This window comes from Ramlibacter sp. P4_H7 (genome assembly GCF_056400765.1).
This window is the reverse complement of record NZ_JBFUKP010000012.1, coordinates 113,082-158,863: the sequence shown is the minus strand read 5'-3', so window position 1 is coordinate 158,863 and position 45,782 is coordinate 113,082. Positions and strand designations below refer to the sequence as shown.

The following is a 45,782-nucleotide window of genomic DNA, read 5'->3' as shown; positions in this document are numbered from 1 at the left end:
CCGGCGGGTGCGTGCCACGTCCGGCGCCGGAGCGGGACCCGGCGCGTCGATCGCCCGCCGCGGACGGCGCGGGGGCCCTGGAGCCGCCCTTGAGGCTGCGGCGCAGCAGTTCCGTCAGGTCGATGACGTCTGCGCCTTGCGGCTCGGGCGACTCCTCGAGCGGCTCCACGGTCGCTGTGTCGCCGGCCTTGGCCTTCCTTTCCACCAGCTTCATGATGGCGTCGTGGAAGTTGTCGCGGAATTCCGTGGCGCTCCAGCGGCCGCCCATGTCCTCGATGAGGGTCCTGGCCATCCTGAGTTCGGCCTCCTTGAGGCCCGCCTTGCCACTCGCGGGCAGCGGCAGGTCGTCCCACGCGCGGATCTCCCCGCCCCAGCGCAGCAGGTTGAGCACCAGGGCCGGCCCGCAGGGCAGGACCACCGCGAGGTGCTGCTTGGCGTGGATGACGACCCGGGCGAGGCCCGCCTTGCCGGTCTCCCGGAGCGCCTCGCGCAGCAGCGCGTAGACCTTCTCGCCCTTGTTGACCGGGGCGGTGTAGTAGGGCTTTTCCAGGTACACGAAAGGCACCTCGTCGACGTCGACGAAAGCCTCGATCTCGATGGTCTGGGTCGTGCGCGGATAGGCCTCGGCGATTTCCTCGGCGGACAGCACGACGTAGTTGCCCTTGCCGTGGGCGATGCCCTTGACGATGTCGTCGCTGGCGATCTCCCGGCCCGTGCGCTTGTTGATGCGCTTGTAGCCCACCGGGTCCAGGGTCCGCCGGTCCAGCCAGTCGAAGTCGGCGTCGCTTTCCTCCGTCGCGGAGTACAGGCCGATCGGGATGTGCACCAGCCCGAAGGTGATCGCGCCTTTCCACAGCGCGCGCGTCGATGTCCTGGCCATGCCCTTCGTGTCTGCCATGGGGTCCTGGGAGATGTTCCAGGCAGTGTGCGAAGCGGTGCACGGCCGTCCTGTCGGACGCTCCCCGCCTGTGCTGTAGGCCCCCGTCGATACAGCGGAGCCGGGGTGGCCGGGCCGTGGCGCGGTCCTGGCCGGAAGGATGGTGCGCAGTGCGCCGCCCGAGGGGCGGAGGCGGGCAGGCGTTTCAAAATGCAAAACGGCCGCCGTGGGCAGCCGTTCGCGGGTGGGGCGCCCGGTTCGCCCGGGCGGTTCAGGGCCGTGGCCCTGCAGGCTCAGCTGGCGCGCGGGGCGTCGGAGCTGCCGCTGGCGCGGGCGTGGCGCTTCTTGCCGGCGGCGCGGGCTTCCTCGCTCGTGAACTCGTGGGCGTGGCCGCTCTGGTGGGCGGCGCGGCCGCCCAGGCTGGCGATCTCGCGCTGGCGCTGCGGGTCCATTGCAGCAAAACCGCGCAGGGACTTCTTGGGAGAGGAGGGCTTGACGTTGTCGGTGTCGTGGGCGGTTTGGGAATCCATGGGGTCCTCGTCTAGGTTGGTCTGCGAACAGAGGGGCAGGCGCCCGGTGTTCAGGGGTGCGCTGCCATCTGAGGGGCGTCAGGTCAACGCAACGGCAGAGTCTGTGCGGTTTGCATGAGGTGGTTTGTAGGACGATGCCCATAGCTGTGTCGGCGGTCTCCTTCCCGCGCGCGCGATGCACCGGAAGCGTGTTCTAGACTCGCTGCATGACAACGGAGACATTCGCGGGCGCCGCGCCGTCCGCGGAGGCGCGCTGGGTGGAGGGAGAACTCGTTCGCAGCTTCATGCGGACGCAAAAGCACACCCAGTGGCTGGGGCTCCTGCTCGCCGGCGTGATCGCGGCCGTCCTGTGGGGCGACGTCCCACCCGGGTTGATGGCGGCGTGGATCGCCGCCGGCCTGGCGGTCGCCGGGGCACGCATGCGCATCCTGCATCGCTACCAGCAGCAGGTGCAGCCGTTCGGAACGGACGAACACCTGGCCTTCTTCCGGCGCCATCGCCTGGTCTGGGTGTCCAGCGCCATGGTCTGGGGGCTTGCCACGCTGCTGTACTTCGACCGGTCCTCGCTGGCGGACCAGTTCGTCTGCTGGCTGGCGATGGCGGGGGTGGGGATGTTCTCCATGAACAGCTTCTCCAGCCAGCTCGGGACGATGCGCGCCTACCTGGACACCCTGGCCGCCACGGCGCTGGCCGTCGTGGCGTGGCGCATGGGGGTGGAGCTGCGCCTGCAGGGGCCGGCCTACCACTGGTGGCTGGTGCTGATGCTGCTGTTGTTCTGGCAGCTGCTGCGGCAGGCGGGGCAACGGCTGCACCAGACCCACCGCCGCAACTTCGAACTGCAGTTCCGCAACGCGCAGCTGATCGAGTCGCTGACGCGGCAGACGCAGGCGGCGCTGGATGCGGTGGAAATCAAGAACCGTTTCCTCGCGAGCGCGGCGCACGACATCCGCCAGCCGGTGCACGCGCTGGGCCTGTACGCGGACTGGCTCGGCACGGAACCCGAACTGGTGCACGAACTGGTGCCCAAGATCGTGGAGTCCACCCGGGCGGTCAACCAGCTGTTCGACTCGCTGTTCGACCTGGCACGGCTGGACGGCGGCAAGGTGCGGCTGAACATCGAGCGCGTGGACGTCGCCAAGCTGCTGCGTGACCTGGAAGTGCAGTACCGCCCCCTGTGCCAGTCCAAGGGGCTGGAGTTCCGCCTGCACGTGCGTCCCGGCACGGCGGTGTCGGACCCGATCCTGCTGCAGCGGATCGTGGGCAACCTGATCTCCAACGCGGTGCGGTACACGCAAAAGGGCGGCATCCTGGTGGCCTCCCGGGACACCCGCGACGGACTGCGCCTGGAGATCTGGGACACCGGCGTGGGCATCGCGCCGGTGCACCACCACGAGATCTTCCGGGAGTTCTACAAGGTGCCGACGCACGCCGGCACCGCCGACGGCTTCGGGCTGGGCCTGTACATCGTGGCCCGGCTGACGCACATCCTGGGCCATCCGCTCACGCTGAAGTCGCGGGTCGGCCGCGGCACCGTGTTTCGCCTCACGCTCCAGCCCACGGATGCCCGTGCGGCCAGCGAGCGCGCCCTGGCCTCCGTTGCGCAGATGCTGCCCGGGCGGACCGCCGCAGTCGGCGCGTCCGGCGGGCAGGGAAGCTAATTCCCGAAGGCGAGCGTCAGTTGCCCAGCAGGCCGTGCATGCGGGCGTAGTGGATGGTCTGCGTGCGGCTCTTCACGCCGAGCCGGCGGAACAGCCGCCACAGGTGGACCTTCACCGTGTGCTCGCTGATGCCCAGTTCGTCCGCGATCTCGCGGTTGGACAATCCCCGATCGAGCATCACGATCAGCTGCTTCTGGCGCTTCGACAGCTTGTTGTCGGTGGCCGCGAGTTCCTCGAACTGGCCATCGGCGGTCATGAGCGCGCGCAGCGCATTGCCGATCTCCTGGCCGCCGGACGACTTCTCGATGTAGATGTCGGCGCCCGCCTCGATGCACGTTTCCTCTGCATCCGCGGCAGGCGAGGCGGACAGCACCGCCAGCGGCGTTTCCGGAAAGCGCTTCTTCAGATCCTGCACGCCGGAGGCCCCCGTGGTGTCCGGCAGCTTGAGATCGAGCGTGATCAGGTCGGGTGTTCCATGCTGCTGCACGGCGGCGTTGACGGCGCCGATGCGATCGAGTTCCACGACGTTGGCACCGGGACGGATGCGGCGGAGGAGCATCACGACGGCTTCACGCATCAGCGGATGGTCGTCGATGACGTACAGATTCATGGTTTTGGACAAGACTTCTTCCAAGGAAATGAGCTGGAAGCATACCGTTTCACCATGAGGCAGTCTGTGCTAACTCCTTAGTTTTCCGTGTCAGCCAATTCGCGAAGAGCTTGCACCACCTGTTGGGCGGCAATCCCTTCTGCCAACTGGCCTTGTCCGGCGGGAAGGGCTTTTTCCGCCTTCATGGCGGCCACGCACTGTCCCGCTTCGCGCGGAGAAGCGAAGCCCTTGCTCTGAACCAGCAAGCGCCCCTGCGCGTCGACGAACTTGAAGTAGAACAAACCGTCGGCTTCGCGGTATTGCTTGAAGCTCGGAATGCTCGTTTTCCTGTCCTTCTTCGCAGCGATCGCGACGGTCGCGAGGTTGCGCAGGCCGACGGCATCGCGCAGGGCGCGCAGCAACGGAGTGGCGCGCGCGCGCGCCTTGGCGGCGCCCGCCTGCAGCACGGACTCGAGTTCCTGCGGATGGCTCACCAGGTGCTCGTAGCGCGCGCGCATGGGGGCGATCTCGCTGTCGATGCGCTCGAACAGCATCTGCTTGGCGTCGGCCCAGGAAATTCCCGCGGCATAGAGCTGGCGCAGCTTCTGCGTTTCCTCGGCGGAGGCGAAGGCCTGGTAGATCTGGAACAGCGCGGAGCCTTCCACGTCCTTGGGCTCGCCGGGCGCGCGCGAGTCGGTGATGATCGCGAAGATCGACTTCCGCACCTGCTCGCGCGGCGCGAACAGGCCGATCACGTTGTCGTAGCTCTTGCTCATCTTGCGGCCGTCGAGGCCGGGCAGCAGCGCCACCGATTCATCGACCTGCGCCTCGGGCAGCACGAGGTGCTCGCCATAGAGGTGGTTGAAGCTCTGCGCCATGTCGCGCGCCATCTCGATGTGCTGGATCTGGTCGCGTCCCACCGGGATCCGGTGCGCCTTGAACATCAGGATGTCGGCGGCCATCAGCACCGGGTACATGAACAGGCCCATCGTCACTTCGGCATCGACGTCGAGTCCGGCCGCCGTGTTCTTGTCGACCTGCGCCTTGTATGCATGCGCGCGATTGAGCACGCCCTTGCCGGTGACGCACGTGAGCAGCCAGGTCAGCTCGGTGATCTCGGGGATGTCGGACTGCCGGTAGAAGAACACCTGCTGCGGATCGAGGCCGGCGGCCAGCCAGCATGCGGCGATCTCCAGCGTCGAGCGCTGGATGCGCGCGGGCTCGTCGCACTTGATCAGCGCGTGGTAGTCGGCGAGGAAGTAGAAGTTCTCGGTGCCGGTGCGGCGGCTGGCCTGGACGGCGGGCCGGATCGCCCCGACGTAGTTGCCCAGGTGCGGCGTGCCGGTGGTGGTGATGCCGGTGAGATAGCGGACGACAGGAGCGCTCATGCTTTCAGGTCAGCAGGAATTTCAGGGGGGACAGCAGCACGCCCAGCGCGCGATAGCCGAAGCCGATCAGCGGGCTGAGCCACATCGAGCTGACGATCCCGGCGATGACGAGGCCCATGACGATGAAGAAGCCATAGGGCTCGATGCGCGAGAACGCATAGGCCTGGCGCGCGGGCAGGAGGCCCATCACCACGCGGCCGCCATCGAGGGGCGGCAGCGGAAACAGGTTGAAGGCCCACATCACCAGGTTCACCAGCACGCCCGCCCGCGCCATCTCGAGGAAAAAGCGTTCGTCCAGGCCGCCGGCGGCCAGCAGCGTGTACGTCACCGCCCACACGATGGCCTGGGCGAAATTGGAGGCGGGCCCCGCGAGCGCGACCCACACCATGTCGCGCTTGGGTCGGCGCAGGTGGCCGAAGTTCACCGGCACCGGCTTCGCGTAGCCGAACAGGAACGCGCCCGAGGTGGCGAAGTACAGCATCAGCGGCATCAGGATGGTGCCGACCGGGTCGATGTGCTTCAGCGGGTTGAGGGTGACGCGGCCCATCATGTAGGCGGTGTCGTCCCCGAAATAGCGTGCGACGTACCCGTGGGCCGCCTCATGGATGGTGATCGCGAAGAGCACCGGCAGCGCGTAGATCAGGACCGTCTGGATCAGGTTGTTGAATTCCACCCGGCCATTGTCTCAGACCGTTTCACAACCCGAGCAGCGAAGCGTCGCCGCGGCCCTGCCGCACCAGCACCGCGTCGCCGCCGGTCCCCATGGGCGTGAGGTCCACCACCGTGGTGGGCTGGTCGCGGCAGGGCCCGGCGCCGATGACGGCATCCAGCAGCTTCTGGAAGCGCTCGCGGATCAGGTCCGGGTCGTTCAGCGGCTCGGTTTCGTTGGGACCGATCAGCGTGGTGGAAAGCAGCGGCCCGCCGTGCAGTTCCAGCAGCTGCTGCAGCACCACGTGGTCCGGCACGCGCAGGCCGATGGTCTTGCGCTGCGGGTGGCTCACGCGCCGCGGCACCTCGCGCGTGGCGTCCAGGATGAAGGTGAAGGGCCCGGGCGTCACCGACTTGAGCAGACGGTACTGCTTGTTGTCGACGCGCGCGTAGTTCGCCACCTCGCTGAGGTCGCGGCACAGCAGCGTCAGGTGGTATTTCTCGTCGACCCGGCGGATCTGGCGCAGGCGATCGGCCGCCGCCTTGTCGTCCAGGTGGCAGGCGATCGCGTAGCTGGAATCGGTCGGCACGGCGACCACGCCGCCGCCATCGATGATGGCCACGGCCTGCTTCAGCAGGCGCGGCTGCGGGTTGTCCGGATGCAGTTCGAAGTACTGGGCCATGGTTCAGGCGGCCAGGCGCCGCTCGCGCACCGTCAACCAGGCCCCCGCGGCGCCGCACACCGCGATCATCACGATGCCCACGAGCGAGAGGTGGTCCGGGACATGCGAGAACACGAACAGGCCGCCCAGCATCGCGAAGCCGATCTGGCTGTAGAGGTACGGCGTGAGCGTCGCCGCCGGGGCGCGATAGTACGCCAGGATCAGCATGAAGTGGCCCACCGTCGCGGTGAGGCCCATGAAGCCGAGGCCGGCCCATAGCCAGGGATCGGGCAAGGCGGTCCAGACGAAGGGCAGCGCCAGCGAGGACAGCAGCGTGCCGGTCCAGCCCGTGTAGAGGTGCATGGTGACGGGATCCTCGGTGCGCGCCAGCTTGCTGGTGAGCACCTGGAACCATGAGTTGCTGGCCACCAGCGCGATCGGCAGCAGGCTGGTCCAGCCGAAGCTGCTGCCGCCAGGCCGGATGATGATCAGCGTGCCGGCGAAGCCGCCGGCCACCAGCAGCCAGCGCAGGAGCGAGACCTGTTCCTTCAGCAGGGTGGCGGCCAGCAGCGTGATCACCAGGGGCGTGATCATCACGATGGCGGTGAACTCGCCCACCGGCATGTAGCGCAGGCTCAGGAAGGCCAGCAGCGAGCTGGTGAGCAGCAGCAGCCCGCGCAGCAGCTGCCACGGCAGGTGGTGCGTGCGCCAGATGGCCCAGCCCCGCTGGGGCAGCACGATCGCGGTGGTGGCCACGGCCTGGAACATGTAGCGGAACCACAGCGCCATCAGCAGCGGCACCGAGGCGCTGACGTACTTGGTGGTGGTGTCCAGGGCCGCGAAGCAGGCGCTGGCGGCGACCACCAGCGCGATGCCCGCCAGGGCGTGCGGCTTGCGAAGCGGCAGGGCCGCCGTACCGCCGCTCACCGGATCCGGTCGGCCAGCAGTTCCCAGACGGGAGTGAGTTCTCCCGGCAGGTAGGGCAGCCGGCCCAGGTCGGTGTGGCTTTCGTCGGGGCTGTGGAAATCGCTGCCGCGCGAGGCCGCCAGGCCGAACTCGCGCGCCGTCTCGGCATACCGCACGTATTCCGCCGCGGTGTGGCTGCCGGTGACCACCTCCACCGCGCGCCCGCCGTGCGCCTTGAACTCGGTGAACAGGGCGTATTCCTCGTTGGCGGTGAACTTGTAGCGCGCCGGGTGCGCGATCACCGCCATGCCGCCGGCGTCGGTGATCCATTGCACGGCGTGCTTCAGCGAAGCCCAGCGGTGCGGCACGTAGCCCGGCTTGCCTTCGGTGAGGTAACGGCGGAACACCTCGTTGGTGTCCTTGCACACGCCGGTTTCCACCAGGAAACGCGCGAAGTGCGTGCGCGAGATCAGTTCCGGGTTGCCGACGTACTTGACCGCGCCCTCGTAGGCGTCCTGGATGCCGACCTGCGCGAGGCCCGCGGCGATCTCCCTCGCCCGCTGCTCGCGGCCGCCGCGCGTCTCCTCGAGGCCGCGCTTCATCTGCGGATCGTCAGGATCGAAGCCCAGCCCGACGATGTGCACCGTCTCGTCCGCGAAGGTGACGGAGATCTCCGTCCCCGTCAGGTAGTGCATGCCGTGCGCGTGCGCGGCTTCCGCGGCGCGATGCTGCCCGCCGATTTCGTCGTGGTCGGTCAGCGCCCAGAGCTCGACGCCGTTGGCGGCAGCGCGCGCCGCCAGCACCTCGGGTTCGAGCGTGCCGTCGGACACCACGGAGTGGCAGTGGAGATCGGCATTGAGGATGGACACGCCCCGATTCTAGGCGGGGGGGTGCGCGCGCGCTCGCGCAGGGTCAATTGAGCGCGCCGGCTTCCTTGCGGATGTCGTGGTGCGTGGACAGGGCGCACGCGATCGCGATCTCCAGTCCGCGCACGATCTCGTCCAGGCGCATGGAGGGCTGGCCTTGCTCGGGCAGCCAGGGCACGTGGACGAGGCCGCCGCGCACGCCCTCCCAGGCGGGCTGCGCCAGCAGGTGCATCAGTCCGTAGAAGGTCTGGTTGCACACGAAAGTACCCGCGGTCTGCGACACCTCCGCGCGCACGCCCGCGTCGATCAGCCTTTGCAGCATCGCCTTGATGGGCAGGCTGGTGAAATAGGCGGCCGGTCCGCCCGCGACGATCGGCAGGTCGATCGGCCTGGCCCCGACGTTGTCGGGGATGCGCGCGTCGTTCACGTTGATCGCGACCCGCTCCAGCGAGATCGCCGGGCGGCCGCCGGCCTGCCCGGTGCAGATCACCAGGCGGGGCCGGTGCTCTTCCATCAGGGCCTGCAGGCGCTTCAGCGAAGCGCCGAAGACGGTGGGAATCTCCCCTCCCACCACCCGGTGGCCGGCGATCTCGCGGCCGTTGAGGGCATGGATGGCATCCCAGCTCGGGTTGACGGCGCTCCCGCCGAAGGGGTCGAAGCCGGTCACCAAAACGGACATCGGACTACGCACGGCCGGGTTGGGAACGGATAGCATGCTTTCACTCTACAGCAGGAGAACGACATGCGGTGGGAAGGCAACCGGGAATCATCCAACGTCGAAGACGCGCGCTCGGGTGGTGGCGGCGGCTTCGGCATCGGCGGCGGCACAATCGGCATCGGCACGATCGTGATCGCGCTGATCGGCGGGGCGGTGCTCGGCGTGAATCCGCTCACGCTCCTGGGCATCCTCACCGGCGGCGGCGGCGCGCCCGTCACGCAGCAGGCGCCGGCGCACGCACCGCCGGCGAACGACCAGGCCGCGAAGTTCGTCTCCACCGTGCTGGCCGACACCGAAGACGTGTGGACCGACCTGTTCAAGCAGGGCGGCGCCACCTACCACGCGCCGAAGCTGGTGCTGTTCCGCGGCTCGGTGCGCACCGCCTGCGGCGCCGGCCAGGCCGCCATGGGGCCGTTCTACTGCCCGTCGGACCAGAAGGTCTACATCGACCTGAGCTTCTACGAGACCATGAAGAACCGGCTCGGCGCACCGGGCGACTTCGCGCAGGCCTATGTGATCGCGCACGAGGTCGGCCACCACGTGCAGCAGGAACTGGGCATCACCGAGCAGGTGGATCGAGCCCGGGCGCGCGCCTCGCAAGCCCAGGGCAACGCCATGAGCGTGCGGGTCGAACTGCAGGCCGATTGTTTCGCCGGCGTCTGGGCCAACCACGCCCAGAAGGCGCGCAACATCCTGGAGCAGGGCGACATCGAGGAAGCCATGAACGCCGCCCAGAAGATCGGCGACGACGCGCTGCAGGCCAACGCCGGCCGCGCGGTGGTGCCGGAGAGCTTCACCCACGGCTCCAGCGCGCAGCGCCAGCGCTGGTTCATGGCGGGTCTGCAGGGCGGCACCGTGAAGTCCTGCGACACCTTCAACACCCGCAACCTCTAGCCCGTCCAGGGGGCCGCCCAAGGCCGAGCCAGGATTCCTGACTCGGCTTTGGACCATTTTTTGCGGCAGTGCGACAATATGCGGTTGATGCCTGAATCCGCCTTCTCCCACCTTTCGCTCGCCGAGCCCCTGGCCCGGGCCGTGGCTGACATGGGCTACGAGTCCATGACGCCCATCCAGGCGCAAGCCATTCCCGTGGTGCTCGCCGGGCGCGACGTCATGGGGGCCGCCCAGACCGGCACCGGCAAGACGGCCGCCTTCTCCCTGCCGCTGCTGCAGCGGCTGCTGAAGCACGAAAACGCGTCCACCTCGCCGGCGCGGCACCCGGTGCGCGCGCTCGTGCTGCTGCCCACCCGCGAACTCGCGGACCAGGTGGCCCAGCAGATCAAGCTCTATGCCAAGCACACCAACCTGCGCAGCACGGTGGTGTTCGGCGGCATGGACATGAAGCCGCAGACCGCGGAGCTCAAGCGCGGTGTCGAGGTCCTGGTGGCCACGCCGGGGCGGCTGCTGGATCACATCGAGGCGAAGAACGCGGTCCTGAACCAGGTCGAGTACGTGGTGCTGGACGAGGCGGACCGCATGCTGGACATCGGCTTCCTGCCCGACCTGCAGCGCATCCTGTCGTACCTGCCCAAGCAGCGCACGACGCTGCTGTTCTCGGCGACCTTCTCCCCCGAGATCAAGCGCCTGGCCAACAGCTACCTGCAGGAGCCGGTGACCATCGAGGTGTCGCGGCCCAACACGACCGCGTCCACCGTCGAACAGCATTTCTACAGCGTGACGGACGACGACAAGCGCCGGGCCGTTCGCCAGATCGTGCGCCAGCGCGGCATCAACCAGGCTTTCGTGTTCGTCAACAGCAAGCTGGGCTGCGCCAGGCTGGCCCGTTCGCTGGAGCGCGAGGGTCTCAACACCACGGCGCTGCACGGCGACAAGAGCCAGGACGAGCGCCTGAAGGCGCTGGACGCCTTCAAGAAGGGCGAGGTCGACCTGCTGGTGGCCACCGACGTGGCGGCCCGCGGCCTGGACATCAAGGACGTGCCGGCGGTGTTCAACTTCGACGTGCCGTTCAATGCCGAGGACTACATCCACCGGATCGGACGCACCGGCCGGGCCGGCGCATCGGGTCTCGCCGTGACGCTGGTGTCGCCCAGCGACACGCGCCTGATGGCGGACCTGGAAAAACTGCTGAAGCGCAAGATCGAGATCGAGCCGCTGGAGTTCGACGACGAGCGCCCCCGCGGCCGCATCAACGACGGCCGCCGCGCCTGGCGCGAGCAGGGCGACGAGGACGATCGCCCCGTGCGCTCGGACGACCGCCCGGCGCGCTTCGACGACCGCCGTCGCGATTCGCGTCCGGCGCCCGCCTCGAAGGATCCCTTCTTCGACCAGCCCTACGAGGCCTCCCCGCGCGAGCAGGCGCCGGCCTGGGACGGCAACAAGCCGGCCAGCACGCGCATCTCGGCCAACATCAAGCCCAAGCGCAAGGTCGCCGCGCTGTTCAAGTCCGAGCAGTAGGCCTCATTCGCGGCCGGGAGCCTGCGCCTGCTCGCAGGGCTCCTGGACCAGTTCATGGCGTCCATCTTCGGCGAGCTTCAGCGCGCTGAGGCAGCCTCCCCACACGCATCCGGTGTCCAGCGCGATCAGGTCGGCTCGGCGCAGGTAGCCCAGCGTGGACCAGTGGCCGAAGGCGATGGGGATGCCGGCGGTCCGCCGTCCCGGCACGTCGAACCAGGGCAGCATCCCCGGCGGCGCCTGGTCGATGCCGCCCGATGCCTTGTGGTCCATCACGCCCTGCGGCGTGCAAAAGCGCAGCCGCGTCAGGGCATTGACGATCACCCGCAGCCGGTCCGCGCCGGCCAGGCCGTCCTCCCAGTGGTCCGGGTGGTTGCCCCACATGTGCGCCAGGAAGCCGTCCGGAGACGGTCCGCGCAGCACCGCTTCCACTTCCGCGCCCAGCGCGAGAACCTGCTGGTCATCCCATTGCGGCAACACGCCGCCGTGCACCATCAGGATGCCGTGCGCCTGCAACGCCATGGAACGGTGGCGCAGCCAGTCCAGCATCGCCTCGCGATCCGGCGCCTGCAGGATGTCGTCCATGGTGTCGTTGCGATGCGGCGCCCGGTGGCCGTGGGCCACGGCCAGCAGGCTCAGGTCGTGGTTGCCCAGGAGGCAGCGGGCCGCGTCGCCGTACGCCATCAGGCGGCGCAGCACGGCGGCCGACGACGGGCCGCGGTTCACGAGGTCGCCCAGCAGGTAGAGCGTGTCGCGGCTGGCCGAGAAACCGATCTTCGCGAGCAGGCGTCCCAGCGGTGCGTCGCAGCCCTGCAGGTCGCCGATGAGGTAGTGCGCCATGTCAGCGCTGCGAGCGGTAAGGCGTGCTCGAACGCGTGACGCTGTCCGCCCAGGACGGCTGGTACAGCTCCAGCATGCGGGCCACCGAGCGCAGCGCCAGCGGCGTCGCCAGCACCGGACCGAGGATGATCCGCCGCACCATCTGCTCCAGCCGCGGTCCCTGCTCGCCGCGGCCCAGCGCTTCGGTGGTGAAGCGCAGGCGCGGCTCGATGCCGCGCGGGCCGATGGCATAGTGCAGCTGCTGCTGGAACAGGCCTTCGCGGTCGTTCTCGCGCAGGTACACGATGCGCCACTCGCGCTCCTCGTGGAAGCCGCGGTGCTTGGTGAACAGGGCGAACAGCTTGATGCGCTCGAACAGCGCATCGGCGGCCGGCTTCATGTCCGCCTCGCTGCAGCCCAGGCGCTGCAGGGTGATCGCGAACCGCTGCAGCTTCTCCTCCATCCACGCCTCGCTCGCCTCGTACGACAGGTACTGCACCTGGCGCACCAGCAGCGGCGAGCGGGCCGCCAGCAGCGGGCCCATGTCGAACACGATGGCCACGCCGTTGCCGTCGCCGCCGTAACCGCGCCACATCGACAGCAGCCCGTCGTCGCCGATCTCGTCGTCGTGCTCGGAACAGCTGAACACGTACACGTCGAAGGCGGAGTCGCTGTCGAAGGTGGTGTAGAGGTCGTCGAACGCGTCGAGCAGCGCGTTGTAGTGCGCCGGCGCGCAGGCTTCGCGCAGTCCCGCGTGGCTGCGCACCGCATGCAGCCCCAGGTTCATGCCATAGCGCAGCTCGTCCACGTCGTTCATGTACAGCGGGTTGGAAAACCAGATCTCGCCGGTCTGCGCGATGCGCTCCAGGGTGGAGATGGAGGTGTAGTGGGCCAGCAGCGGCAGGGCTCCCTGGGTGGGCTCGCGCTGCATGTCGGACCAGAGGACGCGGTCCAGGTTGTCTTCGAGCGGCATGCGTTGCAGTAAAGTGCGGTGCTTGCGATTCTGTCCCGATTCATGGATTTCCTGCTGATCGCGCTGCTGACGCTGCTCAACGGCCTGTTCGCCATGTCCGAAATGGCGCTGGCCTCGACCCGGCGGGCGCGGCTGGCGGCGATGGCCGAGGCCGGCGACGGCGGCGCCGAGGCCGCGCTCCGGCTGCTGGAACAGCCCACGCAGTTCCTCTCGACGGTGCAGGTGGGCATCACCTCCATCGGCGTCATCAACGGCATCATCGGCGAGGCAGCCTTCAGCGACGGCCTGGCGGCCTGGCTGCGCACGGTGGGCGTGCCGCCCCGCTTTTCCGCGGTGACCGCGACGGCGATCGTCGTGGCGATCATCACGTACATCACGATCATCTTCGGCGAGCTGGTGCCCAAGCGCATCGGCCAGATCTATCCGGAGCAGATCGCGCGCTGGGTCTCGCGGCCCATGCGCTGGCTGTCGCGCGCGGCCGGTCCCTTCGTCAAGCTGCTGTCCGCGTCCACCCAGGCGATCCTGAAGCTGCTGGCCATCGACACCCGCGCCCGCATGATGACCGAGGAAGAGATCGCCCACAGCCTGGAAGAAGGGGTCGAGGCCGGCGTGATCGAGCAGCACGAGCACCAGATGGTGCGCAACGTGTTCCACCTGGACGACCGGCCGCTGACCTCCATGATGGTGCCGCGCACCGAAGTGCAGTGGCTCGACGGGGCCACCAGCGTGCGCGAGGCGCTGAAGAAGGCCGGCGAGGGCGAGGCGCACTCCTGGTATCCCGTGGCCCGCGGATCGATGGATGACGTGCTGGGCGTCATCAGCGTGTCGCGCCTGATCTCGCTGGGCCCCGCGCACGACGGCCCGATCGAACCGCACGTGGTGCCCGCGCCCTTCGTTCCGGAGACGCTCTCCGGCATGGAGCTGCTGGAGCAGTTCCGCATCCAGTCCGCGCGGCTGGTGTTCGTGGTCGACGAATACGGCGTGGTGCAGGGGCTGCTGACGCCGCACGACCTGCTGGAGGCGATCACGGGCGAACTGCAGCCGGCCGAAGACACCGAGGCCTGGGCTACGCAGCGCGAGGACGGCTCCTGGCTGCTCGATGGACTGATGCCGGTCTCCGAGTTGAAGGCGCGGCTGGACATCCGCGAGCTGCCGGAGGAGGACAAGGGCCGCTACAACACGCTGGCGGGGCTGCTGATGGCGGTGTCGGGTCGCTTGCCGGCGCCCGGCGAGCGCATCGACTGCGGCGAATGGGTGTTCGAGGTGGTGGACCTGGACGGCCGGCGCATCGACAAGGTGCTGGCCGAGGCCGTTCCCGAGCCGGCCGACGCGGCAGCCGGCGACTGAGCGCCTCAGAGGGTCGCGGCGCCCTCGGCGGCGAAGCTCGCGGGGTCGATCACCTCGACGGCGCCATCGCGCACCAGCTGCGCCAGCAGGCGGTCCAGGCGGCGCGGCGCAATGCCGCCGCGTTCCACCAGCCAGCGGCGGCTGACCGGCTGGCTGCTCATCACCGACAGCATGCGGTAGATCTCGGCGGTGCGGCCAGCCTCGGGCAGGTCGGGCCAGGACTTCATCCGGAAGATCGGGTCCCCGCTGAAGCGGCGTGGGGGCATGGCGGACCGGGCGGCCGCAAAGGTGCTGGCGGGAACCACTCGCTTGGCACCGAACAGCAGGCGCAGCGACTTCTTGAGCATGCCGACAGTGTGCGCCACGGATGAGCAGGCCGCGCTAGGAGAAAGGGCCGGCGCGGCTAGCTGCTTTCCTTACCCCGCCTGCGACAAGGCGCGGAACGTGGCGATGCCGAGCGCGGTGAGCAGCAGCGAGCCGCTCAGGTGGGCGATGCCCACCAACAAGGCCCAGGCAATGCGGCCGCCTTCCAGGTGCGCGACCACCTCGGCGGAAAAGGTGGAGAAGGTCGTGAGTCCGCCCAGCAGGCCCGTGACGACGAACAGGCGCCACTGCGGCGACAATTCCGGGTGGTGGCCCAGCCAAGCGACGGCGATGCCCACGGCGTAACCGCCGATCAGGTTGGCCGCCAGCGTGCCCAGGGGCAGCGCCGGCAGGATCGGGTTCAGCCGAACCGCCAGCATCCAGCGCAGCACTGCGCCGAGCGAGGCGCCGGCGCTGATGGCCGCCACCGACAGCAGCGTGGCCGTGCCGTTCAAGCCTCTTTGTCCCCCGCGACGCGGTAGCCGACGCCCCGCACCGTCTCGATGAAGTTCTCGCCCAGCTTACGGCGCAGATGGTGCACGTGCACTTCCACCGCGCCGCCGTCGCCGACCCGGTTGCCGGTGCGGGCCTGGATGTCCGCGCGGGTCAGGGTCTTGGGCCGGTCCTCCAGCAGCGCCAGCGCCACGGCGAATTCCTGTTCCGTCAGCTCGACGGTCACGCCGGCGCGCTGCACGAAGCGGCTGTTGGGGTCCAGCACGAGGTCGCGGTAGCACATCTGGCCGGCCGCAAGGGTGGTGCGCCGGCGCAGCAGCGCGCGCATCACCGCGCCGACTTCTTCCAGGTGCACCGGCTTGATGACGTAGCCGTCGGCGCCGAGGTCGAGAGCGGTCAGGCGCGAGCGCAGCTGCGAACGCGCCGAGATCACCAGCACCGGCGTCTTGGGGTCGGGCAACTCGTTGGCGCTGGAGCGGCGGATCTTCTGCAGCAGGTCGGTGCCTTCGCCGTCCGGCAGGCTCAGGTCCAGCAGCAGGAAGTCGTAGGGGCGGCCGCGCAGGGCCTGCCAGGCGCTCTCGAGGTGGTCGCAGCTGTCGACATCCCACTGCTGGCGGCGCACGAGGCCGGCCAGTGCGGCGACGGTGGTGGGGTCATCCTCGACGATCAGGACACGGGTCATGCTCATCCCTGGGTAATGCCCAGAGGATAGTGCATGACGCTTGCGCCATGCGGTCGCGCAAGCGGCAGAGGCCGCACGCGCGCCGATCTCAGGCGGACAGTTCGGGCTTCAGTTCGCGCGCCGGGATGATGCCCTGGTCGCCGTCCTCGTACACGAGGTAGGCGGCGTTGCCCATCATGCGCCAGCAGGCCTGGTAGCGCTGGCCCTGGAATACGGCGGAAGCATGGTGGAACTGGGCCGCCATGCCCGGTTCGAGGCGGCTGAGGACGAGCTCGCTCTTGCAGGCTTCCTCGGACAGCCGGACGGAGTCGTCGCCCTGGCGGGCGATCAGGTCCTGGGCGAACGAGGGCGCCACGGCGAAGGCGGTGAGGGCGGCACAGAACACGGCGGCTTTCATCACGAATCTCCAGCGGATGAGCGCAACTGCAGGTTCGGGATGAGCACTGAAGGTCTGCGCTGTGGAGCCATCGTGGGGGCGCGGCCGGCCGAGCCCTGTAGGACGGGCGGCGCGGCCACCGTCCGCCAAGTCCCAGAGGCAAGCGCGGCGGCACGGAAGCCCAGCCGCCGCGCGCCTCTTACGTCGGGTCGACCGCCAGCGCGCCGCGCCGGATCTGGTCGCGCTCCAGCGATTCGAACAGGGCCTTGAAGTTGCCCTCGCCGAAGCCGTCGTCCCCCTCGCGCTGGATGAATTCGAAGAACACCGGTCCCAGCAGCGTTTCCGAAAAGATCTGCAGCAGCAGCCGGCGCTGGCCGCCGGACCCGGAGGGCGCGCCACCGGCGGGGTCGGTCGTCGACCCGTCGAGCAGGATGCCGCGCGCCTGCAGTTCCGCTACGGGCTGGCCGTGGCCCCGCAGGCGCTCTTCCAGCATCTCGTAGTAGACGTCGTTGGGCGCGGTCATCAGCGGGATGCCGGCCATCTGCAGTTCGTCCACCGTGCGCAGCAGGTCGTCGGTGAGCAGGGCGACGTGCTGGATGCCCTCGCCGCTGAACTTCATCAGGAATTCCTCGATCTGGCCCGAGCCGCGCGAGGACTCCTCGTTCAGCGGGATGCGGATCTTGCCGTCGGGGGCGGTCATCGCCTTCGAGGTGAGCCCCGTGTATTCGCCCTGGATGTCGAAGTAGCGGATCTCGCGGAAGTTGAACAGCTTCTCGTAGAACGCCGCCCAGTGCGCCATGCGGCCGCGGTAGACGTTGTGCGTCAGGTGGTCCAGCACCTTCAGGCCGACGCCGCGCGGATGCCGGTTCACGCCCGGCAGGAATTCGAAGTCGATGTCGTAGATCGACTTGCCGTCCTCGAAGCGGTCGATCAGGTACAGCGGCGCGCCGCCGATGCCCTTGATCGCTGGCAGCCTCAGCTCCATCGGCCCCGTGGGGATCTCGATCGGCTGCGCGCCCAGTTCCAGCGCGCGGTTGTACGCCTTGTGGGCGTCCTTCACGCGGAACGCCAGGCCGCAGGCGGACGGCCCGTGTTCGGCCGCGAAGTAGTGCGCCTCGCTGCGCGGTTCGCGATTGACGATGAAGTTGATGTCGCCCTGCCGGTACAGCAGGACGTCCTTGGAACGGTGGCGGGCCACCAGGGAGAAGCCCATCTTCCCGAACAGCGATTCCAGCTGGTTCGGGACGGGGGAAGCGAACTCGACGAACTCGAACCCCATGAGTCCCATGGGGTTGTCGAACAGATCAGCCATGCAAAGCTCCTGCGCGGGGAAAGGGAAGACGACCGGGAGAAGGCGCCGGGACGGCGCCGCGGCTGGGTCAGGCAGGAGGCGCACCGGGGATGCCCCGCACGCTGCGCGCGAGGTGGTCGCCGATGAAGAGTGCGAAGCACATGGGGCGCATTGTCCCCGCTGGGCGAGGAACCGGCAAGCAATCCCCTGACGTGGGTCAATGCCGTTGGCGCGGCGCTGCGTATGCTGCCCTGCCATGGCAGTTGCCTCGCTTTCCCCGCCGCGCAGCTCCCTGCAGGACGACCTGCAGGGGCTGGCCACCGGCACGCTGTTCGCCGCCTTCGGCGTGTTCCTGATGCAGAACGCCGGCCTGGTGCCGGGGGGCACCGTGGGCATCGCGCTGCTGCTGCATTACGCCAGCGGGGTGGACGTCGGCGCGGCGCTGTTCCTGGTCAACCTGCCGTTCTACGTGCTCGCCTGGCTGCGCCTGGGCAAGGCGTTCACGCTGCGCACGGCGCTGGCCGTGAGCGTGCTGTCGCTGCTCTCGTGGTGGCTGCCGAAGGCGATCACGCTGCAGCAGATCGACGGCGTGCTGGCCGCGGTGCTGGGCGGCCTGCTGTGCGGCTCCGGCATGCTGTTCCTGTTCCGGCACGGCGCCAGCCTGGGTGGCCTCAACGTGCTGGTGCTGCGGCTGCACGATCGCTTCGGCTGGTCCACCGGCAAGGTGCAGATGGCCCTCGACGCGCTGATCGTGATCGCCGGCGCCGTGTGGATCGGCGACCTGCGGCGGCTCGCGCTGTCGGTGCTCGCGGTCGCGGCCGTCAACCTGGTGCTGGTCTACAACCACCGCAAGGGACGCTACCACCCGGCGTGAGGGCAGCCACGGCTTCGCGGTTAGCATCCCGGCCATGCGCATCCTGGTGGTCGAAGACGACAAGGTGCTGGCCGACGCGCTCTCGCGCGCCCTGGTGCAGACCGCCCACGCCGTGGACATCGTGTCCACCGGCGAAGAGGCGGACCATGCGCTGGGCCTGGCGATCTACGACCTGGCGATCCTCGACATCGGCCTGCCGGGCCTCAGCGGCCTGGAGGTCCTCAAGCGCCTGCGCGGCCGCCGCTCCACCATGCCGGTGTTGATGCTGACCGCCTTCGACACCATGGAAGACCAGGTGCGCGGGCTGGACCTGGGCGCCGACGACTACCTGTCCAAGCCGTTCGACCTGCCCGTGCTGGAAGCGCGGGTGCGGGCGCTGCTGCGGCGGGGCACCCAATCCACACCCTTCCTCGAGCACGGCCTCCTGCGCTTCGACACGGTGGGCCGCCGCGTCTTCTACGACAAGCGCCCGCTGGAACTGTCGCCGCGCGAGCTGGCCGTGCTGGAACTGCTGCTGATGCGCGAGGGCCGCGTCGTCAGCAAGGAACAGATGGTCAACCATCTCTATGGCTGGGGCGACGAGGTCGGCGCCAACGCGATCGAGGTCTACGTGTACCGGCTGCGCAAGAAGCTGGAACCGCTCGGTTGCGAGATCCGCACCGTGCGCGGCATGGGCTACCTGATGGAGCGCGGGGATGCAGCGGACTGAGCCGCGGCTGCAGCGCAAGCTGCTGGCCTGGCTGCTGGGGCCGCTGCTGCTGCTGCTGGTGCTGGACACCGCCGCCGCCTACTGGGTGTCGCAGCGCTTCGCCAACCTCGCCTACGACCGGGCGCTGCACGAGATCGCGCGCGAGATCGTGCTGCACGTGAAGCCGGGCGCTGCGCGGCCCCGGCTCGAGCTGTCGGACACCGCCGCCCAGATCCTGCTCATGGACGCGCAGGACCGCCTGTTCTTCCGCGTCGACGCCGCCGACGGCACGCTGATCGGGGGCGACGAGGCGGTGCCGCTGGCGGCGCCGCCCGCGCGCGAGGGCGGCGAGCCGCGCTTCTATCCCGACCTCGTGCGCGGCGAGCCGGTGCGCATGATCGCCGTGCGCATGGCGATCAACGAGGCGCCCGGTGCGCCGCTGGTGCAGGTGCAGGTGGCCGAGACCCTCAACAAGCGCACCCGGCTGGCCTTCGAGATGGTGGCCAACGTGGTGCTGCCGCAGCTGCTGCTGATCGTGATGGCCACGCTGCTGGTCTGGTTCGGCATCTCGCGCGGGCTGGAGCCGCTGCAGCGCCTGCGCCGCGCCGTGGCGGGCCGCTCGCACCTGGACCTGAGCCCGATCGACACGCACCACGTGCCGGGCGAGGTGCGGCCGCTGGTGGACGAGGTCAACGACCTGATGGCGCGCCTGGGCAAGACCTTCGATTTCCAGAACCGCTTCGTGGCCGACGCCGCGCACCAGCTGAAGACACCGGTCAGCGGCCTCAAGGCGCAGATCGAGCTGGCCCTGCGCGAGACCGACCCGGAACGGGTGCGCCATTCGCTCGCCCAGCTGTACATCAGCGCCGACCGGCTCTCGCGCCTGGTGCGGCAGCTGCTCTCGCTGGCGCGCAACGAGCCGGGGGCGCTGGACACGGTGCAGCTGCAACCGCTGGACCTGAACGCCTTCGCGCTGGAGATCAGCATGGACTGGGTGCCCCACGCCATCAAGCGCAGCATCGACCTCGGCTTCGACGGCGTCGAGCAGCCGCTCACCATCGGCGCCGACAGCGACCGGTTGCGCGAGCTCATCAACAACCTGATCGACAACGCGATCCGCTACAGCCAGCCCGGCGGGCGCGTCACCGTGCGCGCCAGCCGCACACCGCAGGGCGAGTGCAAGCTGGCCATCAGCGACGACGGCCCCAGCATTCCCGTGGCGGAGCGCCAGCGCATCTTCGAGCGCTTCCACCGGCTGCTGGGCACCCAGGAGGACGGCAGCGGACTCGGCCTGGCGATCGTCAGCGAGATCGCCACGCTGCACGGTGCCCGGATCGAGCTGGAAGAGGACCTGGAGGACGGGGTGGGCAACACCTTCAGCGTCCTGTTCCCGGCGGTCCGCGCGCTGCCTGACGGCATCGTCACCCGGCTGTCAGCTGGCTGAAAGCTGGCGTCTAAGAGGCTGTCAGCGCGGCCCCTTAGCCTCGCGGGATCGGAACCAGCGTCGGTTCCAGACCCCATTCGAGGAGACACCATGGCCTTCCTGACGAGCCCGGATTTCTGGCTTGCCCTTTCCCAGATCATCCTGATCAACATCGTCCTGTCGGGCGACAACGCGGTCGTGATCGCGCTGGCCTGCCGCTCGCTGCCGCCGCACCAGCAGAAGAAGGCGATCATCTTCGGCAGCATCGGCGCGATCGTGCTGCGCGTGATCCTGACCTTCTTCGCGGTCTACCTGCTCTCGCAGCCCTACCTGAAGCTGGTGGGCGCGGCGCTGCTGCTGTGGATCGGCGTGGGCCTGCTCAAGGGCGACGACGGCGATGAGGACCTGGAAGGCAACTCGAACCTGATGGCCGCCATCAAGACCATCGTCGTCGCCGACCTGGTGATGAGCCTGGACAACGTGATCGGCGTGGCCGCCGCGGCCAAGGGCAACGTGCCCCTGCTGGTGATCGGCCTGGTCATCAGCATCCCGCTGATCATCTTCGGCTCCACCATCATCCTGAAGCTGATGAACCGCTTCCCGATCATCATCACCATCGGCGCCGGCCTGCTGGGCTGGGTGGCGGGCGAGATGGTGCTGACCGATCCGGCGATCCACGACTGGGTGGAAGCCCACCACTACCTGCACAACATCGTGCCGGCGCTGGGCGCGGTGATCGTGGTGGTCCTCGGCAAGTACCTGGCCAGCCGGGCCGCCCAGGACGAAGAAGCCGCCGCGGCCGAAAAGGCGGCCTGAACGGCCATGCGGCAGTTGCTGGTTGCCGTCGATCCCCACAGCCCGGCGCGCACGCGCTCGGCCGTGGAGGAGGCGGTTCGCATCTGGCGCGACGAATTCGTCGGCATCCTCCTCGTGCGCGTGCAGCCACGGCTGTCCGGCCACGTGGCGATGTTCTTCGGCACCCGCGAGCTGCAGAAGATGCAGCTCGACGAGGGGGCCGAGGAGCTGAAGTTCGCGCAGTCCCTGCTCGATGCGGCCGGCGTGCCCTACACCAGCACGGTGCTGATCGGCCGCAGCGCGGAGACCATCGCCCAGGCGGCGCGCGAATTCGGCTGCGACCGCATCCTGTTCGGCGACGAAGGCCCGAGCCTGGCCGGCAAGGTGTTCGGTTCGCTGGCCGAACAGGTGCGGCACCTGCTGGGGCCGGGCAATGCGTACCAGGTGATCGGTTCCTGATTCCCGCCTGCGCGGTGATGAAGCGGCCCCTGCGGCCGCTTTTCTTTTTGGGGGATGCGGCTTTGGGGAAAGCCCCGGGGAGCGGGCGGCAGCCGGGTGGGGCACCATACGGCAGCCGAACGAGGAGACACCGTGGACACCGCCATCCGCCGCCAGACGCTGGCCGACCTGCTGCGCCGCAGCGCCAAGCGCTTTCCCCACAAGACCGCGATCGAATGCGGCGCGACCCGCTGGAGCTTCGCGGAATTCGATGGCGTCACGGACCGGCTGGCTGCCGGTCTCTCGCGCATGGGCGTGGCCAAGGGCACGCGCGTCGCCGTGCTGGCGCGCAACTCGCATGGCTTCGCCGCATTGCGCTTCGCGCTGGCGCGCCTGGGCGCGGTGCTGGTGCCGATCAACTTCATGCTGAAAGCCGAGGAGGTCGCCTACATCCTGCGCCACGCCGGCGCCGGCCTGATGGCCACCGACAGCGGACTGGCCGAGCTGGCGCGCAGCGCCGCCGCACTGGACACGCAGGTGCGGCAGTTCATCTGGCTGCCTTCGGAAGAGGCGACGCAGCCGGTCGCCGGCATGACCCCCTTCGACGCGCTGATCGAACAGCGCGACACGCCGCCGCCGGTGGACCTCAAGGGCGAGGAGCTTGCGCAGATCGTCTACACCAGCGGCACCGAATCGAGCCCCAAGGGCGCCATGCTCACGCACGACGCGGTGATCTGGCAGTACGCGAGCTGCGCGGTGGACGCCAGCATCGCCGCCAGCGACGTCATGCTGCATGCGCTGCCGCTGTACCACTGCGCACAGCTGGACGTGTTCCTGGGCCCGATGGTGTACGTGGGCGGCACCAGCATCGTCACGGCCAAGCCCACGCCGGAGAACCTGCTGCCGCTGATCGCGAAGCACCGCATCACGTCCTTCTTCGCGCCGCCCACGGTGTGGATCTCGTTGCTGCGCTCGCCGCTGTTCGAGCAGACGGATCTTTCGTCGCTGCGCAAGGGCTATTACGGCGCGTCCATCATGCCGGTGGAGGTGCTGCGCGAGATGGCGCGGCGGTTGCCGGACGTGGGCTTCTGGAACCTGTACGGCCAGACCGAGATCGCGCCGCTGGCGACCATGCTCGGCCCCGAGGACCAGTTGCGCAAGCCGGGCTCCTGCGGCCGCGCGGTGCTGAACGTGGAGACGCGGGTGGTGGACGACGCGCTGCAAGACGTACAGCCGGGCGAGGTCGGCGAGATCGTGCACCGTTCGCCGCACCTGATGCTCGGCTACTTCCACGACGACGAGCGCACGCGCGCGGCCTTCGAGGGCGGCTGGTTCCACTCGGGTGACCTGGCCACCATCGACGACGAGGGCTACATCACGGTCGTGGACCGCAAGAAGGACATGATCAAGACCGGTGGCGAGAACGTCGCCAGCCGCGAGGTGGAAGAGATGATCTACCGCCTGCCGCAGGTGTCCGAGGTCGCGGTGGTCGGCGTGCCGCACCCGCGCTGGGTGGAGGCGGTGGTCGCGGTCGTGGTGCCCAAGGCCGGGCAGGCCCTGACCGAGGCCGAAGTGCTGGCGCATTGCCAGCAGCACCTGGCCGGCTTCAAGGCGCCCAAGGCGGTGGTGTTCGCCGAGGCGCTGCCGAAGAACCCCAGCGGCAAGCTGCTCAAGCGAGAGCTGCGCCAGAAGTACCAGGCGCGCTTCAGCGAGGCCGCGTGACGCCCGCCGGCCTGCTGGCGCTGGACGCCACCAGCCTCTCGCGGCGCATCGCCGCCCGCGAGGTCTCCTGCCGCGAGCTGATGCAGGCCAGCCTGGACCGCATCGCCGCGCTGAACCCGGTGCACAACGCGATCGTCTCGCTGCGCGGGCGCGCCGAGCTGCTGGCCGAAGCGGATGCCCACGATGCGGTGCTCGCGCGCGGCGAGTTCACCGGCTGGATGCACGGCTTTCCGGTGGCCGTGAAAGACTTGAGCGATGTGCAGGGCCTGCCCACCACCCGGGGCTCGCCGGCCGTGGGCCTGCGCATCGCGGCCACCGACGCACTGTTCGTGCAGCGCATGAAAAAGGCCGGCGCGATCGTGATCGGCAAGACCAACACGCCGGAGTTCGGCCTCGGCTCGCACACCTTCAACCCGGTGTTCGGCACGACCCGCAACGCCTGGGATCCGGCGCGCACGGCCGGCGGCAGCAGCGGCGGCGCGGCCGTCGCGCTCGCGCTGGGCATGGTGCCGGTGGCCGACGGCAGCGACACCGGCGGCTCGCTGCGCAATCCGGCGGCCTTCAACAACGTGATCGGCTTTCGTCCCACCTGGGGCCGGGTGCCGACGGTGCCGGCGGAGGAGGCGTTCTTCTCGCAACTGAACACCGTCGGGCCGATGGCGCGCACGACCGAGGACCTGGCCCGGCTGCTGTGCACCATGGGCGGCTGGGACGCGCGCGCGCCGCTGTCGCTGGGCGAGGCCTTGCCCGACCCGGCCGGCGAGGACCCGATCGGCGTCGCGCCCGGCACGCGCATCGGCTGGCTCGGCAGCATCTGGGCGGACCTGCCGCTGGAGCCCGGCGTCGCGGCGTTGTGCGAGCAGGCACTGCGCCAGCTGCAGTCCGCCGGCTACGCGGTCGAACCCTGCACGCTCGACGTGCCGCGCGACCTGAACTGGCAGGCCTGGCTGCGCCTGCGCCAGATGCTCACGGCGGGCGGCCTGCGCGGGCTGTATGCCGACCCGGCGCTGCGCGCGAAGCTCAAGCCCGAGGCGCTGTGGGAGGTGGAACAGAGCCTGCAGCTCACCGGGACGCAGGTGTTCGAGGCCTCCGTGCAGCGCACCACGGTGTACCTCGCGTTCCAGCGGCTGTTCGCGCAATACGACTACGTGGTGGCGCCGAGCGCGCAGGTGTTCCCCTTCGACGCGGACATCCCCTGGCCCCGCGAGGTCGCCGGCGTCGCGATGGACACCTACCACCGCTGGATGGAAATCGTCACGCCCTTCACCATGGCGGGGCTGCCGGTGGCGAGCGTGCCGGTGGGCTTCAACGCGCAAGGCCTGCCCATGGGCATGCAGGTGGCCGGGCCGCCCCGCGCGGACCTGCGCGTGCTGGCGCTGGCGCGCGCGTGGGAGGCGATCGCGCCCTGGGGGCAGCGGCCGCCCGCGGTCGCGCGGCTGGGCTGAGGGGGCACCTGGGTTCCCTCGGACACGGCGATGCGCGGGCCGGCGGCACAATGCGGGCCTGCAATCGAGGAGACACCCATGAACAAGCGCCTGCTGCTGCGCGCCACTGTGCTGGGACTGGCCGCGCTCGCCTGTGCCGGCAGCGGTCTTGCCCAGGACTTCCCGCCGAAGAAGACCGTCACCATGGTCGTGGGCTTCGCGCCCGGTGGCGCCGCCGATGCCGCCGCGCGCCTGATCGCCAAGAAGCTGGGCGACAACATCGGCCAGACCGTGGTGGTCGACAACAAGGCCGGGGCCGGCGGCAACATCGCGCACCAGCTGGTGGCCAACGGCCCCGCCGACGGCTCGATGCTGCTGCTGGGATCGATCGGGCCGCTGACGATCGCGCCGCACATGATGAAGGTGCCCTACGACCCGTTCAAGGACCTGGCGCCGGTCTCGGGCGGCGTGCACTTCCCCAACGTGCTGGTGGTCAACGCCAACAGCGGGATGAAGACGCTGGCGGACTTCGTGGCGCTGGCGCGCAAGCAGCCGGGCAGCGTCACCTTCGCGTCCACCGGTCCCGGCTCCGCCTCGCACCTGACCGGCGAACTGTTCGCCAAGGAGGCGAAGGTCGAGATGACGCACGTGCCCTACAGGGGCGGCTCGGCGGCCATGCCCGACCTGCTGGCCGGCCGCTTCACGGCCTACTTCGCGGCGCCGCCGACGGCGCTGCCGCACATCGAAAGCGGCAAGCTCACGCCGCTGGCCACCACCGGCCTCACGCGGCCGGCCTACCTGCCCAACGTCCCCACCGTGGCCGAATCGGGCTACCCCGGATTCGAGGCGCTGAACTGGTACGCCTTCGTGGCCCCGGCGAAGACACCAGCGCCCCTCTTGGACCGCTGGAACCAGGAAGTCGTCAAGGTGCTCAACGACCGCGAGGTGCGCGAGCAGCTCACCAAGCACGGCCTCACGCCGCACCCGACGACGCGGGCCGAGCTCACCGACTTCATGCAGAAGGAGTCGGCCAAGTGGGGCGCGATCGTGCGCGAGCGCAAGATCACCAGCGAGTGACGCGCGTCAGGCGGCGGGCACCATCACGCGCAGCGCCGCGGGCCGCACGCGGTAGTTCAGGGGCGTGTCCATCATGGTGACCTCGCCGTCGGTGGCCACGCGCATGCGCGCATCGTGCGTGTCGACCTCGAAGCCGGTGCCGGTCACCATCTCGAAGTCCCGATCCTGCTCCAGTCGCCCGGCCAGCGCGCGCAGCGCGAGCCACACCATGCCCAGGCGGCCCTGGCGGCGGCCGACGTAGAGAGCGAGCTCGCCGCGCTGCAGCGAATCCCGGTTGCCGATGCGGAACCCCTCCATCGTGTAGCGGTTGTTGCCGACGAACACGAAAGGCGTGCGCCGCGCCCCCTGCTGCCCGCCGACCGCCACCCGCACCGCGAGGGCGGGGCGGCCTTCGGTGGCATGCAGGGCCGCGCTGGCCAGCGCCCGCCACTTGCTCTTGCCCAGGCGCATCTGCTGCAACTCGCGCTCGCGCACGATCTGCGGGTACAGGCCGAGGCTGGAGTTGTTGATGAACACGCGGCCGTTCACTTCGCCCACGTCCACCTGCACCACGCGCCCTTCGGCCAGCGTGCGCACGGCATCCTCCAGCTTCAGCGGGATGCCCAGGTCCTTGGCAAAGTGGTTCAGGGTGCCCATGGGCAGCACGCCCTGCACCGCGTCCGTTCCGACGAGGCAGCCCGCCACCGCGCTCTGCGTGCCGTCGCCGCCGGCCGCCACCACCAGCCGGGTGCCGGCCGCCAGCGCACGCCGGGTGCCGTCGATGAGCTCTTCGCCGCTCTGGGCCCGCAGCACCTCGGCCGGGAGGCCCACGGCCGCGAGCAGTTCGCGCAATTGCTGCGCACGGTCGGCGCCGTTCCCGGCGCCCGAGCGGGCATTGAGGACGACCAGTGCCGGGGGGCGGGGCGGGGGAGAGGCGGGCATTCCCGATCGAGGATACCTGCGATCCGCGCGAGAATGGACGCATGCAAACACTCGCAGTGGGTTGCGGCGCCGGTTTTTCGGGCGACCGCACGGATGCCGCGCCACCGGTGGTGCGCACGCTGGTCGAGCGCGGCGGCCCGGCCGCGCTGATCTTCGAGAACCTGGCCGAGCGCACTCTGGCTCTGCAGCACCTGGCGCGCCGGCGCGACCCACTGCTCGGCTATGAGCCGCTGCTGGTGCAGGAGCTGCAGCCCATCCTCGCGGACTGCCTGCGCAACGGCATCACCATCGTCGGCAACTTCGGTGCGGCCAATCCGCGCGGTGCCGCGGACGCGATCCGCCGGCTCGCTGCCGGGCTGGGGCTGCCCGTCCCGCGCATCGGCGTGGTGGAGGGCGACGACCTGTCCGAAGGCGCCGGCCGCGAGCTCGTGCGCGAGCGGCTCGGCACCGAGTTCGATGTGCAGCGCTTCGTCTGCGCCAACGTCTACCAGGGCGCGATGGAGATCGCCGCGGCGATCCGCGCCGGCGCGCAGGTGGTGGTCACCGGCCGCGTCGCCGATCCCTCGCTGGTGCTGGGGCCCGCCGTGGCCCACTTCGGCTGGAGCGCCACCGACTGGGACCGGCTCGCCGGCGGCACCATGGCCGGCCACCTGCTGGAATGCGGCGCGCAGGTCACCGGCGGCTACTTCGCCGACCCCGGGCGCAAGGACGTGCCCGGCACGGAGAACATCGGCTTTCCCTTCGCGGAAATCGCCGCGGACGGCAGCTGCATCGTCTCGAAGGCGGCCGGCACCGGCGGGCTGGTGGACTGCCGCACGGTGAAGGAGCAGCTGCTGTACGAGGTGCACGATCCCGCCGCCTACCTCACACCCGACGTCGTTGCCGACATCACGGAAGCGACGGTGGCACAGGTCGGTCCCGACCGCGTGCGACTGTCGGGCGTGAAGGGCCATCCCCGCACGACGACGCTCAAGGCGCTGGCCTTCTTCGACGGCGGCTGGTTGGGCGAAGCGGAGATCTCCTACGCCGGCCCCAATGCCGAAGCACGTGCGCGGCTGGCCATGGACATGATGAAGAAGCGCCTGGGCGGCGACATGCCGCTGCGCTGCGACCTGATCGGCGTCACCAGCCTGTTCGCCGACGACGGCGGCGAGCTGGTGGCGCAGCTGCCGCGCGGCCAGGCCACCGACGTGCGCCTGCGGGTCGCCAGCCGCCACGAGGACGGCGAGCGCATCGACCGCCTGCTGCGCGAGGTGACCGCGCTGTGGACCGGCGGACCGGCCGGCGGCGGCGGCGTGCGCACCGCCAAGCGCCAGCGCCTGTCCAGCCGTGCCTGCCTGGTGCCGCGCGAGCTGGTCCCCGCCACCTGGCAGATCGCCTGAGGAGACGCCGTGCCCGACATCGCTCTCTACGACCTGGCCCACGCCCGCACGGGCGACAAGGGCAACACGATCAACATCAGCCTGATCGCCTACCGTGAGGAAGACTACCCGTTGCTGGCCGAGCAGGTGACGCCGGAGCGCGTCGCGCAGTGGTTCGCGCACCGCCATCCCGTGCGGGTGAAGCGCTACCTGCTGCCCCGGCTGGGCGCGATGAATTTCGTGCTGGACGAAGTCCTCGATGGCGGCGTCAACGACTCGCTCAACCTCGACATGCACGGCAAGGCGCTGTCCTTCCACCTGCTGGCCCAGGCCATCCCGGTTCCCGCCGAGGTCGCGGCGCGGGTGGCGGACTCCACGCAAGGGCGCTGACATGACCATGCCGACCATCCGCCACGTCCGCGCCTTCACGCTGCGCGGCGCCGGCGCGGACTACCACGACCAGGGCAGTGACCACTGGATCGACGACCACATCGCCACGCCGATGGCGAAGTACCCGGAGTACCGGCAAAGCCGCCAGAGCTTCGGCCTGAACGTGCTGGGCACGCTGGTGGTGGAGGTGGAGGCGAGCGACGGCACCGTGGGCTTCGCCGTCACCACGGGCGGCGACCTGGGATGCTGGATCGTGGAGAAGCACCTCGCGCGCTTCATCGAAGGCCGTGCGGTCACCGAGATCGAGAAGATCTGGGACCAGATGTTCAACGCGACGCTGTTCTACGGCCGCAAGGGCATCGTGCTCAACACGATCTCCGGCGTCGACCTGGCGCTGTGGGACCTGCTGGCCAAGGTGCGCGGCGAACCGGTGCACGCGCTGCTGGGCGGCCCCGTGCGCGACGAGCTGCAGTTCTACATGACCACGGCGCGCCCGGACTTCGCGAAGGAGCAGGGCTTCATCGGCGGCAAGATGCCGCTGCACCACGGCCCGGCCGAAGGCGACGAGGGCCTGAAGAAGAACCTGGCGCAGGTGGCCGACATGCGCGCGCGCTGCGGCGACGACTTCTGGCTGATGCTGGACTGCTGGATGAGCCTGGACGTCGAGTACGCCACGCGGCTCGCGCACGGCGCATGGGAGCAGGCCGGCCTCAAGTGGATCGAGGAGGCGCTGCCGCCCGATGACTACTGGGGCTATGCCGAGCTGCGCCGCAAGGTGCCGCCGGGCATGCTGGTCACCACCGGCGAGCACGAGGCCACGCGCTGGGGCTTCCGCATGCTGCTGGAGATGGAGTGCTGCGACATCCTGCAGCCGGACGTGGGCTGGTGCGGCGGCCTGACCGAACTGGTCAAGATCTCGGCGCTGGCCGATGCGCACGGCAAGCTGGTGGTGCCGCACGGCTCCTCGGTCTACAGCTACCACTTCGTCGTCACGCGGCACAACAGCCCGTTCGCGGAGTTCCTCAACATGTCGCCGCAGGCGGACCGGATCGTGCCGATGTTCCATCCGCAGCTGCTGGACGAACCGGTGCCGGTCAACGGCCGGATGAAGGCGTCGGTGCTCGACCGGCCCGGCTTCGGCGTGCGCCTGAATCCCGATTGCCAGCTGCATCGGCCCTATCCGCGATGAGGCCGCGCGCAATCCCAGGCTTGCAAAGCGTTGACGCCCGCCTTGGGCGGGCACTTCGTTTGGCGTCAGAATCGCGGCTGCATCGGGGCCGGGACCGGCCCTCGAAAGGGAGGGCAGGATGACCTGGTCGATTCTGGCGCGCGACGGGCAGGGCCGCTTCGGCGCCGCCATCGCCAGCCGGTTCTTCGCGGTGGGTGCCTTGTGCGTGCATGCGCGGCGGGGCGTCGGCATCCTGTCCACCCAGGCCTTGATGAATCCGCTGTACGGGCCTCAGGGCCTGGACCTGCTCGCCGGGGGCCGCTCGCCCGCCGAGGCGATCGATTCCCTCGTTTCCGCCGATGCCGGCCGGGACCAGCGTCAGGTGCACGTGCTGCCCGCGCAGGGCCGGCCCGCCGCGTGGACGGGTTCCGCCTGCGTGGACTGGTGCGGCCACCACCTTGGCGAGGACTTCAGCGTGGCCGGCAACATGCTGGCCGGCCCGCAGGTGGTGGAAGCCACGGCCGGGGCCTTCCTCGCCACCCGCGGCATGGACCTGGCGGAACGCCTGCTCGCGGCGCTCGCCGCGGGCGAGGCCGCCGGCGGCGACAAGCGCGGCAAGCAGGGCGCGGCGCTGCGCATCCAGGCCGACGAGGACTATCCGCAGCTGGACATCCGCGTGGACGACCACGAGGAGCCGGTGCAGGAACTCGAACGCCTGTACCGCAAGAGCCTGGAGCGCTACCAGCCCTTCATGGCCTGCCTGGCCGGCCGCAGGGATCCGGTGGGCATCACCGACCGCGCCGTGATCGAGGAGCGCATCGCGCGCTTCCACCGCGAACGCGGGGGCCGCGGCTGATGGCGGTGCTGGAAGTGCGCGACCTGCGCACCGAGTTCCGTACCGACGACGGCAACTTCCCGGCCGTCGACGGGGTGAGCTTTTCGGTCGAGGCGGGCCAGACGCTGGCCATCGTCGGCGAATCGGGCTGCGGCAAGAGCGTGACCGCGCTGTCCATCATGGGCCTGGTGCCCAACCCGCCCGGCCGCATCGCCGGCGGCTCGATCCGCTTCGAGGGCCGCGAACTGGTGGGCCTGCCCAGGCGCGAGCTGCTGGACCTGCGCGGCAACGGCATGGCCATGATCTTCCAGGAGCCGATGACCTCGCTGAACCCCGCGTTCACCATCGGCGACCAGATCGTGGAAGGCCTGCTGCGGCACCGCGCGATCTCGCGCGCCGAGGCGCAGGCGCGCGCGATCGAGGTGCTGCGCCAGGTGCGCATCCCGGCGCCGGAGCAGCGCTTCCACGAGTACCCGCACAAGCTGTCGGGGGGCATGCGCCAGCGGGCGATGATCGCGATGGCGCTGGCCTGCCAGCCGCGGCTGCTGATCGCCGACGAACCCACCACCGCGCTCGACGTCACCATCCAGGCCCAGATCATCGACCTGATGCGCACGCTGCAGGCCGAGACCGGGACGGCCGTCATCCTCATCACCCACGACCTGGGCGTGGTGGCCGAGGTGGCCGACGAGGTCGCGGTCATGTATGCGGGCAAGGTGGTGGAGCGCGCGCCGGCCCAGGTGCTGTTCGAGCAGCCGCAGCATCCCTACACCGTGGGCCTGCTCGGTTCCATCCCGCGGCTGGACGTGCAGCGGGAGCGGCTCGCCTCGATCGAGGGCCAGGTGCCGAATCCGCTGCGCCGCGCGCCCGGCTGCAGCTTCGCCGAGCGCTGTCCCTTCGCGATTGCGAAGTGCCGTGCCGAAGAGCCGCCGCTGCTGGAGGTGGGCACGTCGCATCGCTCCGCCTGCTGGCGCGCGCCGCTGGATGCCGACGTGCTGGTGCCGCACGTTCCCGACGCGGTGACCACCGCATGACCACCAACGCACCGCTGGTGCAGGCCCAGGGCCTGGTGAAGCACTTCCCGGTGCGGCGCGGGCTGTTCGGCCGCGTGAGCGGACAGGTGCGCGCGGTCGACGGCGTCGACCTGCAGCTGTCGGCCGGCGAGACGCTGGGTGTCGTCGGCGAGTCCGGCTGCGGCAAGTCCACGCTGGGCCGGCTGGTGCTGCGGCTGATCGAGCCGACGGCGGGCAAGCTGGTGTTCGAGGGCCAGGACCTGGGCGCGCTGGATGCCGCGCAGCTGCGGGCGCGGCGCCGCGCCCTGCAGATCATCTTCCAGGACCCGTATTCCTCGCTCAACCCGCGCATGACCGTGGCCCAGACGCTCACCGAACCGCTGCGCCTGCACGGGCTGCACGCGGGACGCGAACCGCAGCGCGTGGCGGAGCTGCTGCGCACGGTGGGGCTCGCACCCGAGCATGCGCTGCGCTATCCGCACGAGTTCTCCGGCGGCCAGCGGCAGCGCGTGGGCATCGCGCGCGCGCTGGCGGTGGAGCCCCGGCTGATCGTGTGCGACGAGGCGGTGTCGGCGCTGGACGTGTCGGTGCAGGCGCAGGTGGTGAACCTGCTGCAGGACCTGCAGCGGCGCTTCGGCCTGGCCTACATCTTCATCGCGCACGACCTGGCGGTGGTCAAGCACATCGCCACCCGCGTGGCCGTGATGTACCTGGGCCGGATCGTCGAGAGCGCGGACAAGGACGCGCTGTTCGCCAACCCGCGCCACCCCTACACGCAGGCGCTGCTGTCGGCGATCCCGCAGCCGGAACCCGGCGCGCGGCGCGAACGGATGGTGCTGGGCGGCGACGTGCCCAGCCCGCTGAATCCGCCTTCGGGCTGCCACTTCCACACGCGCTGCCCGCACGCGCAGCCCGTTTGCTCCGAGCAGGCGCCGGTGCTGGAAGCCACGCCGGACGGTCATGCCGCCGCCTGCCACTTCTGGCGCGAGATCCAGGCGCGCGCGCCGGTCGCCCAGCCCCTGGTGTTCGCGCCCGCCCGGCGCCGCCTCGAGCGGCTGCAGGCGGCCTTCATCGCCACCGATCCCGTTGTACCGTCCCCCTGAACTGGAGAGCCCGCATGCCTTCCATCGCAAGACGTTTCCTCCTCCCGCTGGCGCTTGCCGCCACCGCCTTCGCCGCACAGGCGCAGACCCTGCGCATCGGCCTGGCCGAAGACCCCGACGCGCTCGATCCCTCGCTGGCGCGCACCTTCGTCGGCCGGCTGGTCTTTGCCGGCCTGTGCGACAAGCTGTTCGACATCGACGAGAAGCTCAACATCGTGCCGCAGCTGGCCACCGGCTACGAATGGTCCGCCGACGGCAAGGCGCTCACCATCAAGCTGCGCCAGGGCGTCACCTTCCATGACGGCGAGAAGATGGACGCGGCGGCTGTGAAGTACAGCATCGAGCGGCACAAGACCATCCCCGGCTCCAACCGCCGTGGCGAGCTGGCGCCAGTGTCCAGCGTGGACGTGGTCGATCCTTCCACCGTTCGCCTGAACCTGTCCGCGCCCTTCTCGCCGCTGGTGGCGCAGCTGACCGACCGCGCCGGCATGATCCTCTCGCCCAAGGCCGCCCAGGCCGCCGGCGAGAAATTCGGTTCCAACCCGGTCTGTTCCGGCCCCTACAAGTTCGTCGAGCGGGTGCCGCAGGACCGCATCGTGCTGGAGCGCTACGCCAACTACTGGAACAAGGGCACGGTCCACTTCGACAAGCTGGTCTTCACGCCGATCCCGGACGCCACCGTGCGCCTGGCCAACCTGCGCTCGGGCCAGCTGGATTTCATCGAGCGCGTCGCGCCCAGCGACATGGAGAAGATCGTCGCCGAGAAGAAGCTGAAGACGGCCAGCATCACCGAGATCGGCTACCAGGGCATCACCATCAACGTCGGCAAGAGCGACAAGGCCAAGGCCAATCCGCTGGGTCGCGACGCGAAGGTGCGCGAGGCCTTCGAGCTGTCGCTGGACCGCCAGGGCCTGGTGCAGGTGGTGATGGACAACGAGGCGATCGTCGGCAACCAGTGGGTGCCGCCGACGAATCCCTTCTATGCGAAGAACGTGCCCATCCCCAAGCGCGACATCGCGCGCGCCAAGCAGCTGCTCAAGGAAGCGGGCGTGCCCAATCCCAGCTTCACCATGGTGACGCCGACCACCTCGGACGCGCAGCGCATCGCCCTGGTGGTGCAGGCCATGACGCGCGAAGCGGGCTTCGACGTCAAGATCCAGGCGACCGAATTCGCCACCTCGCTCAACATGGCGGACAAGGGCGACTTCGAGGCCTACGTGCTGGCCTGGAGCGGCCGGCCCGACCCGGACGGCAACCTGTACAGCTTCCACGCCTGCAAGCAGCCGCTCAATTACGCGGGCTACTGCGACCCCGAGACCGACAAGCTGATCAACGAATCGCGTGCCGCGCGCGACCCCGCGCAGCGCAAGAAGATCTTCGAGCAGGTGACGGCGCGCGTGCTGAAGGAACGGCCGGTCGTCTACCTGTACCACCGCAAGTGGCTGTGGGCCTACAACCCCAAGCTCACCGGCGTGCGCGAGATCCCCGACGGGCTGCTGCGCCTGCAGGGCCTGAAGATGTAGGGCGCGCGCGATGTTCGACTTCCTCGTTCGCCGGATCGCGACCCTGGTGCCCACGCTGGTGCTGGTGTCGATGCTGATCTTCGGGCTGCAGCAGCTGCTGCCCGGCGATCCGGCCAAGATCCTCGCGGGCGAGGAGCAGGACCCGACCGTCGTCGAGTACCTGCGCAAGAAGATGCACCTGGACGAGCCGCTGCCGGTGCGCTACGCCTACTGGATGGGCGGCGTGCTACGCGGTGACCTGGGCGAATCGATCCGCAACCAGCAACCGGTGCTGTCGCTGATCGCGCAGAAGCTGCCGGTCACGCTGCAGCTGGCGGTGATGGCGATGACCATCGCGCTGCTGATCGGCATTCCCGCCGGCATCCTCTCCGCGGTGGCGCGTGGCTCCGCCTGGGATTGGGGCGCCAACGTGTTCGCGCTGTGGGGCATCTCGACGCCCAACTTCTGGCTGGGCATCCTGCTGATCCTGCTGTTCGCCGTGAACCTGGGCTGGCTGCCGGCGTCCGGCTACGTGAGTCCCTTCGAGGACCTGGCGGCCAACCTGAAGTCGATGATCATGCCGGCCTTCGTGCTGGGCAACGCGATCGCCGCGGTGCTGATGCGGCACACCCGCAGCGCGATGCTGCAGGTGCTGTCGGCCGACTACGTGCGCACCGCCCGCGCGAAAGGCCTGGACGAAAAGACGGTGGTGCTCAAGCATGCGCTGCGCAACGCGCTCACGCCGGTGATCACGCTCGGTGCGCTGGAGCTGGGCACGCTGCTGTCCGGCGCGGTGCTCACCGAGCAGGTGTTCACCATCCCCGGCTTCGGCAAGCTGATCGTCGATGCGGTGTTCAACCGCGACTACGCGGTGGTGCAGGGCGTCGTGCTGGTCACGGCGACGGCGTACATGCTGCTGAACCTGCTGGCGGACCTGGCCTACTTCGCGGTCAACCCGCGCCTGCGTCACTAAAATGACAGCCCACCCCCGAAGCGCCTTCGGCGCCTCCCCCTCAAGGGGGCGCCACCAGCGGCCCGGCGAAGCCGGTTCCGCGGTGGCCCGCGCACGTGGCCCGTGGGAGCGTGCCTGGCGCCGACTGCGGCGCCGCCGCACCGCGATGCTGGGCCTCGTGATCGTGATCGCCTTCATCCTGCTGGCGCTGTTCGCCGCATGGATCGCGCCCATGGACCCGATCGCCACCAGCTGGAGCGCGATCCGCAAGCCTCCCTCGGCCGAGCACTGGTTCGGCACCGACGAGATCGGCCGCGACGTGCTGTCGCGCGTGATCTGGGGCACGCGCGCGTCGCTGCTGGCGGGCGTGGTGTCGGTCTCGATCTCCCTGCTGATCGGCGTGCCGATCGGCATGGCCGCCGGCTTCCTGGGCGGCTGGGTGGACAGCGTCATCTCGCGCATCACCGACGCCTTCCTCGCCTGTCCCTTCCTGATCCTGGCGATCGCGCTGGCCGCCTTCCTGGGCCCGAGCCTGACCAACGCCATGGTGGCGATCGGCGTGTCCGCCGCGCCCATCTTTGTGCGGCTCACGCGCGGGCAGGTGCTGGGCATCAAGGTGGAGGACTACGTGGAAGCTGCGCGCGCCGTCGGCAATCCGCCCCTGCGCATCGCGCTGCGCCACATCCTGCCCAACATCACCGCGCCGCTGATGGTGCAGGCCACGCTGGCGATCGCCGCCGCCGTGATCGCCGAGGCCAGCCTGTCCTTCCTGGGCCTGGGCCAGCAGCCGCCCGCGCCCAGCTGGGGCAGCATGCTCAATACGGCGAAGAACTTCATCGACAACGCCCCCTGGATGGCGATCTGGCCGGGGGTCGCGATCTTCCTGCTGGTGCTGTCCTTCAACCTGCTGGGCGACGGCCTGCGCGACGCGCTGGATCCGCGCGGGGGGTGATGGCGGAGTTGGGGTTCGCTGCGCTCACCGCCAGCCTACGGAGGACAGCCCACTTCCACCGGCGGCGAAGCAAGCGTGGGGGTCATGCAAAGCGCCGGTTCACCACCAGCTCGATGGCCACGCCGTCGACGAAGTCGCGCAGCAGCCGCGGCTCGCCCGAGCGCAGGTCGCACTCGATCACCAGCCGGCGGGGGCCGAACCAGCGCGCGGAGACCTCGTCGCAGGAGCCTACGAACACCAGCCGGGGCCGGACGCTGCGCAGGTAGTCCCAGCGGTCGCGCAGGAACACGCCGCTGGCGCCCTCGGCCTGCCCCTCGGGCACGCGCCGCACTTCGGCCACCAGGGCGCCATCGGGTGCGGGCGCCTGCGGCTTCAGCAGGTCGTGGCGGGATCGCCAGTGGAATTCGACCGCCAGCACGCCGGCGAACAGCAGGACCACCATGACGGCAAAGGCGCGAATTTTCACGGGACGGAGCAGGTTTGCGGCCAGCGGACTGTAACGCGGACCTTGCGGCCCTTGCAGAGCGGGGCTACGGTGGCATCTAGGGTGCGCCGGCCCCGCGGGGCTTCCAACGTCACGGAGAGAGAGACCACCATGTTCAAACGCCTGTCGCTGCTGTGGACCGTCGTGCGGGGGGATGCGCGCCAGCTGTGGGCCGCGCTGCGCCACCCCGGCGCGCCCGGCTGGCTGAAGCTCGGAACCGCGCTCATCGTGCTGTACGTGGTCTCGCCGATTGACCTCATTCCCGACTTCATCCCGGGCTTCGGCATGCTCGACGACATCGTGCTTGTGCCGATGGCGATCCGCTGGCTGCTCAAGCGCCTGCCGCCGGAGATCGCGGCGGCGAGCACGCGCCGGCGCTGATCCAGGCCGAGGGAACTGCGCGCGTCTTTCGCCGCGAGCGAGCCGTCACGGATCCGCCGGCGCGGGCTGCGGCCCCTCCAGGCTCAACATGCGCTGCACCTCCTGCAGGTCCACCGGCTTGGTGAGGTGCACGTCGAAGCCGGCCGCCACGCCCCGGGCGCGATCTTCCTGGCTGCCCCAGCCGGTGAGCGCCACCAGCATGCGGTGTTCCCAGCCCGGGAGCGCCCTCAGCCTGGCCGCCAGTTCGTAGCCGTTCATGCCCGGCATGCCGATGTCCAGGAACACCACGTCCGGCTGCTGGGCCACGGCGATGCGCAGTGCGCTGGCCCCGTCGTAGGCCAGGTGCACCTCGTGCCCGCCCATCTCGACGACCATGGACAGCGTCTCGGCGGCGTCCCGGTTGTCGTCCACGATCAGGACCTTCTTGCGCGGCACCGCCAAGGGGGCCTGTCGATCCGCATCACCGGCCGTCTCGGCCTGCGCGACCTGGACGCGCGGCAGCCACACCACGAAGCGACTGCCCATGCCCGGCCCGGCGCTTTCGGCGCTGACCCGGCCGCCGTGCATTTCCACCAGCGACTTGACCACGCTGAGGCCGATGCCCAGGCCGCCCTGGGCGCGCTCCAGGTGCTGGTCCACCTGCACGAAGCGCTCGAACACGCGGTCCAGCAGCTCCTTCGGGATGCCGATGCCGTCGTCCTCGACGATGACCGCCAGTCCCTCGCCGTCCTCCACGGCGCGCAGGCTGACGCGGCCACCGTGCGGCGTGTACTTGGCCGCGTTGTTCAACAGGTTTCCGACCACCTGCACCAGCCGCGTGATGTCGCCGTGGACGTGCCATTCCGGATCGACGTCCTGCCACACCAGCGTGTGGCCCTGCGCATCCAGCAGCGGGCGGCAGGCGTCCACCGCGTGCTCCAGCACCGACTGCAACTGCAGGGTCTCGCGGGTGAGCACGATCTTGCCCTGGCTGATGCGCGCGATGTCCAGCAGCTCGTCCACCAGGCGCACCATGTGGTCGAGCTGCCGCTCCATGATCCCGCGCACGCGCTGCTCCTGCGGCGTTCCGGTGCCGCGCTGCATCACGTGCAGCCCGGTGCGCAGGGGCGCCAGCGGATTGCGCAGTTCGTGGGCCAGCGTCGCCAGGAAGTCGTCCTTCTGGCGGTCGGCGCGGCGCAGCGCCTCCTGCGCCTGCCACAGGTCGGTGATGTCGCGCGTGACGCCCAGCACGTGCTGCACCGAGCCGTCCTCGGCCAGCTCCGGCACCAGGCGCGCGGCGAAGTGCCGCTGCACGCCGTTGTGTTCCATCTCGAAGTGCGTGCTGAACGGACGCCCGTCCTCGAAGACCTTGCGCAGCGCCCGGGTCCACTGTTCGCACAGGTCCCCGGGCATCCCGAGCTCCTCGTTCGTGCGGCCCAGGAACAGCTGCGGCGCCAGGCCGGTCAGGCGTTCCACCGCGGCGTTGACGAAGACATGGCGCAGCCCGGAATCGAAGCGGGCAATGATGTCGGGCGAGTTGTCGGCGAGCGTGCGCAGCTCGCGCTGGCGCACCTGCTCGCTCGCCCGCAGGGCGGCTTCCGCTTCCCGGCGCTGCGTGATGTCCACGCAGGCGCCGGTCATCGTCTTGGCCCGGCCCGCCGCGTCGACGAAGGTGCGCCCGCGGTCGTACAGCCAGTGGATCGAGCCGTCCGGGTACACGACGCGGAACTCCATCTCGAAGTCGGCCGCCTCGTCGCGGCAGCGTTCGCAGCGGGCGATCACGCCCGCGCGGTCGTCCGGATGCACCAGCGCGACGAACTGGTCCAGGCTGCGCACGACCTCGCCGGGGCGCAGGCCGAACAGGCGGTCGAGCGCGCTGTCCCAGGTCAGCCGGTTGTTCTGGATGTCCCAATGGAAGGTGCCGGTCCGGCTGGCCTCCAGCGCCACCTCCATCGCCTGCTCGGAAGCCTTGCGGGCGCTGATGTCGATGGCCGTGCCGATCACCCGCACGCAGCAGCCGGTCGCGTCGAACACGCCCCGGCCCTTGGCGGCGACCCAGCGCACCAGGCCGTCCTCTTGCCCGATCGTGCGGTATTCGACGTCGTAGAGCGCCCGTCGCGCCGGGTCGCACGCGGCGGCGAAGGCGGCCGCGGTCGCCTCGCGGTCTTCGGGATGCAGGCCCGCGTAAAGTCCCACATCGTCACGGGCTGCTCATGCGTGATCCCGAACATGGCCCGCACGCGCGGCGGCCAGTAGAGGGCGCCCGACGCCGGGTTCAGGTCCCAGAGGCCCACTTCGGCCGCCTCGATGGCGAGCCGCAGCTGCTCCTCCTTCTCCAGCAGGGCCTGCTGCGCCGCATGGGCCGCGGTGACGTCCTGGCCTTCACAGAAGGTGCCCGTGACGCGACCGGCTTCGTCCAGCACGGGGGCATACACGAAGTCCAGCACCACCTCGCGCTCCGGTCCCCCGGGCGTGTCGCGCAGCCGCGTGCGCATGCCGCGGGCCACGTGCCGCTCGCCGGTGCGGTACACCTCGTCCAGCCGCTCGTAGAAGCCCTGGCCGGCGATGTCGGGGAAGGCTTCGCGCACCGTCTTGCCGACGACGTCCGCGCGCGGGAACAGCCGGCGGTGCGCGTCGTTGACGAAATCGAACACGTGGTGCGGCCCGGTGGTGGTGCAGATGAAGCCGGGCGCCTGCTCGAACATGCGCTGCTGCCGCTGCAGCTCGGTGGCGCGGCTGTGCGCCAGCCGCACGGACGCGGTGGTCTCCACGGCCGAACAGAAGATGCCGCCGATCGCGCCGCTGTCGTCCAGCAAGGGCGTGTACGAGAAGCTGAAGTAGCTGGGGCCGCTCTCGCCGCGGCCGGCCAGGTCGAAAGGCATGTTCTCGTACCACAGCGACTCGCCCCGCATCACGGCGTCGTTCAGCGCCGAGAGCTGCTCCCAGATCTCGCTCCACACCTGCGCCATCGGACGGCCGAGGGCGTGCGGGTGCTTCACGCCGCAGATCGGGATGTAGCCGTCGTTGTAGAGGGAAATGTGCTGCGGGCCCCAGCCGATGAACATCGGCTGGCGCGCGCGCAGCATCAGGCTCACGGCGGTCTTGAGCGACTGCGGCCAGCCGGCCGGTTCGCCCAGCGGCGTGTCATGCCAGGGGAAGCGGCGCATGCACGCCCCCATCTCTCCACCCTCGCGCAGGAAGGCGGCATTCAAAACTTCTGATGTGCCCATGCGGCCCTCCGTGGCCGAGGTGGTTGCAGGGCCAAGCCTGCTGGAACGGATGAGCCTTGACCCGGAACATTATGCGTAAATCCGCTCGCTGGCGGGGGTCAGGCGGGGCGGCGCCAGCCCGGCATCGAGCCCTGCGGCAGGGCCGCCCCCGGATCGCTGTTCCGCCGTGCCTAGAATGCGCGGCTGATACAAGGAGACTTCCGTGCGCCGCAGCTTCCTCTCCCTGGCCGTCCTGGCCACCGCTTCCCTCTTCGCCTCTGTCGCCTCGGCGCAGGCCTGGCCGAACAAGCCCATCAAGGCGATCGTTCCCTTCGCGCCCGGCAGCGCCACCGACCAGATCGGGCGGGCGTTCGCCGCCGAAATGGCGAAGACCCTGGGCCAGCCCATCATCGTGGACAACAAGCCGGGCGTGAACGGCATGCTGGGCGCCTCCGAAGTGGCCAAGGCCACGCCGGATGGCTACACCATCCTGATCGGCACCAACAGCACCAACGCGGCGCTCAAGAGCCTGATGAAGCAGCTGCCCTACAACCAGGACACCGCCTTCGCGCCGCTGGGGTACATGGGCTCGGTGCCGCTGATCGTCGCCGTCAACAACGACGTGCCGGCGAAGAACCTGCGCGAGCTGGTGAACCTGGCCAAGACCAAGGCCGGGCACGTGACCTTCGCCAGCGCCAGCACCTCGCAGCTGGTCTCCACCGAGATGCTGGCCAGCATGGCCGGCGTGCAGATGACCAACGTGCCGTACAAGAGCGGGCCGGCCGCCATGACCGACCTGATCGGCGGGCAGGTGATGCTGTTCACGGCCGACTTCGCGGTGATGCTGCCGCAGGTCAAGGGCGGCAAGATCCGTGGGTTGGCGGTGACTTCCACCAAGCGCTCGCCGGCGATCCCCGAGCTGCCCACGGTGAACGAAGCGCTGGGCATCAAGGACTACGAGCTGATCGCCTACTTCGCGATGTTCGCGCCGGCCGGCACGCCGCCGGAGATCGTGGCCAAGCTGAACGCCGCGATCAACGCCGCGGCCAGCAGCAAGGAGCTGCAGGAGAAGTTCGCGCCGATCGGCTTCGTGGTCGAGCCGGGCACGCCCGAGGCTCTCGGCCAGCGCACCAAGCTCGAGACCGCCAAGTGGGCCAAGGCGATCAAGGACGCGAAGATCGAGCCGCAATGAGCGGCGCGGCGCGCCGGCTAGCTGCCGGCGCTGGCCGTGTCCAGCTTGCGCAGCATGTCCGCATCCAGCTTCAGCCGCGCTGCCGCGACCAGCTCCTGCAGTTGCGCCAGCGACGTCGCACTGGCGATCGGTGAGGTCACGCCCGGCTGCGCGAGCAGCCAGGCGATCGCCACCTGGCCCGGCGTCGCGCCCAGGCCTTGCGCGACCTCGTCCAGCGCGGCCAAGATGCGCAGGCCGCGTTCGTTGACGTACTTCTTGACCACGCCGCCGCCGCGCGCGCTCTTGGACGCGTCCTCGGCCGACCGGTACTTGCCCGTGAGGAAGCCGGCGGCCAGCGAGTAGTAGCCGATCACCCCGACGTGCTCGCGCAGGCACAGGGGCAGCAATTCACGCTCGAACTCGGCGCGGTCATACAGGTTGTAGTTGGGCTGCAGGCTTTCGTAGCGCGGCAGGCCCAGCCGGTCGCTCGTCTGCAGCGCCTCTTCCAGCCGCGCGGCGCCGTAGTTGGAGGCGCCGATGGCGCGCACCTTGCCCTGCTTGACGAGATGCGCGAAGCACTCCAGCGTCTCCTCCAGCGGCGTCGCGTCGTCGTCCTTGTGCGCCTGGTACAGGTCGATGCAATCCACCTGCAGCCGGCGCAGCGAGTCCTCCACCGCCTGGGTGATCCACTGCGGCGACAGGCCCTTGTCCATGCCGACCTTGGTGGCGATCACCACCTTGTCGCGGCGGCCGCCGCCCTGGGCCAGCCAGCGGCCGATCACCGTTTCCGATTCGCCGCCCGTGTGGCCCGGCACCCAGCGCGAATACACGTCCGCCGTGTCGACGAAGTTGAAGCCGGCCTCCACCCACGCATCGAGCAGGGCGAACGAGGTGGGCTCGTCCACCGTCCACCCGAACACGTTGCCGCCGAAGCACAGCGGAGACACCATCAGGGACGATCGGCCCAGGACACGCAGTTTCATGGGATCCTCGAAGAAGCTTCAGACGCCGCCGTGCGGATGCGTCGGGTCTACCCACAGCACCTGCTCGGGTTTCTCCGCCGGCTCGATGTCCAGGTTGATCGCGACGGCCTGGCCGTCGCTGCGGCACAGGACGCATTCCAGCACCTCGGTGGGGCTCGCGTTGATCTCCTGGTGCGGCACGTAGGGCGGCACGTAGATGAAGTCGCCGGGTCCCGCCTCGGCGGTGAACTCCAGGTGCTCGCCCCAGCGCATGCGCGCGCGGCCCTTCACCACGTAGATCACGCTTTCGAGGTGGCCGTGGTGGTGTGCGCCGGTCTTCGCGTTGGCGTGGATCGTGACGGTGCCCGCCCACAGCTTCTGCGCGCCCACGCGTGCGAAGTTGATCGCGGCGCGGCGGTCCATGCCCGGCGTCTGCGCGGTGTTGGGGTCCAGCTGGTTGCCGGGGATCACGCGCACGCCGTCGTGCTTCCACTTCGCGTGCTCGTGGGGAGGGTCGTGGGGGTGATCGCTCATGGGGCCAGCGTACGACAATGCGGGCATGACTGACAACTCCACGCCGCTGCTGGACGCACCGGCGCTGCGGCAACTGGCCGAGTCCCACGCCAGCGCAGCCTGTCCCCGCTGCGCGGCCTTGCGGGCACCGGGGTGGGAAGCCTTGCCGGGCGGCTTCGAGCGCGCGGCGCTGCGCCAGGTGGGCACGCTCAGGCAGCCCGGGCTGGACGATCCGACACTGGAGGAGTACCACCCGCAGGGCACGCGCGGCTGGTCGCCGGACGCCCCGATTGCGCCGCGTTACTTTCCCTACAACCGCTGCGACGTCTGGCAGTGCGTGCAATGCGGCCGACCCTTCCTGCGCTACACGGAGTACGGCGGCTACTACGTGGAAGAGCGCATCCGCGAATTGCACGCCGCTCTGGTGGTGGACGCCGCGGCCTGACGACCATCACGGCCGCGCAGGTAGCCGGGCGTGTAGTCGTTCACCGACATGGACCTTTCGCCGGCTCCTACTGCTGGGGCAGGGGGCTGGTGCGTTGCTTGGGGGTGGACACGTGTTCCATTCGATTCCCCCAGGAAAGGAAATTCCATGCACAAGCAACTCATCAGCCTCGCCGCTGTTCTCACCCTCGGCTTTGCCAGCGCCGGTTTCGCCGCCGACAACACCGCCATGAGCAAGGACGCCTACAAGGCTGCCAAGGAAAAGATCGAGGCCCAGTACAAGTCCGACAAGAAGGCCTGTGACGGCATGAAGGACAACGCCAAGGACATCTGCAAGGCCGAGGCGAAGGGCAAGGACAAGGTCGCCAAGGCCGAGCTCGAGGCGCAGTACAAGCCGAGCCCGCGCAACGACGAGAAGGTCGCGCTGGCCAAGGCCGATGCCGACTTCGACGTGGCCAAGGAAAAGTGCGAAGACCAGAAGGGCAACGCCCAGGACGTCTGCAAGAAGGACGCCAAGGCCACCCATGAGACCGCCAAGGCGCAGGCGAAGGCCAAGGTCGCCGCCAACACCAAGGGCGCGGACTCCGCAGCCGCGGTCGACGCACGCCAGGACGCGAAGAAGGACGCAGCCGATGCGCAGTACTCCGCTGCCAAGGAGCGTTGCGACACGATGAAGGGCGATGCCAAGGACAAGTGCATTGCCGACGCGAAGAAGAAGTTCAACAAGTCCTGAGCGCGTTCAGGTGGGGGCCGGCGAGTCCCGTCCCTCCGCGGCTGTAGCCGCATTCCCACAGCGTAGCGCCCCATCGGGCGCTACGCTGGCGTGGAAAGGACATGCATCGATGACGAGGAGTTCCATCGGCCTGGCCGCCGCGCTGTGCCTGGCAGGCGCTACGCACGCCGCGCCCCAGGTCCCCCATGCGGCCCACGCGCCCATGACCAGTGCGGCCTATCTGGCCGAACAGCAGAAGATCGCCGCGGAGTTCCAGGCCGACCAGAAGACCTGCGACCCGGTCACAGGCAACAAGCACGAGGTCTGCGAAGCCCAGGCGCAGGGCAAGCAGGAATCCGCCCTGGCCGAACTGGAGCAGCGCTACCGGCCCAGCGCGGAACGCGAACTGAAGGCCAAGACCGTGATCGCGGAAGCGAACTACGACGTGGCCAGGGCCAGGTGCAGCGCCTTGCAGGGCAAGGCGAAGGACCGGTGTGGCCAGCAGGCCAAGCTGGCCCGCGAGGCCGCGATCCGGCAGGCCAAGGTCGAGAAGGTGCAGGAGACCGGGGGCATGTTCCGCAGGCACGCGGCGCAGCAGCCCAGGGGCACCTTGCCCGGCACCTGAGCGGTGCCTACTCCAGGCCCAGGCCGCGCAGGTGGCAGTCCAGGGCCTTCATCCCGACCGCCTCCAGGTCGAACTCCGCCGGATCCAGCAGCCAGTTCTGCACCAGCCCGTCGAGCAGGGCATGCAGGCCGTGCGCGGCCACCGCCGCTGGTGCCTCGAGCCGCACGCCGCGCGCGGCCGCGCTCTTGCGCAGCGCATCCCGGAAGCGGTCGACCCAGATGCCACGCATCTTCAGGTGGCGCTCGCGCACGGCGCACAGGCTGTCGACGTACTCCACCATGTGGGTGGCCACCTCGAACACGCGCCGGGTCTGGGGATCCGCGACGGTCTGCCGCAGGGCCAGGCGCAGCGCCTTCTTCAGGGCCGGCAGGGGATCCTCCTCCGGCGTCTCTTCCACGAAAGACAGTGCGCGCTGCAGGGGCAATGCGACCCGGTCCATCATCGCGTTGAACAGGTCGGCCTTGTCCCGGAAATGCCAGTAGATGGCGCCGCGCGTGGTGCCTGCGGCCACGGCGATGTCGTTCAGCGAGGTGCCGGCCACCCCCTGCGCGAGGAACACGTGCTCCGCCACGTCCAGCAAATGGGCGCGGGTGGCGAGGGCGTCTTCCTTGGAACGGCGGGCCATGACCCCTCGAATATACATGCAACCTTGTATGTATATACTTGCGCCCTTGCGTTGGCCTGCAGTCCCGGGGCCTGATCTGCCCATTCCCTCTTCGAACAAGAACATTCCATGGCCGCTCGCTTGCCGCATCGTCTAGCCTGGTCCCTGTCCCTCCTGCTCGCCGCGGCGCTCGCGGCGTGCGGCCAGTCGAACGGAACTTCCGCGCCCCAGGCGGGCGGGGCGCCCCCACCACCGGAAGTGGGCGTGGTCACCGCCACCATGGGCGACGTCGGCCTGGTGACGGAGCTGCCCGGTCGGCTGGAGCCGGCCCGCGTCGCGCAGGTGCGCGCCCGCGCCGCCGGCATCGTGCAGCAGCGCATCTTCCGCGAAGGCAGCGACGTGCGCGCGGGCCAGGTGCTCTACAAGATCGATGCCGCTCCCTACACGGCGGCGGCGGCCAGCGCGCAGGCCTCGCTCAGCAAGGCGCTCGCCAACCACGCCC

At 69.7% G+C, this 45,782-nt stretch carries 49 protein-coding genes and 1 pseudogene (1 of these 50 only partly in view); 27 read left to right on the top strand and 23 right to left on the bottom strand.

Translation table 11 applies throughout. The features are described 5' to 3' along the window. Together ku and AC1DSA_RS17335 are read right to left on the bottom strand one after the other, a co-directional pair. A partial coding sequence (gene ku, locus AC1DSA_RS17340) for a non-homologous end joining protein Ku (RefSeq protein WP_477891395.1) occupies positions 1–898 on the bottom strand: 898 nt, incomplete at its 3' end. A gap of 272 nt (positions 899–1,170) precedes the next feature. Beyond that, complete coding sequence (locus AC1DSA_RS17335) at positions 1,171–1,407, bottom strand: KGG domain-containing protein (RefSeq protein WP_477891393.1); 237 nt, start codon at positions 1,405–1,407, stop codon at positions 1,171–1,173. 206 nt (positions 1,408–1,613) lie between these two features. On the opposite strand from AC1DSA_RS17335, the gene AC1DSA_RS17330 reads away from it, so the two are divergent. After that, positions 1,614–3,065, top strand: coding sequence for a sensor histidine kinase (locus AC1DSA_RS17330; protein ID WP_477891391.1), 1,452 nt, complete (start codon positions 1,614–1,616; stop codon positions 3,063–3,065). A gap of 16 nt (positions 3,066–3,081) precedes the next feature. Here the strand turns inward: AC1DSA_RS17330 and AC1DSA_RS17325 are convergent, their stop codons facing one another. From AC1DSA_RS17325 to pcp, 7 genes are all read right to left on the bottom strand, one after another. Beyond that, the gene (locus AC1DSA_RS17325; protein WP_477891389.1) at positions 3,082–3,675 is read right to left on the bottom strand and encodes a response regulator transcription factor; all 594 of its coding nucleotides are present in this window, start codon (positions 3,673–3,675) and stop codon (positions 3,082–3,084) included. Positions 3,676–3,752: 77 nt separating this feature from the next. Continuing rightward, positions 3,753–5,042, bottom strand: coding sequence for a tryptophan--tRNA ligase (locus tag AC1DSA_RS17320; protein ID WP_477891387.1), 1,290 nt, complete (start codon positions 5,040–5,042; stop codon positions 3,753–3,755). A 4-nt stretch (positions 5,043–5,046) separates the two neighbouring features. Continuing rightward, on the bottom strand, positions 5,047–5,715 hold the full coding sequence (locus AC1DSA_RS17315; RefSeq protein ID WP_477891385.1) for a site-2 protease family protein: 669 nt from the start codon (positions 5,713–5,715) through the stop codon (positions 5,047–5,049). Positions 5,716–5,737: 22 nt separating this feature from the next. Continuing rightward, entirely contained in the window at positions 5,738–6,373 is a 636-nt protein-coding gene (locus tag AC1DSA_RS17310; protein WP_477891383.1) for an L-threonylcarbamoyladenylate synthase, read from the bottom strand. A 3-nt stretch (positions 6,374–6,376) separates the two neighbouring features. Next, the gene (locus AC1DSA_RS17305) at positions 6,377–7,279 is read right to left on the bottom strand and encodes a DMT family transporter (RefSeq protein WP_477891381.1); all 903 of its coding nucleotides are present in this window, start codon (positions 7,277–7,279) and stop codon (positions 6,377–6,379) included. After that, on the bottom strand, positions 7,276–8,127 hold the full coding sequence (locus tag AC1DSA_RS17300) for a 3',5'-nucleoside bisphosphate phosphatase (RefSeq protein WP_477891379.1): 852 nt from the start codon (positions 8,125–8,127) through the stop codon (positions 7,276–7,278). Before AC1DSA_RS17300 ends, AC1DSA_RS17305 begins: the two co-directional genes overlap by 4 nt. A gap of 43 nt (positions 8,128–8,170) precedes the next feature. Next, positions 8,171–8,803: a pyroglutamyl-peptidase I gene (gene pcp, locus AC1DSA_RS17295; protein ID WP_477891377.1), complete on the bottom strand. Its 633-nt coding sequence runs from the start codon at positions 8,801–8,803 to the stop codon at positions 8,171–8,173. A 63-nt stretch (positions 8,804–8,866) separates the two neighbouring features. Here pcp and ypfJ point away from each other — a divergent pair, with 63 nt between their 5' ends. Together ypfJ and AC1DSA_RS17285 are read left to right on the top strand one after the other, a co-directional pair. Further along, entirely contained in the window at positions 8,867–9,736 is an 870-nt protein-coding gene (gene ypfJ, locus AC1DSA_RS17290; RefSeq protein ID WP_477891375.1) for a KPN_02809 family neutral zinc metallopeptidase, read from the top strand. A gap of 87 nt (positions 9,737–9,823) precedes the next feature. Continuing rightward, a complete protein-coding gene (locus AC1DSA_RS17285) occupies positions 9,824–11,257 on the top strand; it encodes a DEAD/DEAH box helicase (protein ID WP_477891373.1) in 1,434 nt (477 codons plus the stop codon). A 3-nt stretch (positions 11,258–11,260) separates the two neighbouring features. On the opposite strand, the gene AC1DSA_RS17280 is transcribed toward AC1DSA_RS17285, so the two are convergent. Both AC1DSA_RS17280 and AC1DSA_RS17275 read right to left on the bottom strand, forming a co-directional pair. Beyond that, positions 11,261–12,094, bottom strand: coding sequence for a symmetrical bis(5'-nucleosyl)-tetraphosphatase (locus AC1DSA_RS17280; RefSeq protein ID WP_477891371.1), 834 nt, complete (start codon positions 12,092–12,094; stop codon positions 11,261–11,263). 1 nt (position 12,095) lies between these two features. Further along, positions 12,096–13,046: a DUF2971 domain-containing protein gene (locus AC1DSA_RS17275; protein ID WP_477891369.1), complete on the bottom strand. Its 951-nt coding sequence runs from the start codon at positions 13,044–13,046 to the stop codon at positions 12,096–12,098. Between the two features lie 42 nt (positions 13,047–13,088). Here AC1DSA_RS17275 and AC1DSA_RS17270 point away from each other — a divergent pair, with 42 nt between their 5' ends. Beyond that, entirely contained in the window at positions 13,089–14,393 is a 1,305-nt protein-coding gene (locus tag AC1DSA_RS17270) for a hemolysin family protein (RefSeq protein ID WP_477891367.1), read from the top strand. Between the two features lie 5 nt (positions 14,394–14,398). On the opposite strand, the gene AC1DSA_RS17265 is transcribed toward AC1DSA_RS17270, so the two are convergent. The 5 genes from AC1DSA_RS17265 to hppD form a co-directional block, all read right to left on the bottom strand. Further along, positions 14,399–14,740, bottom strand: coding sequence for a hypothetical protein (locus AC1DSA_RS17265; RefSeq protein ID WP_477891366.1), 342 nt, complete (start codon positions 14,738–14,740; stop codon positions 14,399–14,401). A gap of 69 nt (positions 14,741–14,809) precedes the next feature. Then, positions 14,810–15,211 carry a fluoride efflux transporter CrcB gene (crcB, locus tag AC1DSA_RS17260; protein ID WP_477891364.1) on the bottom strand — a complete coding sequence of 134 codons (402 nt, stop codon included), beginning with the start codon at positions 15,209–15,211 and terminating at the stop codon, positions 14,810–14,812. Next, positions 15,208–15,891 (bottom strand): response regulator transcription factor, encoded by a 684-nt coding sequence (locus AC1DSA_RS17255; RefSeq protein WP_477891362.1) that lies wholly within the window; start codon positions 15,889–15,891, stop codon positions 15,208–15,210. The genes crcB and AC1DSA_RS17255 overlap by 4 nt, the downstream gene beginning before the upstream one ends. Before the next feature lie 88 nt (positions 15,892–15,979). Then, complete coding sequence (locus AC1DSA_RS17250) at positions 15,980–16,288, bottom strand: hypothetical protein (RefSeq protein ID WP_477891360.1); 309 nt, start codon at positions 16,286–16,288, stop codon at positions 15,980–15,982. A gap of 178 nt (positions 16,289–16,466) precedes the next feature. Beyond that, positions 16,467–17,579 carry a 4-hydroxyphenylpyruvate dioxygenase gene (hppD, locus tag AC1DSA_RS17245; protein WP_477891358.1) on the bottom strand — a complete coding sequence of 371 codons (1,113 nt, stop codon included), beginning with the start codon at positions 17,577–17,579 and terminating at the stop codon, positions 16,467–16,469. A 235-nt stretch (positions 17,580–17,814) separates the two neighbouring features. On the opposite strand from hppD, the gene AC1DSA_RS17240 reads away from it, so the two are divergent. From AC1DSA_RS17240 to AC1DSA_RS17205, 8 genes are all read left to right on the top strand, one after another. Beyond that, positions 17,815–18,432 (top strand): YitT family protein, encoded by a 618-nt coding sequence (locus AC1DSA_RS17240; RefSeq protein ID WP_477891356.1) that lies wholly within the window; start codon positions 17,815–17,817, stop codon positions 18,430–18,432. Between the two features lie 34 nt (positions 18,433–18,466). Continuing rightward, on the top strand, positions 18,467–19,141 hold the full coding sequence (locus tag AC1DSA_RS17235; RefSeq protein ID WP_477891354.1) for a response regulator: 675 nt from the start codon (positions 18,467–18,469) through the stop codon (positions 19,139–19,141). Beyond that, a complete protein-coding gene (locus tag AC1DSA_RS17230) occupies positions 19,128–20,564 on the top strand; it encodes a sensor histidine kinase N-terminal domain-containing protein (RefSeq protein ID WP_477891352.1) in 1,437 nt (478 codons plus the stop codon). The genes AC1DSA_RS17235 and AC1DSA_RS17230 overlap by 14 nt, the downstream gene beginning before the upstream one ends. A gap of 90 nt (positions 20,565–20,654) precedes the next feature. Next, positions 20,655–21,359 (top strand): TerC family protein, encoded by a 705-nt coding sequence (locus AC1DSA_RS17225; protein ID WP_477891350.1) that lies wholly within the window; start codon positions 20,655–20,657, stop codon positions 21,357–21,359. Between the two features lie 6 nt (positions 21,360–21,365). Then, entirely contained in the window at positions 21,366–21,797 is a 432-nt protein-coding gene (locus AC1DSA_RS17220; RefSeq protein ID WP_477891348.1) for a universal stress protein, read from the top strand. Positions 21,798–21,929: 132 nt separating this feature from the next. Continuing rightward, positions 21,930–23,498 carry an acyl-CoA synthetase gene (locus tag AC1DSA_RS17215; RefSeq protein ID WP_477891346.1) on the top strand — a complete coding sequence of 523 codons (1,569 nt, stop codon included), beginning with the start codon at positions 21,930–21,932 and terminating at the stop codon, positions 23,496–23,498. Continuing rightward, a complete protein-coding gene (locus tag AC1DSA_RS17210; protein ID WP_477891344.1) occupies positions 23,495–24,943 on the top strand; it encodes an amidase in 1,449 nt (482 codons plus the stop codon). The genes AC1DSA_RS17215 and AC1DSA_RS17210 overlap by 4 nt, the downstream gene beginning before the upstream one ends. 78 nt (positions 24,944–25,021) lie before the next feature. Continuing rightward, a complete protein-coding gene (locus tag AC1DSA_RS17205; RefSeq protein WP_477891342.1) occupies positions 25,022–25,999 on the top strand; it encodes a Bug family tripartite tricarboxylate transporter substrate binding protein in 978 nt (325 codons plus the stop codon). A gap of 6 nt (positions 26,000–26,005) precedes the next feature. Here AC1DSA_RS17205 and AC1DSA_RS17200 read toward each other — a convergent pair whose 3' ends face one another. Further along, entirely contained in the window at positions 26,006–26,920 is a 915-nt protein-coding gene (locus AC1DSA_RS17200) for a diacylglycerol/lipid kinase family protein (RefSeq protein ID WP_477891340.1), read from the bottom strand. Positions 26,921–26,961: 41 nt separating this feature from the next. Between AC1DSA_RS17200 and AC1DSA_RS17195 the strand changes: the two genes are divergently transcribed. The 9 genes from AC1DSA_RS17195 (at position 26,962) to AC1DSA_RS17155 (ending at position 36,196) form a co-directional block, all read left to right on the top strand. Continuing rightward, complete coding sequence (locus tag AC1DSA_RS17195; RefSeq protein WP_477891338.1) at positions 26,962–28,302, top strand: acyclic terpene utilization AtuA family protein; 1,341 nt, start codon at positions 26,962–26,964, stop codon at positions 28,300–28,302. Positions 28,303–28,311: 9 nt separating this feature from the next. After that, entirely contained in the window at positions 28,312–28,671 is a 360-nt protein-coding gene (locus AC1DSA_RS17190; protein ID WP_477891336.1) for an AtuA-related protein, read from the top strand. 1 nt (position 28,672) lies between these two features. Then, positions 28,673–29,860, top strand: a complete 1,188-nt coding sequence (gene rhmD, locus AC1DSA_RS17185; RefSeq protein ID WP_477891334.1) for an L-rhamnonate dehydratase — start codon at positions 28,673–28,675, stop codon at positions 29,858–29,860. Between the two features lie 118 nt (positions 29,861–29,978). Then, positions 29,979–30,695, top strand: a complete 717-nt coding sequence (locus AC1DSA_RS17180; RefSeq protein ID WP_477891332.1) for a DUF1028 domain-containing protein — start codon at positions 29,979–29,981, stop codon at positions 30,693–30,695. Then, the gene (locus AC1DSA_RS17175; RefSeq protein ID WP_477891330.1) at positions 30,695–31,708 is read left to right on the top strand and encodes an ABC transporter ATP-binding protein; all 1,014 of its coding nucleotides are present in this window, start codon (positions 30,695–30,697) and stop codon (positions 31,706–31,708) included. Before AC1DSA_RS17180 ends, AC1DSA_RS17175 begins: the two co-directional genes overlap by 1 nt. After that, positions 31,705–32,790, top strand: coding sequence for an ABC transporter ATP-binding protein (locus AC1DSA_RS17170; protein ID WP_477891328.1), 1,086 nt, complete (start codon positions 31,705–31,707; stop codon positions 32,788–32,790). The genes AC1DSA_RS17175 and AC1DSA_RS17170 overlap by 4 nt, the downstream gene beginning before the upstream one ends. A gap of 14 nt (positions 32,791–32,804) precedes the next feature. Next, positions 32,805–34,313, top strand: a complete 1,509-nt coding sequence (locus tag AC1DSA_RS17165) for an ABC transporter substrate-binding protein (RefSeq protein ID WP_477891326.1) — start codon at positions 32,805–32,807, stop codon at positions 34,311–34,313. A 10-nt stretch (positions 34,314–34,323) separates the two neighbouring features. Beyond that, the gene (locus tag AC1DSA_RS17160; protein WP_477891324.1) at positions 34,324–35,265 is read left to right on the top strand and encodes an ABC transporter permease; all 942 of its coding nucleotides are present in this window, start codon (positions 34,324–34,326) and stop codon (positions 35,263–35,265) included. A 1-nt stretch (position 35,266) separates the two neighbouring features. After that, complete coding sequence (locus tag AC1DSA_RS17155) at positions 35,267–36,196, top strand: ABC transporter permease (protein ID WP_477891322.1); 930 nt, start codon at positions 35,267–35,269, stop codon at positions 36,194–36,196. A gap of 82 nt (positions 36,197–36,278) precedes the next feature. On the opposite strand, the gene AC1DSA_RS17150 is transcribed toward AC1DSA_RS17155, so the two are convergent. Beyond that, complete coding sequence (locus tag AC1DSA_RS17150) at positions 36,279–36,662, bottom strand: hypothetical protein (RefSeq protein ID WP_477891320.1); 384 nt, start codon at positions 36,660–36,662, stop codon at positions 36,279–36,281. Between the two features lie 129 nt (positions 36,663–36,791). Between AC1DSA_RS17150 and AC1DSA_RS17145 the strand changes: the two genes are divergently transcribed. Next, on the top strand, positions 36,792–37,061 hold the full coding sequence (locus AC1DSA_RS17145) for a YkvA family protein (protein WP_477891318.1): 270 nt from the start codon (positions 36,792–36,794) through the stop codon (positions 37,059–37,061). Positions 37,062–37,106: 45 nt separating this feature from the next. Here the strand turns inward: AC1DSA_RS17145 and AC1DSA_RS17140 are convergent, their stop codons facing one another. Next, a complete protein-coding gene (locus AC1DSA_RS17140) occupies positions 37,107–39,236 on the bottom strand; it encodes an ATP-binding response regulator (RefSeq protein ID WP_477891316.1) in 2,130 nt (709 codons plus the stop codon). Positions 39,237–39,409: 173 nt separating this feature from the next. Beyond that, positions 39,410–39,745, bottom strand: a pseudogene (locus AC1DSA_RS17135) (PAS domain-containing protein); the annotation flags it as partial. A 727-nt stretch (positions 39,746–40,472) separates the two neighbouring features. On the opposite strand from AC1DSA_RS17135, the gene AC1DSA_RS17130 reads away from it, so the two are divergent. Continuing rightward, positions 40,473–41,441, top strand: coding sequence for a Bug family tripartite tricarboxylate transporter substrate binding protein (locus tag AC1DSA_RS17130; protein ID WP_477891314.1), 969 nt, complete (start codon positions 40,473–40,475; stop codon positions 41,439–41,441). Positions 41,442–41,458: 17 nt separating this feature from the next. On the opposite strand, the gene AC1DSA_RS17125 is transcribed toward AC1DSA_RS17130, so the two are convergent. Both AC1DSA_RS17125 and AC1DSA_RS17120 read right to left on the bottom strand, forming a co-directional pair. Continuing rightward, positions 41,459–42,403: an aldo/keto reductase gene (locus tag AC1DSA_RS17125; protein ID WP_477891312.1), complete on the bottom strand. Its 945-nt coding sequence runs from the start codon at positions 42,401–42,403 to the stop codon at positions 41,459–41,461. Positions 42,404–42,421: 18 nt separating this feature from the next. Next, positions 42,422–42,916 carry a cupin domain-containing protein gene (locus AC1DSA_RS17120; protein ID WP_477891310.1) on the bottom strand — a complete coding sequence of 165 codons (495 nt, stop codon included), beginning with the start codon at positions 42,914–42,916 and terminating at the stop codon, positions 42,422–42,424. Between the two features lie 25 nt (positions 42,917–42,941). On the opposite strand from AC1DSA_RS17120, the gene AC1DSA_RS17115 reads away from it, so the two are divergent. From AC1DSA_RS17115 to AC1DSA_RS17105, 3 genes are all read left to right on the top strand, one after another. After that, complete coding sequence (locus AC1DSA_RS17115) at positions 42,942–43,340, top strand: hypothetical protein (protein WP_477891308.1); 399 nt, start codon at positions 42,942–42,944, stop codon at positions 43,338–43,340. 147 nt (positions 43,341–43,487) lie between these two features. Beyond that, the gene (locus tag AC1DSA_RS17110) at positions 43,488–44,072 is read left to right on the top strand and encodes a hypothetical protein (protein ID WP_477891306.1); all 585 of its coding nucleotides are present in this window, start codon (positions 43,488–43,490) and stop codon (positions 44,070–44,072) included. Positions 44,073–44,181: 109 nt separating this feature from the next. Continuing rightward, entirely contained in the window at positions 44,182–44,676 is a 495-nt protein-coding gene (locus AC1DSA_RS17105) for a hypothetical protein (RefSeq protein WP_477891304.1), read from the top strand. A gap of 7 nt (positions 44,677–44,683) precedes the next feature. On the opposite strand, the gene AC1DSA_RS17100 is transcribed toward AC1DSA_RS17105, so the two are convergent. Then, positions 44,684–45,301 (bottom strand): TetR family transcriptional regulator, encoded by a 618-nt coding sequence (locus tag AC1DSA_RS17100; protein WP_477891302.1) that lies wholly within the window; start codon positions 45,299–45,301, stop codon positions 44,684–44,686. Between the two features lie 108 nt (positions 45,302–45,409). Between AC1DSA_RS17100 and AC1DSA_RS17095 the strand changes: the two genes are divergently transcribed. Next, positions 45,410–45,782: the 5' portion of an efflux RND transporter periplasmic adaptor subunit gene (locus tag AC1DSA_RS17095; RefSeq protein ID WP_477891300.1), read on the top strand. Its footprint extends 884 nt past the window's final position; only the first 373 of its 1,257 coding nucleotides appear in the window; it begins with the start codon at positions 45,410–45,412; the stop codon falls past the right edge of the window.

What these genes read in the sequence shown, in the direction of transcription:
- AC1DSA_RS17335 (WP_477891393.1), bottom strand. Translation starts at nt 1,407, where the DNA reads ATGGATTCCCAAACCGCCCACGACACCGACAACGTCAAGCCCTCCTCT.
- AC1DSA_RS17330 (WP_477891391.1), top strand. Translation starts at nt 1,614, where the DNA reads ATGACAACGGAGACATTCGCGGGCGCCGCGCCGTCCGCGGAGGCGCGC.
- AC1DSA_RS17325 (WP_477891389.1), bottom strand. Translation starts at nt 3,675, where the DNA reads ATGAATCTGTACGTCATCGACGACCATCCGCTGATGCGTGAAGCCGTC.
- AC1DSA_RS17320 (WP_477891387.1), bottom strand. Translation starts at nt 5,042, where the DNA reads ATGAGCGCTCCTGTCGTCCGCTATCTCACCGGCATCACCACCACCGGC.
- AC1DSA_RS17310 (WP_477891383.1), bottom strand. Translation starts at nt 6,373, where the DNA reads ATGGCCCAGTACTTCGAACTGCATCCGGACAACCCGCAGCCGCGCCTG.
- pcp (WP_477891377.1), bottom strand. Translation starts at nt 8,803, where the DNA reads ATGTCCGTTTTGGTGACCGGCTTCGACCCCTTCGGCGGGAGCGCCGTC.
- ypfJ (WP_477891375.1), top strand. Translation starts at nt 8,867, where the DNA reads ATGCGGTGGGAAGGCAACCGGGAATCATCCAACGTCGAAGACGCGCGC.
- AC1DSA_RS17285 (WP_477891373.1), top strand. Translation starts at nt 9,824, where the DNA reads ATGCCTGAATCCGCCTTCTCCCACCTTTCGCTCGCCGAGCCCCTGGCC.
- AC1DSA_RS17280 (WP_477891371.1), bottom strand. Translation starts at nt 12,094, where the DNA reads ATGGCGCACTACCTCATCGGCGACCTGCAGGGCTGCGACGCACCGCTG.
- AC1DSA_RS17275 (WP_477891369.1), bottom strand. Translation starts at nt 13,046, where the DNA reads ATGCCGCTCGAAGACAACCTGGACCGCGTCCTCTGGTCCGACATGCAG.
- AC1DSA_RS17270 (WP_477891367.1), top strand. Translation starts at nt 13,089, where the DNA reads ATGGATTTCCTGCTGATCGCGCTGCTGACGCTGCTCAACGGCCTGTTC.
- AC1DSA_RS17265 (WP_477891366.1), bottom strand. Translation starts at nt 14,740, where the DNA reads ATGCTCAAGAAGTCGCTGCGCCTGCTGTTCGGTGCCAAGCGAGTGGTT.
- AC1DSA_RS17255 (WP_477891362.1), bottom strand. Translation starts at nt 15,891, where the DNA reads ATGACCCGTGTCCTGATCGTCGAGGATGACCCCACCACCGTCGCCGCA.
- AC1DSA_RS17250 (WP_477891360.1), bottom strand. Translation starts at nt 16,288, where the DNA reads ATGAAAGCCGCCGTGTTCTGTGCCGCCCTCACCGCCTTCGCCGTGGCG.
- hppD (WP_477891358.1), bottom strand. Translation starts at nt 17,579, where the DNA reads ATGGCTGATCTGTTCGACAACCCCATGGGACTCATGGGGTTCGAGTTC.
- AC1DSA_RS17240 (WP_477891356.1), top strand. Translation starts at nt 17,815, where the DNA reads ATGGCAGTTGCCTCGCTTTCCCCGCCGCGCAGCTCCCTGCAGGACGAC.
- AC1DSA_RS17235 (WP_477891354.1), top strand. Translation starts at nt 18,467, where the DNA reads ATGCGCATCCTGGTGGTCGAAGACGACAAGGTGCTGGCCGACGCGCTC.
- AC1DSA_RS17230 (WP_477891352.1), top strand. Translation starts at nt 19,128, where the DNA reads ATGCAGCGGACTGAGCCGCGGCTGCAGCGCAAGCTGCTGGCCTGGCTG.
- AC1DSA_RS17225 (WP_477891350.1), top strand. Translation starts at nt 20,655, where the DNA reads ATGGCCTTCCTGACGAGCCCGGATTTCTGGCTTGCCCTTTCCCAGATC.
- AC1DSA_RS17220 (WP_477891348.1), top strand. Translation starts at nt 21,366, where the DNA reads ATGCGGCAGTTGCTGGTTGCCGTCGATCCCCACAGCCCGGCGCGCACG.
- AC1DSA_RS17205 (WP_477891342.1), top strand. Translation starts at nt 25,022, where the DNA reads ATGAACAAGCGCCTGCTGCTGCGCGCCACTGTGCTGGGACTGGCCGCG.
- AC1DSA_RS17200 (WP_477891340.1), bottom strand. Translation starts at nt 26,920, where the DNA reads ATGCCCGCCTCTCCCCCGCCCCGCCCCCCGGCACTGGTCGTCCTCAAT.
- AC1DSA_RS17195 (WP_477891338.1), top strand. Translation starts at nt 26,962, where the DNA reads ATGCAAACACTCGCAGTGGGTTGCGGCGCCGGTTTTTCGGGCGACCGC.
- rhmD (WP_477891334.1), top strand. Translation starts at nt 28,673, where the DNA reads ATGACCATGCCGACCATCCGCCACGTCCGCGCCTTCACGCTGCGCGGC.
- AC1DSA_RS17180 (WP_477891332.1), top strand. Translation starts at nt 29,979, where the DNA reads ATGACCTGGTCGATTCTGGCGCGCGACGGGCAGGGCCGCTTCGGCGCC.
- AC1DSA_RS17175 (WP_477891330.1), top strand. Translation starts at nt 30,695, where the DNA reads ATGGCGGTGCTGGAAGTGCGCGACCTGCGCACCGAGTTCCGTACCGAC.
- AC1DSA_RS17170 (WP_477891328.1), top strand. Translation starts at nt 31,705, where the DNA reads ATGACCACCAACGCACCGCTGGTGCAGGCCCAGGGCCTGGTGAAGCAC.
- AC1DSA_RS17165 (WP_477891326.1), top strand. Translation starts at nt 32,805, where the DNA reads ATGCCTTCCATCGCAAGACGTTTCCTCCTCCCGCTGGCGCTTGCCGCC.
- AC1DSA_RS17160 (WP_477891324.1), top strand. Translation starts at nt 34,324, where the DNA reads ATGTTCGACTTCCTCGTTCGCCGGATCGCGACCCTGGTGCCCACGCTG.
- AC1DSA_RS17155 (WP_477891322.1), top strand. Translation starts at nt 35,267, where the DNA reads ATGACAGCCCACCCCCGAAGCGCCTTCGGCGCCTCCCCCTCAAGGGGG.
- AC1DSA_RS17145 (WP_477891318.1), top strand. Translation starts at nt 36,792, where the DNA reads ATGTTCAAACGCCTGTCGCTGCTGTGGACCGTCGTGCGGGGGGATGCG.
- AC1DSA_RS17125 (WP_477891312.1), bottom strand. Translation starts at nt 42,403, where the DNA reads ATGAAACTGCGTGTCCTGGGCCGATCGTCCCTGATGGTGTCTCCGCTG.
- AC1DSA_RS17120 (WP_477891310.1), bottom strand. Translation starts at nt 42,916, where the DNA reads ATGAGCGATCACCCCCACGACCCTCCCCACGAGCACGCGAAGTGGAAG.
- AC1DSA_RS17115 (WP_477891308.1), top strand. Translation starts at nt 42,942, where the DNA reads ATGACTGACAACTCCACGCCGCTGCTGGACGCACCGGCGCTGCGGCAA.
- AC1DSA_RS17110 (WP_477891306.1), top strand. Translation starts at nt 43,488, where the DNA reads ATGCACAAGCAACTCATCAGCCTCGCCGCTGTTCTCACCCTCGGCTTT.
- AC1DSA_RS17105 (WP_477891304.1), top strand. Translation starts at nt 44,182, where the DNA reads ATGACGAGGAGTTCCATCGGCCTGGCCGCCGCGCTGTGCCTGGCAGGC.
- AC1DSA_RS17100 (WP_477891302.1), bottom strand. Translation starts at nt 45,301, where the DNA reads ATGGCCCGCCGTTCCAAGGAAGACGCCCTCGCCACCCGCGCCCATTTG.